61 protein-coding genes (2 of these 61 only partly in view) are annotated in these 53,824 nt (G+C 68.8%); 31 read left to right on the top strand and 30 right to left on the bottom strand.

Annotated elements, in window-relative coordinates:
* A protein-coding gene (locus AC3ZJJ_RS05380) for a hypothetical protein (protein WP_489894253.1) crosses the window boundary here: on the top strand, nt 1–442 show its final stretch. It extends 635 nt beyond the left edge of the window; only the last 442 of its 1,077 coding nucleotides appear in the window; its start codon lies off the left edge, out of view; its stop codon occupies nt 440–442.
* Nucleotides 443–520: 78 nt separating this feature from the next.
* On the opposite strand, the gene tatA is transcribed toward AC3ZJJ_RS05380, so the two are convergent.
* The 3 genes from tatA to AC3ZJJ_RS05365 form a co-directional block, all read right to left on the bottom strand.
* Nucleotides 521–742, bottom strand: coding sequence for a Sec-independent protein translocase subunit TatA (tatA, locus tag AC3ZJJ_RS05375; RefSeq protein WP_489894251.1), 222 nt, complete (start codon nt 740–742; stop codon nt 521–523).
* 83 nt (nt 743–825) lie between these two features.
* Nucleotides 826–1,689 carry a DUF368 domain-containing protein gene (locus AC3ZJJ_RS05370; RefSeq protein ID WP_489894249.1) on the bottom strand — a complete coding sequence of 288 codons (864 nt, stop codon included), beginning with the start codon at nt 1,687–1,689 and terminating at the stop codon, nt 826–828.
* Between the two features lie 203 nt (nt 1,690–1,892).
* Nucleotides 1,893–2,384 carry a MarR family winged helix-turn-helix transcriptional regulator gene (locus AC3ZJJ_RS05365; RefSeq protein ID WP_489894247.1) on the bottom strand — a complete coding sequence of 164 codons (492 nt, stop codon included), beginning with the start codon at nt 2,382–2,384 and terminating at the stop codon, nt 1,893–1,895.
* Nucleotides 2,385–2,556: 172 nt separating this feature from the next.
* Here AC3ZJJ_RS05365 and AC3ZJJ_RS05360 point away from each other — a divergent pair, with 172 nt between their 5' ends.
* The 3 genes from AC3ZJJ_RS05360 (at nt 2,557) to AC3ZJJ_RS05350 (ending at nt 3,652) form a co-directional block, all read left to right on the top strand.
* On the top strand, nt 2,557–3,033 hold the full coding sequence (locus tag AC3ZJJ_RS05360) for a hypothetical protein (RefSeq protein WP_489894245.1): 477 nt from the start codon (nt 2,557–2,559) through the stop codon (nt 3,031–3,033).
* Between the two features lie 95 nt (nt 3,034–3,128).
* Entirely contained in the window at nt 3,129–3,314 is a 186-nt protein-coding gene (locus AC3ZJJ_RS05355; protein ID WP_489894243.1) for a CsbD family protein, read from the top strand.
* Nucleotides 3,315–3,391: 77 nt separating this feature from the next.
* Nucleotides 3,392–3,652, top strand: coding sequence for a GlsB/YeaQ/YmgE family stress response membrane protein (locus tag AC3ZJJ_RS05350; protein ID WP_489894241.1), 261 nt, complete (start codon nt 3,392–3,394; stop codon nt 3,650–3,652).
* Between the two features lie 61 nt (nt 3,653–3,713).
* Here the strand turns inward: AC3ZJJ_RS05350 and AC3ZJJ_RS05345 are convergent, their stop codons facing one another.
* Nucleotides 3,714–4,205: a MarR family winged helix-turn-helix transcriptional regulator gene (locus tag AC3ZJJ_RS05345; protein ID WP_489894239.1), complete on the bottom strand. Its 492-nt coding sequence runs from the start codon at nt 4,203–4,205 to the stop codon at nt 3,714–3,716.
* A gap of 187 nt (nt 4,206–4,392) precedes the next feature.
* Here AC3ZJJ_RS05345 and AC3ZJJ_RS05340 point away from each other — a divergent pair, with 187 nt between their 5' ends.
* A complete protein-coding gene (locus AC3ZJJ_RS05340) occupies nt 4,393–4,677 on the top strand; it encodes a hypothetical protein (protein ID WP_489894237.1) in 285 nt (94 codons plus the stop codon).
* A 7-nt stretch (nt 4,678–4,684) separates the two neighbouring features.
* On the opposite strand, the gene AC3ZJJ_RS05335 is transcribed toward AC3ZJJ_RS05340, so the two are convergent.
* Nucleotides 4,685–4,981 carry a hypothetical protein gene (locus AC3ZJJ_RS05335; RefSeq protein WP_489894235.1) on the bottom strand — a complete coding sequence of 99 codons (297 nt, stop codon included), beginning with the start codon at nt 4,979–4,981 and terminating at the stop codon, nt 4,685–4,687.
* Nucleotides 4,982–5,103: 122 nt separating this feature from the next.
* Nucleotides 5,104–5,301 (bottom strand): hypothetical protein, encoded by a 198-nt coding sequence (locus AC3ZJJ_RS05330; protein ID WP_489894233.1) that lies wholly within the window; start codon nt 5,299–5,301, stop codon nt 5,104–5,106.
* Between the two features lie 210 nt (nt 5,302–5,511).
* Here AC3ZJJ_RS05330 and AC3ZJJ_RS05325 point away from each other — a divergent pair, with 210 nt between their 5' ends.
* The 4 genes from AC3ZJJ_RS05325 (at nt 5,512) to AC3ZJJ_RS05310 (ending at nt 8,001) form a co-directional block, all read left to right on the top strand.
* Nucleotides 5,512–6,117 (top strand): hypothetical protein, encoded by a 606-nt coding sequence (locus AC3ZJJ_RS05325; RefSeq protein WP_489894229.1) that lies wholly within the window; start codon nt 5,512–5,514, stop codon nt 6,115–6,117.
* Between the two features lie 209 nt (nt 6,118–6,326).
* Complete coding sequence (locus AC3ZJJ_RS05320) at nt 6,327–6,875, top strand: Rv1352/Rv1906c domain-containing protein (protein ID WP_489894217.1); 549 nt, start codon at nt 6,327–6,329, stop codon at nt 6,873–6,875.
* A 53-nt stretch (nt 6,876–6,928) separates the two neighbouring features.
* Nucleotides 6,929–7,555 (top strand): hypothetical protein, encoded by a 627-nt coding sequence (locus AC3ZJJ_RS05315; RefSeq protein ID WP_489894215.1) that lies wholly within the window; start codon nt 6,929–6,931, stop codon nt 7,553–7,555.
* Nucleotides 7,556–7,686: 131 nt separating this feature from the next.
* A complete protein-coding gene (locus tag AC3ZJJ_RS05310) occupies nt 7,687–8,001 on the top strand; it encodes a hypothetical protein (protein WP_489894213.1) in 315 nt (104 codons plus the stop codon).
* 74 nt (nt 8,002–8,075) lie between these two features.
* On the opposite strand, the gene AC3ZJJ_RS05305 is transcribed toward AC3ZJJ_RS05310, so the two are convergent.
* Nucleotides 8,076–8,798, bottom strand: coding sequence for a beta-ketoacyl-ACP reductase (locus AC3ZJJ_RS05305; RefSeq protein ID WP_489894211.1), 723 nt, complete (start codon nt 8,796–8,798; stop codon nt 8,076–8,078).
* Between the two features lie 134 nt (nt 8,799–8,932).
* Between AC3ZJJ_RS05305 and AC3ZJJ_RS05300 the strand changes: the two genes are divergently transcribed.
* Genes AC3ZJJ_RS05300 through AC3ZJJ_RS05290 form a run of 3 tightly spaced genes read left to right on the top strand, consistent with a single transcriptional unit; the run spans nt 8,933 to nt 10,569 of the window.
* Nucleotides 8,933–9,427, top strand: coding sequence for a DUF3099 domain-containing protein (locus AC3ZJJ_RS05300; RefSeq protein WP_489894209.1), 495 nt, complete (start codon nt 8,933–8,935; stop codon nt 9,425–9,427).
* Nucleotides 9,424–9,672, top strand: coding sequence for a hypothetical protein (locus AC3ZJJ_RS05295; protein WP_489894207.1), 249 nt, complete (start codon nt 9,424–9,426; stop codon nt 9,670–9,672). Before AC3ZJJ_RS05300 ends, AC3ZJJ_RS05295 begins: the two co-directional genes overlap by 4 nt.
* A 3-nt stretch (nt 9,673–9,675) precedes the next feature.
* Nucleotides 9,676–10,569 (top strand): SURF1 family cytochrome oxidase biogenesis protein, encoded by an 894-nt coding sequence (locus AC3ZJJ_RS05290; RefSeq protein ID WP_489894206.1) that lies wholly within the window; start codon nt 9,676–9,678, stop codon nt 10,567–10,569.
* A 21-nt stretch (nt 10,570–10,590) separates the two neighbouring features.
* On the opposite strand, the gene AC3ZJJ_RS05285 is transcribed toward AC3ZJJ_RS05290, so the two are convergent.
* Nucleotides 10,591–12,192 carry an ABC-F family ATP-binding cassette domain-containing protein gene (locus AC3ZJJ_RS05285; RefSeq protein ID WP_489894205.1) on the bottom strand — a complete coding sequence of 534 codons (1,602 nt, stop codon included), beginning with the start codon at nt 12,190–12,192 and terminating at the stop codon, nt 10,591–10,593.
* A gap of 170 nt (nt 12,193–12,362) precedes the next feature.
* Between AC3ZJJ_RS05285 and ypfJ the strand changes: the two genes are divergently transcribed.
* Nucleotides 12,363–13,268 carry a KPN_02809 family neutral zinc metallopeptidase gene (gene ypfJ / locus AC3ZJJ_RS05280; RefSeq protein ID WP_489894204.1) on the top strand — a complete coding sequence of 302 codons (906 nt, stop codon included), beginning with the start codon at nt 12,363–12,365 and terminating at the stop codon, nt 13,266–13,268.
* Nucleotides 13,269–13,351: 83 nt separating this feature from the next.
* On the opposite strand, the gene AC3ZJJ_RS05275 is transcribed toward ypfJ, so the two are convergent.
* The 5 genes from AC3ZJJ_RS05275 to AC3ZJJ_RS05255 all read right to left on the bottom strand — a co-directional run bounded on the left by AC3ZJJ_RS05275 (nt 13,352) and on the right by AC3ZJJ_RS05255 (nt 17,994).
* Nucleotides 13,352–13,696, bottom strand: coding sequence for a metal-sulfur cluster assembly factor (locus AC3ZJJ_RS05275; protein WP_489894203.1), 345 nt, complete (start codon nt 13,694–13,696; stop codon nt 13,352–13,354).
* Nucleotides 13,697–13,698: 2 nt separating this feature from the next.
* Nucleotides 13,699–14,457: a Fe-S cluster assembly ATPase SufC gene (gene sufC / locus AC3ZJJ_RS05270; RefSeq protein ID WP_489894202.1), complete on the bottom strand. Its 759-nt coding sequence runs from the start codon at nt 14,455–14,457 to the stop codon at nt 13,699–13,701.
* 68 nt (nt 14,458–14,525) lie between these two features.
* A complete protein-coding gene (gene sufD / locus AC3ZJJ_RS05265) occupies nt 14,526–15,803 on the bottom strand; it encodes a Fe-S cluster assembly protein SufD (RefSeq protein ID WP_489894201.1) in 1,278 nt (425 codons plus the stop codon).
* 2 nt (nt 15,804–15,805) lie between these two features.
* A complete protein-coding gene (gene sufB, locus AC3ZJJ_RS05260; protein WP_489894200.1) occupies nt 15,806–17,266 on the bottom strand; it encodes a Fe-S cluster assembly protein SufB in 1,461 nt (486 codons plus the stop codon).
* Nucleotides 17,263–17,994, bottom strand: coding sequence for a helix-turn-helix transcriptional regulator (locus AC3ZJJ_RS05255; RefSeq protein ID WP_489894199.1), 732 nt, complete (start codon nt 17,992–17,994; stop codon nt 17,263–17,265). Before AC3ZJJ_RS05255 ends, sufB begins: the two co-directional genes overlap by 4 nt.
* Nucleotides 17,995–18,180: 186 nt before the next feature.
* Here AC3ZJJ_RS05255 and AC3ZJJ_RS05250 point away from each other — a divergent pair, with 186 nt between their 5' ends.
* The 6 genes from AC3ZJJ_RS05250 (at nt 18,181) to AC3ZJJ_RS05225 (ending at nt 23,472) form a co-directional block, all read left to right on the top strand.
* A complete protein-coding gene (locus AC3ZJJ_RS05250) occupies nt 18,181–19,146 on the top strand; it encodes an ABC transporter ATP-binding protein (RefSeq protein ID WP_489894198.1) in 966 nt (321 codons plus the stop codon).
* Nucleotides 19,139–19,906, top strand: a complete 768-nt coding sequence (locus AC3ZJJ_RS05245) for an ABC transporter permease (protein ID WP_489894197.1) — start codon at nt 19,139–19,141, stop codon at nt 19,904–19,906. The genes AC3ZJJ_RS05250 and AC3ZJJ_RS05245 overlap by 8 nt, the downstream gene beginning before the upstream one ends.
* A gap of 43 nt (nt 19,907–19,949) precedes the next feature.
* Nucleotides 19,950–20,882 (top strand): COX15/CtaA family protein, encoded by a 933-nt coding sequence (locus tag AC3ZJJ_RS05240; RefSeq protein WP_489894196.1) that lies wholly within the window; start codon nt 19,950–19,952, stop codon nt 20,880–20,882.
* Between the two features lie 145 nt (nt 20,883–21,027).
* Nucleotides 21,028–21,819: an SRPBCC family protein gene (locus AC3ZJJ_RS05235; protein ID WP_489894195.1), complete on the top strand. Its 792-nt coding sequence runs from the start codon at nt 21,028–21,030 to the stop codon at nt 21,817–21,819.
* A gap of 195 nt (nt 21,820–22,014) precedes the next feature.
* Entirely contained in the window at nt 22,015–23,145 is a 1,131-nt protein-coding gene (locus AC3ZJJ_RS05230; protein ID WP_489894194.1) for a glycosyltransferase, read from the top strand.
* Between the two features lie 150 nt (nt 23,146–23,295).
* Complete coding sequence (locus AC3ZJJ_RS05225) at nt 23,296–23,472, top strand: CsbD family protein (protein WP_489894193.1); 177 nt, start codon at nt 23,296–23,298, stop codon at nt 23,470–23,472.
* Between the two features lie 283 nt (nt 23,473–23,755).
* Here the strand turns inward: AC3ZJJ_RS05225 and AC3ZJJ_RS05220 are convergent, their stop codons facing one another.
* Both AC3ZJJ_RS05220 and AC3ZJJ_RS05215 read right to left on the bottom strand, forming a co-directional pair.
* Nucleotides 23,756–24,019 carry a CDGSH iron-sulfur domain-containing protein gene (locus AC3ZJJ_RS05220; protein ID WP_489894192.1) on the bottom strand — a complete coding sequence of 88 codons (264 nt, stop codon included), beginning with the start codon at nt 24,017–24,019 and terminating at the stop codon, nt 23,756–23,758.
* Nucleotides 24,019–25,053: an iron-containing redox enzyme family protein gene (locus AC3ZJJ_RS05215; protein WP_489894191.1), complete on the bottom strand. Its 1,035-nt coding sequence runs from the start codon at nt 25,051–25,053 to the stop codon at nt 24,019–24,021. The genes AC3ZJJ_RS05220 and AC3ZJJ_RS05215 overlap by 1 nt, the downstream gene beginning before the upstream one ends.
* A gap of 344 nt (nt 25,054–25,397) precedes the next feature.
* On the opposite strand from AC3ZJJ_RS05215, the gene AC3ZJJ_RS05210 reads away from it, so the two are divergent.
* From AC3ZJJ_RS05210 to AC3ZJJ_RS05180, 7 genes are all read left to right on the top strand, one after another.
* Entirely contained in the window at nt 25,398–26,129 is a 732-nt protein-coding gene (locus AC3ZJJ_RS05210) for a TetR/AcrR family transcriptional regulator C-terminal domain-containing protein (RefSeq protein ID WP_489894190.1), read from the top strand.
* Between the two features lie 383 nt (nt 26,130–26,512).
* Complete coding sequence (locus AC3ZJJ_RS05205; RefSeq protein ID WP_489894189.1) at nt 26,513–27,331, top strand: hypothetical protein; 819 nt, start codon at nt 26,513–26,515, stop codon at nt 27,329–27,331.
* A 131-nt stretch (nt 27,332–27,462) separates the two neighbouring features.
* Nucleotides 27,463–27,822, top strand: a complete 360-nt coding sequence (locus AC3ZJJ_RS05200; RefSeq protein WP_489895701.1) for a phage holin family protein — start codon at nt 27,463–27,465, stop codon at nt 27,820–27,822.
* A complete protein-coding gene (locus tag AC3ZJJ_RS05195) occupies nt 27,819–28,475 on the top strand; it encodes a DUF3618 domain-containing protein (protein ID WP_489894188.1) in 657 nt (218 codons plus the stop codon). Before AC3ZJJ_RS05200 ends, AC3ZJJ_RS05195 begins: the two co-directional genes overlap by 4 nt.
* 122 nt (nt 28,476–28,597) lie before the next feature.
* Nucleotides 28,598–29,575 (top strand): manganese catalase family protein, encoded by a 978-nt coding sequence (locus AC3ZJJ_RS05190; RefSeq protein WP_489894187.1) that lies wholly within the window; start codon nt 28,598–28,600, stop codon nt 29,573–29,575.
* A gap of 138 nt (nt 29,576–29,713) precedes the next feature.
* Nucleotides 29,714–30,766 (top strand): FUSC family protein, encoded by a 1,053-nt coding sequence (locus AC3ZJJ_RS05185; RefSeq protein ID WP_489894186.1) that lies wholly within the window; start codon nt 29,714–29,716, stop codon nt 30,764–30,766.
* Nucleotides 30,767–31,061: 295 nt separating this feature from the next.
* A complete protein-coding gene (locus AC3ZJJ_RS05180; RefSeq protein ID WP_489894185.1) occupies nt 31,062–31,325 on the top strand; it encodes a hypothetical protein in 264 nt (87 codons plus the stop codon).
* 54 nt (nt 31,326–31,379) lie between these two features.
* Here the strand turns inward: AC3ZJJ_RS05180 and AC3ZJJ_RS05175 are convergent, their stop codons facing one another.
* The gene (locus tag AC3ZJJ_RS05175) at nt 31,380–32,348 is read right to left on the bottom strand and encodes an Fpg/Nei family DNA glycosylase (protein WP_489894184.1); all 969 of its coding nucleotides are present in this window, start codon (nt 32,346–32,348) and stop codon (nt 31,380–31,382) included.
* Between the two features lie 477 nt (nt 32,349–32,825).
* Nucleotides 32,826–33,809, bottom strand: a complete 984-nt coding sequence (locus tag AC3ZJJ_RS05170; protein WP_489894183.1) for a heme o synthase — start codon at nt 33,807–33,809, stop codon at nt 32,826–32,828.
* A gap of 281 nt (nt 33,810–34,090) precedes the next feature.
* On the opposite strand from AC3ZJJ_RS05170, the gene tkt reads away from it, so the two are divergent.
* From tkt to AC3ZJJ_RS05145, 5 genes are read left to right on the top strand one after another with little or no spacing between them, the layout of a single operon-like run.
* A complete protein-coding gene (gene tkt / locus AC3ZJJ_RS05165) occupies nt 34,091–36,205 on the top strand; it encodes a transketolase (protein ID WP_489894182.1) in 2,115 nt (704 codons plus the stop codon).
* Nucleotides 36,206–36,254: 49 nt separating this feature from the next.
* A complete protein-coding gene (tal, locus tag AC3ZJJ_RS05160) occupies nt 36,255–37,376 on the top strand; it encodes a transaldolase (protein WP_489894181.1) in 1,122 nt (373 codons plus the stop codon).
* A 3-nt stretch (nt 37,377–37,379) separates the two neighbouring features.
* On the top strand, nt 37,380–39,008 hold the full coding sequence (locus tag AC3ZJJ_RS05155) for a glucose-6-phosphate isomerase (protein WP_489894180.1): 1,629 nt from the start codon (nt 37,380–37,382) through the stop codon (nt 39,006–39,008).
* A gap of 36 nt (nt 39,009–39,044) precedes the next feature.
* Entirely contained in the window at nt 39,045–40,595 is a 1,551-nt protein-coding gene (gene zwf, locus AC3ZJJ_RS05150; protein ID WP_489894179.1) for a glucose-6-phosphate dehydrogenase, read from the top strand.
* On the top strand, nt 40,592–41,533 hold the full coding sequence (locus AC3ZJJ_RS05145; protein WP_489894178.1) for a glucose-6-phosphate dehydrogenase assembly protein OpcA: 942 nt from the start codon (nt 40,592–40,594) through the stop codon (nt 41,531–41,533). Before zwf ends, AC3ZJJ_RS05145 begins: the two co-directional genes overlap by 4 nt.
* A 26-nt stretch (nt 41,534–41,559) precedes the next feature.
* Here AC3ZJJ_RS05145 and AC3ZJJ_RS05140 read toward each other — a convergent pair whose 3' ends face one another.
* The 13 genes from AC3ZJJ_RS05140 to uvrA all read right to left on the bottom strand — a co-directional run.
* The gene (locus AC3ZJJ_RS05140; RefSeq protein ID WP_489894177.1) at nt 41,560–42,387 is read right to left on the bottom strand and encodes a VOC family protein; all 828 of its coding nucleotides are present in this window, start codon (nt 42,385–42,387) and stop codon (nt 41,560–41,562) included.
* Nucleotides 42,388–42,580: 193 nt separating this feature from the next.
* Nucleotides 42,581–42,832, bottom strand: a complete 252-nt coding sequence (secG, locus tag AC3ZJJ_RS05135) for a preprotein translocase subunit SecG (RefSeq protein ID WP_489894176.1) — start codon at nt 42,830–42,832, stop codon at nt 42,581–42,583.
* 35 nt (nt 42,833–42,867) lie between these two features.
* Nucleotides 42,868–43,683, bottom strand: a complete 816-nt coding sequence (tpiA, locus tag AC3ZJJ_RS05130) for a triose-phosphate isomerase (protein ID WP_489894175.1) — start codon at nt 43,681–43,683, stop codon at nt 42,868–42,870.
* 6 nt (nt 43,684–43,689) lie between these two features.
* Nucleotides 43,690–44,919, bottom strand: a complete 1,230-nt coding sequence (locus tag AC3ZJJ_RS05125) for a phosphoglycerate kinase (RefSeq protein WP_489894174.1) — start codon at nt 44,917–44,919, stop codon at nt 43,690–43,692.
* 26 nt (nt 44,920–44,945) lie between these two features.
* Nucleotides 44,946–45,956, bottom strand: coding sequence for a type I glyceraldehyde-3-phosphate dehydrogenase (gene gap / locus AC3ZJJ_RS05120; RefSeq protein WP_489894173.1), 1,011 nt, complete (start codon nt 45,954–45,956; stop codon nt 44,946–44,948).
* Nucleotides 45,957–46,168: 212 nt separating this feature from the next.
* The gene (locus AC3ZJJ_RS05115) at nt 46,169–46,798 is read right to left on the bottom strand and encodes a superoxide dismutase (RefSeq protein WP_489894172.1); all 630 of its coding nucleotides are present in this window, start codon (nt 46,796–46,798) and stop codon (nt 46,169–46,171) included.
* A 96-nt stretch (nt 46,799–46,894) separates the two neighbouring features.
* Nucleotides 46,895–47,875: a DNA-binding protein WhiA gene (gene whiA / locus AC3ZJJ_RS05110; protein WP_489894171.1), complete on the bottom strand. Its 981-nt coding sequence runs from the start codon at nt 47,873–47,875 to the stop codon at nt 46,895–46,897.
* Nucleotides 47,866–48,927, bottom strand: coding sequence for a gluconeogenesis factor YvcK family protein (locus AC3ZJJ_RS05105; protein ID WP_489894170.1), 1,062 nt, complete (start codon nt 48,925–48,927; stop codon nt 47,866–47,868). The genes whiA and AC3ZJJ_RS05105 overlap by 10 nt, the downstream gene beginning before the upstream one ends.
* A gap of 6 nt (nt 48,928–48,933) precedes the next feature.
* On the bottom strand, nt 48,934–49,827 hold the full coding sequence (gene rapZ, locus AC3ZJJ_RS05100; protein WP_489894169.1) for an RNase adapter RapZ: 894 nt from the start codon (nt 49,825–49,827) through the stop codon (nt 48,934–48,936).
* Between the two features lie 46 nt (nt 49,828–49,873).
* Entirely contained in the window at nt 49,874–51,859 is a 1,986-nt protein-coding gene (uvrC, locus tag AC3ZJJ_RS05095; protein ID WP_489894168.1) for an excinuclease ABC subunit UvrC, read from the bottom strand.
* Between the two features lie 9 nt (nt 51,860–51,868).
* Entirely contained in the window at nt 51,869–52,537 is a 669-nt protein-coding gene (locus AC3ZJJ_RS05090) for a lysophospholipid acyltransferase family protein (protein WP_489894167.1), read from the bottom strand.
* A 2-nt stretch (nt 52,538–52,539) separates the two neighbouring features.
* On the bottom strand, nt 52,540–53,271 hold the full coding sequence (locus AC3ZJJ_RS05085) for an HAD hydrolase-like protein (RefSeq protein WP_489894166.1): 732 nt from the start codon (nt 53,269–53,271) through the stop codon (nt 52,540–52,542).
* Nucleotides 53,272–53,392: 121 nt separating this feature from the next.
* Nucleotides 53,393–53,824, bottom strand: partial view of an excinuclease ABC subunit UvrA gene (uvrA, locus tag AC3ZJJ_RS05080; protein ID WP_489894165.1) — the end only. The gene runs 2,478 nt beyond the window's last position; only the last 432 of its 2,910 coding nucleotides appear in the window; the start codon falls outside the window, past its right edge; its stop codon occupies nt 53,393–53,395.

Genomic DNA, 53,824 nt, shown 5'->3' with positions numbered 1-53,824 from the left:
GCTACGCCTGGTGGAGGACTCGCACGATGCGGAGCATGCGACGACGATTCCCATTCGTGGACGCGGCACGACGTTCGAGATCCGCTCGGCCGAGGACTGGGCATCGCCCTGTCGCGCCCATCCGCTCGAGGTCACGGCCTCCCGCCGGCACGATTGGTTCCGCGCCACCGGACGCGACGGCCGATGGGTAAGTCCGGACTGGGAAAGTGTCGCGGGCGAGTGGGATGCCGTGCACCTGACCGCATTGGCCTACCTGGGCGGCGCGGCGCCCGCGATACCGGTGAACGCGGACACGGCATCAGTCATTGCCGGCTGGGATCCAGACGCCACGATTTGGCTGACGGGCGCCGCGGAAGAAGCGGAGGGCCCACGCGAGACCTGGCACCGCGCAAAACACGACGCCCCGTGGACCCCAGGTCGTGGCTCCGGGCGACGCGCATGACGGCTCGCGGCGACGAGGTGCCCCACCAACGCCTCGGAGCAGCGCATCAAACGCGCTGGGGGGCGAAGGGCTTCCCGCCTAGAGGCTGCGGTTGTTCGACTCGACGACCTTGGAGTCTGCCGGGCGGTCGGCGGTGCCCGCGTCGGCGTGGTTTTCGTCCTTCATCTGGCGCACCTCGGACTTGAAGATGCGAAGCGACTGCCCCATCGACCGGGCCAGACCCGGGAGTTTCGGAGCACCAAAAAGCAACAGCGCCAAAACGAGAATGATGACAATCTGCCATCCCTGAAGACCAAACATGGGAGCTTCCTTTCGTCCGTTCCAGCCTACGTCACATCCGTGTAGCGCCGGGTCGCCCCGGGCGAACCGGCGAGTGGATGCCCCTACGCTTCGGGGCGCTCACGTAGCCAGAGCGCAAGAACCAGCGCCGCGCCGCAAACCCAAGCAGCCAGCGGCCATCCCCACGCGCCGGGTTCGGGTGGAAGCAGCGCGCCGTCCATCTGCCAAGGCCACAGGGCCCGCAACGATCCCAGGATTAAGCCGATGCTGGCCAGGAGCGTCGCCCTGCGGTGGACCGTCAGCAGGTAGGCGAGGAACCGGACGAACGTCCCGACCCCGGCGGCCGCACCAAGGACGAAGACTGCAAGATATGCGAAGTCCCTGTCACCCACCGCCGCGAGTGTCGGCTCGTACATGCCCAAGGTAAGCAGGATGAACGAGCCGGACAACCCAGGCAGGGCCAGTGCGCAGACCGCCACGGCGCCACTGAGGGCGATCACCCACCAGGTGGGATCCTCGCGCGAAGGCGCGGGCAGGCCAAGGAGGAGGAACACGACGCCGGCGATGCCGAGCACCAGCACCGCCTCGGTGGCCAGCCTTGGCGCGGAACCCGACACCGTGCCGCGAACCATTGAGGCGGGCACCAGAAGGCTCGCAGTCACCATGCCGAGGAACAGGGACCGGGTGAGGATGGGCTGGGCCTCGACCAGGTGGTGGAGCGGTCCGGACAATGCGAACAGGGCCATGAACATCCCTAAACACAGCGGCAAGACCATGGGCCACTCGACGCGGCGGAAGCTGGCACGGGCACGCACCCTCGTTCGGCGTCTCGCGCTCATCACGACCGCGTGGACGAGGATGCTGGCCGACTCGATGAGCCGCTCGTAGAGGCCGAGGATCAGCGCGACCGTCCCACCCGAGACACCGGGAACCAATTCGACGAGACCGATGAGCGCACCGCGAAACACATGGCCTATCTTGATTCGAACCTGGGCGAACGGGCGCGGCGGGACAGCGACTGATTCTGGGGGCATCACCCAACCCAATCCCATCGGACTGGAGCTTGTCCCCGACACACGGCGGAGGTGACCACCTTGTGACCTGCCGATTTCCATCGCCGCCCTCGTTCGGCCGGGGCGGTCACCGCCCGTTGCGGTCGTTGGCCATGCGCCTATTCGACGCTACGCGTGAGAGCGGTGAGGAATTTGGCGACGGCTGCCAGCTCGGCCGGAGTGAGGGATTCGGCCGCGGCCAGCATCCGCCGGTGCATCTCCCCGAGCGTGGACCTCACCTCGTCGTCGCTCTTGGCCGTCGGCATGATCGCCACCGAGCGACGATCCTCCGGATGCGCGACCCGCTCGGCGTACCCGTCACGGCACAGCCGGTCCACCAGTCCGCTGGCGGACGCGCTGGTGATTTGCAGGGCCTCGGCGAGGTCCCGCTGCCGGACCAGGCGGTCCGACCGGGCCTCACGGAGGAGGAACCGGAGCGCGACCAAATCCGTCTCTCCCATGCCCATCGAGTCCCGGGTCCTCAGCCGCATCCGGCGCTCCGCCTCCCGATACGTGCGCAGCAGGTTCAGCACATCCACCGGGTCGGGCCCGGACCCGGAGTCCTGGTACCAGTAGCCGCCCTCGCTCGTCGTTGAGGTATCGATGGTCACGGCCCTCCTTCGGTCGGCGGCCCGCCCACTGGGCCAACAGCTTGCGCATCGCAAAACATTTTGTATAGGCTGACTAACAATTAGTTTACCGAACCCATACTACCGCAGCGCCCGCCCCTTACGCCGTAAGACTACGGAGGGGTCCGCCTGATGCACGTGAGAGGGACGGACGATGAGCACGACAACCGAAGCGCCGCGGACCGGCCATACGCCGGTCAGGCCCTTCTCGTGGGAAACCAGAACCGCCATGCTGGCGCGCAGCGCTTCCCGAGCCGCCCTGGAGCTGCCCGGAGTGATGCACGCGGAGTTCAGGGTTGCCGGCGGACCCTCCGCACTGGTCCTGCACGTGGACTGCCGGCTGCGCCAGCAGGGCGACCCCTCGTCCACGATGAAGCGGATCGCGGACTCGATCGTCGAAGACCTCGAAAACTTCATCGGCGTCCGCTTCGCCGAGCGCCACCTCGACTTCACGATCTCCGAGTCGCCGTCGAAACCCGCACCCGCCGCCACCGCGCACCCGCTGGCCGAGGTTCCCGGCATGGCCGCCGACACCCGCGACCTGCCCACCTCCCCCCTCGGGGACCCGCTGGGCACACACACCGCACCCAGGAGAGCCCGCGGCACGCGAAAGCTCTCGACCGCCCCCTGAACCGGGCCGCCGGCCCCGCGGCGCGGCCCCCACCAACGCGTGCCCGGAATCCTCCGGACACCGGCCAAGAAACACCAACCACGAAGGAGAACACCATGGGACTCGGAGACAAGATCGGGAACAAGGCCCAGGAGACCACCGGGAAGGTCAAGGAAGGCCTCGGCGACGCGACCGACAACCACCGCCTCGAGGCGGAGGGGAAGGCCGACCAGGCCGAAGCCAACACCAAGCAGGCCGGCGAACACGTCAAGGACGCCGCGAAAGACATCACCAACAAGTAGACCGCCCGGGCCGCCCCACGACGGGGCGGCCCGCCCGGCCGCCCTCCCGGCGGCCGCACACCAAAGGACACCACCCCATGATCGGTTTCATCGTCGCAGGACTCGTTATCGGCGCCCTCGCACGCCTCGTCAAGCCGGGCAAGCAAAACCTAGGCCTCATCGCCACCCTCCTGCTCGGCCTCGCCGGATCCGTCATCGGCGGGCTCGTCGCGAACCTCCTCGGCACCGGGGACATCTTCGAACTCAACGTCATCGGCTTCGTCGTCGCGGTGATCGCGTCCGTCCTGCTCATCGGCGTCGCCGAGAGCCTCGCCGGACGCCGCAGCGCCCGCCGCTAGCCCACGGGATCGGGCCCCGCGATTCGACCGACCGGGACTTTGCCCTACGGCTTTCCCCCGGCTATTCGATGCAATTTGTGAGCGTGGTCAGGAATTTGGCCACGGCCGCCGTCTCCTCCGGGGTAAGGGACTCGGCGGCGGCAAGCATGCGCCGATGCATCTCCCCCAGAGTGGACCTGACTTCCTCGTCGCTCTTCCGGGTCGGCCGGATGGCAACGGACCGGCGGTCCTCGGGGTGGTCGATCCTCTCCGCGTAGCCGTCGCGGCACAGCCTGTCGACAAGGGCGCTGGCGGATGCGCTGGTGATGTCAAGGGCCTCGGCCAAGTCCCTCTGGCGAATGGGACGTCCGGTCCGGGATGCCCGAAGCAGGAAGCGCAGGGCTATGAGATCCGTTTCCCCCATGCCCATCGAGTCGCGCGTGCGATGGCGCATCCGCCGCTCGGCCTCGCGATACTTGCGCAGGAGGTTGAGGACGTCGACGGCTTCAGGACCCGAGCCCGAATCCTGATACCAGTAGCCCGCCCCTCCCCCACCAATACCCTCGTCACCCATACCTGTCCCCATTCCTCGGTCATTCCGTTACACGACAGCATAAATCTCTTGCGCCGAGCCCTCTGCAACATATAGCCTGTCTAACCATTAGATTATCGAACGATAACTTTGATACCACGGTCGGGGATGCGGGACCGGAGGAGTCAACTATCCGTGCACGGACCAACAAGACGAAGCGGGGCGAGGCATGAAGACTCAGGAGGAGCATCAGCTCAGGACCTTGCAGGAAGCCGTGCGCGCATCTTTCATCAGCCAAGGGGACCTCTGGCAGACCTACTCCCGGCTGGGCGGGATTGCCGGTCATGTCGAGGTAGAGGCCCACATTTGCGGGCTCGTCCCACTTCCGAGCGAGGAGCGCGACCTCTTGGCCACCGCCGCCAATGCGCTCATCGACGCTCTACCCCCGCTGCCCCGCGCAACCTACAGTAATGGCCGCAACGAGTGGTTCCCCGCCGGTACGCCGACTGATTAGGTTCCAATCAAAGGGACTGGTCCGTCCAATGGCCGGTCCGGCTTGTCCACCTCGCGCCTTGCGCAGCCATGTGCTCCACGATGACTCTCGCCCGCTCCGCCGGCGAGCTCCCGTCGATCTCGGACGTCCCCCCGTTGTGGAGGAAGACAACGTCGCCACGACCGAGCGGCGTGGTCTTGCGGCAAAGAACGGTTCCGACGACCTGACCGTAGCGCAGTTCGATGCGAAGGTGTTCTCCCTGGTCCGCCACGCCCGTGACCGCTGCGGGCGAATGGTTCCTCAGTTGGCTGAGCAAGTTGTGCATGGCCCGGTCCTTTCAATCGTGCTGAACCTTGTGTGTCCACAACTCGGCAGGACGCCGTAGCAGGGGAGAGATTGTTGCGTCGGGCTCCTGGTGCCGCATGGGCCCGAACGGGCCGGCCGAGGTCAGGCGGGAAGCGTCGCGAGGTCGTATTCGGCCGCGTGCAAAAGTCGCCTCTCCCCGGTGCCGTACTCCCACACCCACAGGACACCCAAGCCAGGGGCGGCGAGATCGACGCGCCCGCGGATCTCGACGCCGAGGACATCCGTGGCCAGAACCTCCTCTCCCCCGGCGAGTGTGCCCAGCATGTCCGTTCCCCTCATCGGGTCCCCCTCCCCTCGGCCGGTGCGGCATGTCCCTCTAGTGTCCCCGGCGACCGCGGCCGGCGGGTTACCGCGGTGTTAAGTCTTCGGTCGCCGGGCGGGCCACGGCACCTGTCGTCGGAGGCGAAAGTGGCCGGCCCGGTGCGGGGCGACCACAACCGGGGCCGCCGATCCTTACCGCCCCGAACGGCCGTCCCCTAGAATTGGCCGATGCCACAGGACTCGCCAGACGGCGCGCAGTTGGGCAACCCGGGCATCTGGTACGTCGCCTACGGCTCCAACATGCTCCCGTCCCGCTTGCGCCGGTACCTGCCCTCGCGGAGCGAGCCGCTTCGCGCGCGCCCCGTCCGACTCCGAAACATCGTCTATTTCGCCGGTCAGTCCAGGGTCTGGGGCCAGTCGGTCGCATTCTTGACGCCGACCGCGGACGAACACGCGCCACCCCGGACCCTGGCCGTCGCCTACCGCGTCACCGAGTCCGAGCTTCACGACGTCGCGGTCGGGGAGAACGCGGTCGACTTTGCCTTCGACGGCTTTCTCCCGTCCCTCGTCGAAGTGGCGTCCGCCGTCGAATTGCCGGTGATTGTCGACGCATCCCCCTATCGCGGCAAGTACAACCTGCTCCTGCGGCTTGACGACATCGAAGGGTCGCCCGCGTACACCGTGACCACGAGCCGCGACCTGAAGCGCGGACGCCCCGCCGCCGGATACCTCGACGTCATTGCCCGCGGGCTCGCGACCGCCCCCAACACGCGCTGGTCCACGACCGAGGCCTCCACCTATGTCGGGGAGCTATGCGCGTCGGGCAAGGTTTGATAACGGGCAGCCCCTAGATGCCAAAGTGCGAGGCACTGTGCATAGGATGCCGGTGGGGCCGCGGCCAATGGGGGCAACGGCAGCACGAGGGGATTGTCATGGCCTTGGGCACGCGTACGCGTCAAATGCACGAAACGGGTGGGCAGAAGGTCCCGCCAGACAACTCGCCCGCCGTCCGGGAACCCCGGTGGAGGACGCGGAGCGTCCTCTTGCCTTCCGGTCTCGCAGCGGCTGGGGGCCTGCTGCTGGGCGGCCTGGCAGGCGGGGCGGTCGGCGCCGCCCCGGTCGCGGGCATGGAGCAACGGATCGCCGATCTGGCCACCGCCAACCGCGCTCTGACAAGCGAGCGGGACGCACTGGCGAAGGACGTCGATGCCGCCACAGCGCAGGCGGAGGCGGCGGTCGCGGAGCTGGAAGGCGCGAGGGCGGAGCTCGCGGGGCGCGAGTCGGCGGTCAGAAGGGCCGAAGAGCACCTGGCGGGCGAGCAGAAGAAGTTCGACGAAGCCGTCGCCGACCGGAAAGCCGACTCGGTCGGGCAGGGCGTTTTCGAGGTTGGTGTCGATGTGAAGCCCGGCAAGTACAGGACGGCCGGACCGGACGGATCCAATTCGGTTGGGTGCTACTACGCGTGGATGGCCTCCAGCGACGCAGGCTCGAGGATTTTGGACAACAACATCGTCAAGGGCCCGGCGGTCGTCACCCTGAAGAGTGGACAGTTCTTCGAGAACGCCACTTGTCAGGACTTCATCAGGCTCTAGTTGTCGCCACCGCGTGGTTGAATGGGCGAACAGCCATCGACCTGGGGGACGAAATGGACAATTTGGGGACCGTACTTTCTCGCACACGCCGGCACATCCAGGCGCTAGACGCACGCCATCCATCGGCTTCGTGGGACGGGGCCAGGCGCGCCGTCCGGATTGCCGAGGAGGCGTATCGTCTGGAGGCGAATCCCAGCACGGCGCAGCGCGAGGAGATCGAGGCGTGGGCGGCCCGGTTCCGCCGACCACAGCCGATCGCGCACCCGACTGCCCGCCCCGCGGATGCGCCGCGGATACTCCTTGACATCAAGGAGCGGCTGCGTGAGATCATCGCCCGCACCGACCGGCTCGTCGGTGACGGCGCGGGCGCCATGGCCACGCTGGCGGCGCGGCAACCCGAGAGGCGAAAGATCCAGCGCTTGGGAGCGGGCTCCGACCCGCTGGACGCCCACCGGCTCCAGATTCGCCGCGAGCTTGCCGACCTCCGGCTCAAGGTCGGGAAGCTGCCGGCCTACCAACACGGGCACTGGAACATGCTGATCGAACTCCAGGAACGCCGTGTCCCCCACCCCGAGCGGGTGCCACTGGCCGCGACGCGCGACGCGTCAGGTGAACGGTCAGCATCCGGCCCGGTCGTCGCCTTCCGGGGCGCAGCGCCCTCCCTCGGCACCGGCCGCTAAAACCCCTCGCACCGCGGCGCCGCGGAACCAACGGCGTGGCCTTCCGGACTCCCGCCCTGCGCACTACCCTTGCCGGTATCGCCGCTCCACCGGCGCAACCCACGCGCGAAGATCCGATTGAGGGCCAGTCCGTGCACCCCTTGCTGCAGCTGCTGTTCTCGCTGATCGTGGGTGCGTCGGCGGGTCTCGCCCTGGAGTCCTTGGAACGGTTGGAGGGCTGGCGAACGCGCTGGGCCAAGGCGTTGCGCACCATCGCCGCCGTCGTGGGGGTGATCGAGCTCGTGCACTGGGGCGTCCCGTTTCTGGACTTCGTCGCGGGCGGCGCTGCGGCGTACGGCGCCGCGCGCGTCAGGCGCGAGGGGCGATCCGGGCTGCAATCCGCGGATGTCCCGGACCGCGCCGCGCCCCCGGACCGCCCCGAGGATCGCGGCGACGACGGCTGTTGACCGCTGCCGGGCCCCGGCCGGGCGGTCCCGGCCGGGGGTCCCGATCGGCGGGTCCCGGTCGGCGGTCCGGCGGGCTAGTGGCCCATGCCCAGTCCACCGTCGACCGGGATGACCGCGCCGGAGATGTAGGCGGCCTCGTCCGAGGCGATCCAGCGCACCACGTTGGCGACCTCTTCGGGCTCCGCGAAACGCCCGGCGGGGATTCCCGACAGGTAGCTCTTCTGCGTTTCTTCCGGCAGCGCCGCCGTCATGTCCGTGTTGATGAACCCGGGAGCCACAACGTTGGCGGTGATGCCGCGCGAACCCAGTTCGCGCGTGAGGGAACGCGCGATGCCCACCAGCCCCGCCTTGGACGCCGCATAGTTGATCTGGCCCGGCGAGCCGTACAGCCCGACCACCGACGAGATCAGCACCACACGCCCCTTCCGCATCCGGATCATGCCCTTGGACGCTCGCTTGATCACTCGGAATGCGCCTGTGAGGTTGGTGTCGATGACGGAGGTGAAGTCCTCCTCGCTCATGCGCAGCAGCAGCGTGTCCTTGGTGACACCGGCGTTGGCGACGACAACCTCGACCGGCCCGTGCTCCTGCTCGACGGCGGTGAAGGCCTCGTCGAGCGACCCGGCATCGGTCACGTCGGCCTTCACGCCGAAAAGGCCCTCGGGAACGTCGCCGCTGCGGTACGTGATCGCCACCTTGTCGCCATTGGCGAGGAAGGCGCGGGCGATGGCCAGCCCGATTCCACGGTTTCCACCGGTGACAAGGACACTGCGCGGGACGGACGTGTTTTCTGGCATGGGTTTCCTCCGGGGATGTGCAGGCTGGATTCTGAGCCATACTACCGCCGCGCCCGAGGCACGCGTTCTCCCCAGCCCGGTTCGTCCCCCGCCGCACCGGGTGAGACAATGGTGCGGTAGCCGACGGAAGAGCCATGACGCACCCACCGCACATTCAGCACCGACAGCACGACCCCGACGAGCCCGTGTACAGCATCACGGACGCCACGGAGTCGCGCTCGGCCGAGATGCACTCCCGAATGGTCAAGTACACCATCTCGATGAGTGTGCGCTTGGCCTGCTTCATCGCTGCGTTCTTCACGTCCGGCCCGCTGCAATGGGTCTTCCTGGCCGGCGCCATCTTCCTGCCCTGGTTCGCGGTGGTGGTCGCCAACGGCGGCGCCGACAGGAGCAAACAGGTGAGGAGCACGTCCCTGCTGGATGCCGCGCCGTTGACGGCCATCGGCCAGTCACCAAGCGACCGGACCGCAGACCGCGAGCCGACCGCGGAGGGCGGCTTCGCCGAGGGGCGGACGAGCACTCCGGCGGCCGATCCGGAAGGGAATCCGCCGGACGGGGAATCCGACACCCTCGAGGGCGAGCTGGTCGAGGAAGATCCGCGCCCCCCGGAGGGAGGCCAGGCCCAATGAGCCTTTTCGACCAGCTCGCCGGCGCGTCCGGACCCAAGACCCCCACCTGTTCCCGCAAAGCGTGCGGCGCGGAGGCGACGTGGCAGCTGCTGTGGAACAACCCGCGCATCCACACCCCGGAGCGGCGCAAGGTATGGCTCGCCTGCGACGAACACGCCGACTGGCTGCACAATTACCTTTCCGAGCGGGGGCTCTTCAGGGAGTCGCTGCCCCTGGCACCGTCCGCACCACCCCAGGAGTCCTAGACCGTGTACCGTTTTCTCGCCAGCACCCGATGGCTCGGCTGGTTCCTGATGGTCTGCGTCTTCGCCGCCGCCTGCGCCGGGCTGGGCAACTGGCAGATGAACCGGTTGGACGACGCCCGCGCCGACAACGGGCTCGTCGAGGCGAACTACGACGCGGAAGCCGTCCCGTACGCCGAGGCCGCCGGAGCCTTCGAGTCCCTCCCGGAGGGGGACACCTGGCTTCCCGTCACTCTGCGCGGCGAGTATCTCGCCGAGGACACGACAGTGGTGCGCAACCGGCCCCTCTCCGGCGCGCCAGGATACGAGGTCCTGGTCCCGTTCCGGACGGAGGGAGGCGACGTGGTCGTCGTCAACCGGGGCTGGTTGCCGATCGGCAACGAGACGGCGGGACGCCCGGACGCCATCCCGGCACCGCCCGGGGGGACGGTCGACGTCGTGGCCCGCCTGAAAATCGGCGAACCGCACGTCCAGCGAACGGCGCCGGAGGGGCAGCTCGCGTCCATCGAACTGCCAAAGTTCGAGCAGATCCTCGGCTACGACATCGCGACGGGGGCGTTCGGCGTGCTCTCCTCCGAGGACCCGGCGCCGGCGTCCTCCCCCGCGGCGCTTCCGCGGCCCGAGGTGGACGAGGGCAACCACCTCTCCTACTCGCTGCAATGGTTCGCGTTCGCGGTCCTGGGATTTGTGGGGCTGGGCTATGCGGCGAAGCAGCAGGCGCGGATCAACCGCGAAGACCGGGAGGCGGCGGCGGAGGCAGCGGCCGCCGGCGTCGAAGTCCTGCATTCGGCCTACCGCGCCCCGCGACGCCGCGCAGCGAAGCGGCGCGACGGGCAGCCAACGGACGAGGAGCTCGAGGACGCCTACGTGGACGCGCTGGAGACCGGCCCCCAGCGCTAGGTCGAGGGCCGGCGGGACCGCCTAGGCCAGGGTGACCAGGTCCAAGTAGCTGTCGTTCCAGAGATCCTCGTCGCCGTCGGGCAACAGGACCACACGCTCCGGGTTCAGCGCGGCCACCGCCCCCTCGTCGTGGCTGACCATCACCACGGCGCCGGGGTAGTTGCTCAGCGCATTGAGGATCTCCGCGCGGCTGGCGGGGTCCAGGTTGTTGGTGGGCTCGTCGAGCAGCAGGACGTTGGCGCTGGACGCCACGATCGTGGCCAGGGCGAGCCGCGTCTTTTCGCCGCCGGAGAGGACCCCGGCGGGCTTGTTGACATCGTCGCCGCTGAACATGAACGAGCCCAGGATCCCCCGGACCTCCGCGTCCCCGAGCGACGACGGCGCTGCGGAACGCATGTTCTCCAACACGCTCCGCTCGGTGTCGAGGGTTTCGTGCTCTTGCGCGTAGTAGCCCACCTTGAGTCCGTGGCCCGGGATGATCTCGCCGGTGTCGGGCTCGGCCACGCCGGCGAGCATCCGCAGCAGGGTGGTCTTGCCGGCGCCGTTCAGCCCCAGGATGACCACCTTCGACCCGCGGTCGATGGCGAGGTCCACGTTGGTGAAGATCTCCAGGGAGCCGTAGGACTTGCTGAGGCCCTCTGCCATCATGGGGGTTTTGCCGCAGGGGGCCGGGTCCGGGAAGCGCAGCGCCGCGACGCGGTCCTGGGCACGGACCTCTTCGAGGCCGCCCATCAGGCGGTCCACGCGCTTGAGCATGCTCTGCGCGGCGGAGGCGCCCGAGGCGCGTGCCTTCATCTTGTTGGCCTGGGCAAGCAGCGTCCCGGCCTTCTTCTCGGTGTTGGCGCGTTCGCGCTTGCGGGCCCGCTCGTCCGTCTCGCGCTGTTCGAGGTAACGCTTCCAGCCAAGGTTGTAGACGTCGATCGTGGCGCGGTTGGCGTCGAGGTGCAGGACCTTGTTAACGGTTGCCTCCAGCAGGTCGGTGTCGTGGGAAATCACGATCAGTCCGCCCTGGTGTCCCTTGAGGAATTCCCGAAGCCACGCGATGGAGTCGGCGTCGAGGTGGTTGGTGGGCTCGTCAAGCAGGAGCGTCTCGGCATCGGAGTAAAGGATGCGGGCCAGTTCCACGCGGCGGCGCTGTCCGCCGGACAGGGTGCGCAGCGGCTGGTTGAGGAGGCGTTCGGGCAGCGACAGGTTGTTGGAGATCGCGGCGGCCTCGGACTCGGCGGCGTAGCCGCCGCTCGCCATGAACTCCGCCTCGATGCGGTCGTAGCGGTTCATCGCCTTGTCGCGGACCTTCGGGTCGTCGCTGCCCATCTCGTCTTGGCACTTCTTGAGCTTGCCGACGACGACGTCGAGCCCGCGGGCGGAGAGGATGCGGTCGCGGGCAAGCTGCTCCATGTCCGGCGTGCGCGGATCCTGGGGCAGGTAGCCGACGGTTCCCGTGGAGGTGACGGCGCCGCCGGCCGGGATGCTCTCCCCGGCCAGCACGCGGGTCATTGTGGTCTTGCCGGCACCGTTGCGGCCAACCAGCCCGATCTTGTCGCCCCTGTCGATCCGGAAGGAGACGCCCTCCATCAGGAGGCGAGCACCGGCGCGGAGCTCCAGGTCGGCAACGGAAATCACGGGGGGAACCTTTCGGAAGGGGGATGGCGCGGACAACGCAACTCTCCATTGTACGTGCATGGACGGGCAGCCGCCTCCAGTGACCCCCGACACTCCCCCCGCCGGGCAGGAATTGCCCCCTGAACCGAGGGTGGAGGCCCCCGGGGCGCACCCGGGAGTACTCTCTAGCCATGAGCTTCAACGACGACGCAAGGCTTGATTCCTCCCGCGTGCGGGACTCCCGTGGGCGCGGAGGACGCGGCGGCAAGATCGCGGCGGGCGGCGGAGGAATCCTGGTGCTGCTGATCGCCAGCCTCCTCGGCATCAACCCGGCCATTCTGGAGGGACTCGGCCTCGGCGGCACGGAACAGACCCAGGAGGAGCCGACCGGGCCGGCGGCGATCGAGGAGTGCGAGACTGGCGCCGACGCCAACGAGCGCGTGGACTGCCGCATCCTCGCCACCACGGCGAGCCTCGACGCCTTCTGGATCCCCTACCTCCAGCAGTACAACGAGCAGGTGGAGCAGCCCGCCGTGGAGCTGTTCGACGGAAGTGTGGACACACAGTGCGGGACCGCCACGAGCGCCGTCGGTCCGTTCTACTGCCCCGCGGACCGGTCTGCCTACTTCGACACGGAGTTCTTCGGTGAGCTCGAGTCCAGGTTCGGGGCCGACGGCGGGCTGCTGGCCGAGGAGTACGTCGTCGCGCACGAATACGGGCACCACATCCAGAACCACATCGGCACGCTGGCGGCCTCCCAAGAGGGCGGCACCGGACCGACCTCCGGCGCCGTAAGGGTGGAGTTGCAGGCGGACTGCTTCGCGGGGCTCTGGGCCGCGCACGCAGCGCAGACCAAGGATTCCGCCGGGCGGCCCCTGATGAAGCCCTTCACCCAGGACGATCTCCGTTCCGCGCTGTCGGCGGCGGAGGCCGTGGGCGACGACCGCATTCAGGAGGCGGCGACGGGCCAAGTGAATCCGGAGGGCTGGACGCACGGATCCAGCGCGCAGCGCCAGGCATGGTTTATGCAGGGATACCGCACCGGCGACATCAACCAGTGCAACACCCTCGAGTCCGGCAACCTCGACCGGCCCTGACGGGCAACTGAAGAAGGCAGCGGCCCCACCGTCGGTGGGGCCGCTGCCTAGTCGCTGCCGTCAACGCCGGCGGCGTTTTGCGTCTAGATATTGAAGCCGAGTGCCCGCATCTGGTCGCGGCCGTCGTCGGTGATCCGCTCGGGACCCCATGGCGGCATCCACACCCAGTTCAGCCGGTACTCGTCAACGACGCCGCTGATGGACTGGCTGACCTGCTCCTCGATCACGTCGGTGAGCGGGCACGCGGCCGTGGTAAGGGTCATGTCGATCAGCAACGCGCCGTCCTCGGCGTACTTCAGCCCGTAGAGCAGTCCAAGGTCCACCACATTCACCCCAAGCTCGGGGTCGATGACGTCCTTGAGCGCCTCCTCGACGTCCTCCAGCGGGGCCTGAGCCGCCCCCTGGGCCACGTTGTTCTCGGCGGTCATGGCTAGGCCTTCACTGCCAGGAAGCGGTCGTAGCCCTCGTCCTCGAGGCGGTCGGCGAGTTCCGGGCCGCCCTGCTCGGCAATGGCGCCGTCGACGAACACGTGCACAAAGTCGGGCTTGATGTAGCGCAGGATCCGCGTGTAGTGGGTGATGAGCAGCGTGCCCATCTCGTTCTCCTTCTGGGCGCGGTTGACGCCCTCGGAGACCACCTTCAGCGCGTCGACGTCGAGGCCCGAGTCGGTCTCGTCGAGGATGGCGAACTTCGGCTTGAAGAGCTCCAACTGGAGGATCTCCACGCGCTTCTTCTCTCCGCCGGAGAAGCCCTCGTTGACGTTGCGGTTCGCGAAGTCGGCGTCGATCTTCAGGTCGGCCATGGCCGCCTTGACGTCCTTGGTCCAGTGGCGGAGGCTGGGCGCCGTTCCGTCGATGGCCGTCTTGGCCGTACGCAGGAAGTTCGTCATGGTGACGCCGGGAACCTCGACCGGGTACTGCATGGCCAGGAACAGGCCGGCGCGGGCGCGCTGGTCCACGCTCATCTCCAGCACGTTCTCGCCGTCGAGCAGGATCTCGCCGGACGTGACCGTGTAGCGGGGGTGGCCGGCGATGGTCGAGGCCAGCGTCGACTTGCCGGAGCCGTTGGGGCCCATGATGGCGTGGGTCTCGCCCGTCTTGATCGTCAAGGTGACGCCCTTGAGGATCTCCTTGGTGCCCTGCTCGGTGTCGATCGAGACGTGCAGGTCCTTGATTTCCAGAGTAGACATTGGTGTCCGTTCTCTCCTGTGTGCCGGCCGCGCCGGCGTGGTGGGCTGGTGGGGGTGCGGCGCGGGGCCTAGTTTTCGGTGGCGGCGAGCTCGCGCTCGACCGTTTCGTTGATCCGCTCTTCGAGCTCGGGCACGCCGATCTGCTGAATGATCTCGTTCAGGAAGCCCCGGACCACCAGGCGGCGGGCGGTCTTCTCGTCGATGCCGCGCGACATCAGGTAGAAGAGGTGCGCGTCGTCGAATCGGCCCGTGGTGCTGGCGTGGCCCGCACCCTTGATAAGCCCGGTTTCGATCTCGAGGTTCGGCACGGAGTCGGCGCGTGCGCCATCGGTGAGAACCAGGTTGCGGTTGGCCTCGTACGAGTCCGTTTCCTCGGCCTGCTTGCGGATCAGCACGTCGCCAACCCACACGGTGTGCGCATCCTTGCCCTGCAGGGCACCCTTGTACAGCACGTTGGACGTGCAGCGCGGGACCGCGTGGTCGACGAACAGGCGGTGCTCCAGGTGCTGGCCGGCGTCCGCGAAGTAGAGCCCGAAGAGCTCCGCGCTGCCGCCGGGCTCGGCGAAGCGCGCCGACGGCGTCACGCGAACCAGGTCGCCGCCGAAGGAGACGACGACGTGCTTGAAGCTGGCGTCCTTGCCGATCTTGGCCTGCTGCGAGCTGGCGTGGATGGACTCGTCCTCCCAGGCCTGCAGGGAGACCACGGTCAGCCTGGCGCCCTCGCGGACGTCGATCTCCACGTTCTCGGAGACGACCGCGCTGCCAACGTGGTCCAGGACCACCACGGCGCTGGAGTTCGGCTCCGCAACCAACACGATGTGCTGGGCGGACGCGGCCGTGCCGGATCCGGTCAGGGTCAGCGTGGCCCGGGCGTGCTCGGTGTTGGCCGGGACCGTGAGCACGGTGGCCTCGGTCACGGCGTTCCAGGCGTTGGCGGAGACGCGGTCCTCGGGGATGCCGGCGGATCCGACGCGGGCGTCGCCGACCGGAACGGTCTCCAGGCGGATGCCCCCGGTGGATTCCACGGCAACGGCCGGGGCCGCACCCTCGAGGGCGTCCTTGTGCAGGCCGCCCAGTCGCTTGAGCGGCGTGAAGCGCCAGTCCTCCTCGCGGCCGGTCAGGGCCGGGAAGTCCTCGAGCCTGAAGCTGGTCAGCCGCCCGGCGCGCGAGGAGTCCGGCACGCCGACCCCCTGGCCGTGGCTGTGGCTCTTGGCGCTGTCGCCGCCGAGGGGCGAACTGGTCTCGTTGGCCGGTGACAGGTTTTCGCCCTCTTCGGTGAAGCCGGCGATCGACGGGGCGCCGATGCGCGCCTTCTCGTCCGGGAATTCGGTTGCGGTATCAGTCATGACTAACCGACGGATCCTTCCATCTGAAGTTCAATGAGGCGGTTCAGCTCGAGCGCGTATTCCATGGGCAGTTCGCGCGCAATGGGTTCGATGAACCCGCGCACGATCATGGCCATGGCCTCGTCTTCCGCCAGGCCGCGGGACATCAGGTAGAAGAGCTGCTCCTCGCTGACGCGGGAGACCGTCGCCTCGTGGCCCATCGTGACGTCGTCCTCGCGGACGTCGATGTACGGGTAGGTGTCCGAGCGGGAGATCGTGTCCACCAGCAGGGCGTCGCAGACCACAGAGTTGCGCGAGCCCTTGGCGCCCTCGCGCACCTGGACCAGTCCGCGGTAGGCGGAGCGGCCGCCGTTGCGGGCCACCGACTTCGCCACGATGGAGCTGGAGGTGTTCGGCGCGATGTGGACCATCTTGGATCCGGTGTCCTGGTGCTGGCCCTCGCCCGCGAACGCGATGGAGAGCGTCTCGCCCTTGGCATGCTCGCCGACCAGGTACACGGCCGGGTACTTCATGGTGACCTTCGAGCCGATGTTGCCGTCGACCCACTCCATGGTGGCGCCCTCTTCGCAGACGGCGCGCTTGGTGACCAGGTTGTACACGTTGTTCGACCAGTTCTGGATGGTCGTGTAGCGGACGCGTGCGCCCTTCTTCACGATGATCTCAACAACCGCCGAGTGCAGCGAGTCGGACTGGTAGATCGGGGCGGTGCAGCCCTCGATGTAGTGGACGTAGGAGTCCTCGTCGGCGATGATCAGCGTCCGCTCGAACTGGCCCATGTTCTCGGTGTTGATGCGGAAGTACGCCTGCAGCGGGATGTCAACGTGGACGCCCTTGGGGACGTAGACGAAGGAGCCGCCGGACCAGACCGAGGTGTTCAGGGAGGCGAACTTGTTGTCGCCCACGGGAATCACGGAGCCGAAGTACTCCTTGAAGATGTCCTCGTGTTCCTTCAGACCGGTGTCGGTGTCCAGGAAGATGACGCCCTGGGCCTCGAGGTCCTCGCGGAGCTGGTGGTAGACGACCTCGGACTCATACTGCGCGGCCACGCCGGAGACGAGGCGCTGCTTCTCGGCCTCGGGGATCCCCAGCTTGTCGTACGTGTTCTTGATGTCCTCGGGAAGCTCGTCCCACGTGGTGGCCTGCTTCTCCGTGGAGCGCACGAAGTACTTGATGTTGTCGAAGTCGATTCCGCTGAGGTCGGCGCCCCAGGTCGGCATCGGCTTGCGGTCGAAGTACTTCAGGCCCTTCAGGCGCAGGTCGAGCATCCATTCGGGCTCGCTCTTGAGCCCCGAAATGTTGCGGACGACTTCCTCGCTGAGGCCGCGGCGCGCGTTGGCGCCGGCGTCGTTCTTGTCCGACCAGCCGTATTCGTAGGTGCCGATTCCGTGGAGCTCGGGATTTCTCTCCAGAATCTCGGCAATCACGCCTGGGTCGGCGGTCTCCTGTGCAATCTGATCCGTCATCGCGGCCTCTCCTGCCTAGTGATCTTGACTCGAGTTCTCTTCTCAGTGTGCTGAGGAGCTTGTTGGCGACCCACCGGTATGTGGGTCGTGCAGACGTGGCCGCCACGGGCCAACGTCGAGAGGCGCCGAACGTCGACGCCGAGGAGGCGGGAAAAGGCCTTCGTTTCCTCATCGCAGAAAACGGGGAACTCCCGCGCCAAGTCTTGTATGGGGCAGTGCCCTTGGCACAACTGGACACTCACCATCGTAGCGGTGGGCTGGTTCAGGCCCACGTCGCGGGTGGAGGCGACAAACCCGTCGGCGCTAAGCGCCTCGGACAGGGCCGCCGCGCGGGCGGCCAGCGTGTCGCCGGCGGCTTCGACGGCGGGCCGGTAGCGCTCCTCCAGCGCGGCGAACCGCTTGGCCGCGAAGGCGTTCACCGCCTCGGGTCCGGCAGCCCGCCCCAACTCCGCGAGGGCGTCGGTGGCGATGTCCAGGTAGTCGTTTCCGAGCTTGGCCTGGCCGCGGTGGCTCAGCACGTAGCGGCGGGCCGGGCGGCCGGCGCCCGCCGTGTGGTTGGCGACCAGCTTGACCTCGACCAGCCCCTGCTTGCTCAGCGAGTCGAGGTGGCGGCGCACGGCAGCTGGGGTGAATCCCAACTGCTCGCCGAGCTCGGCGGCGCTGACCGGCCCCTTCTGGAGTACGGCGTGCAGCACGCGGTCCCGCGTGCGCTCCTCTGTTTCCGGCACGCCAATGGCGGGACGCGCCGCGGGGCCCGTTTCCGGCTCACTTGACTGGGAAGAATACACAACACAATCATGACCTAATGACGTTGCTCTCGCCAGCAAGGTAGGCCTTAGTTCGCGCGGGGCGGGCGCGCGGCGCTGAAAGCGCGCGAACGGCACCCATAACTCTACGTGCCGTAGAATGATCCGGTGCCAGATCCCGTACCCAGCCTCGTCGTCGACAGTCTCCGCAAGGACTTCGGCCCCGTCGCCGCCCTCGACGGCCGCATGGTCCGAGTCCTCAATGGAATCAGTCTCACCGCGCAGCCGGGATCGGTCACCACGCTCTTGGGCTCCAACGGAGCGGGCAAGTCCACGACCCTCGCGTGCGCGCAGGGGCTGCTGAAGCCCGACGGCGGCACGGTCCGCCTGCTCGGCGAGGACCCCTCCAACGCGTCCGCGGCCCTGCGGTCCCGGGTCGGCGTGATGCTTCAGGACGGCGGGCTGCCGCCGGCCGCTCGTCCGGTCCAACTGCTGAACCACGTTGCCTCGATGTACGCGCGCCCCGCGAACGTACGGGAGCTGTCCAAGCGACTGGGCCTCGAAGAGTTCGCACACACCAACATTCGCCGCCTCTCCGGCGGGCAGCGGCAGCGCGTGGCCCTTGCCGCGGCCCTGGTGGGAAACCCGGAAGTCGTCTTCCTCGACGAGCCCAGCGCCGGGCTTGACCCGCAGTCGCGCCAGGCCGTCTTCGAACTCATCGGCGAGCTGCGCGGGCGCGGCCTCTGCATCGTGCTGACGACACACCTGATGGAGGACGCCCAAAGGCTGTCCGATTACGTCTACATCATCGACGGCGGCGCCAACGTTGCCGAGGGGACGGTCTCCGACCTCACGGCCAGGGCCACGGCCGACGCGGATTCGCGTTCGCTCGACTTTTCGGCGCGGCCGGGGCTGGTCGCGGCCGGATCGGGCCCCCGGCTGGAGTGCGGCGAGGAGATCGTGGAGATTTCGCCCGGACACTACCGCGTGCGCGCCCTCCGCTCCCCCTCCGACCTCGCCGCCGTGGCGGCCTGGTGGTCCGCCGCGGGCATCTTCCCCACCTCGATCAGCATGGAGCCCCGAAGCCTTGAAGACGTATTCCTGGAAATCGCCCAGGGAGGGCAACGTGGCTAGCGACCCCCGCGAGGCCGCAGGCAACGCCGCTCCACAGCTGGCACGGATCCTGCACCAGGGCAAATACGAGGCGGCCACCATGCTGCGCAACGGCGAGCAGCTGGTGCTCGCCGTCGTTCTCCCGTTGCTGGCCCTGTTCGGCCTGACCTTCACCAGGATCCTGGACGACGTCGCCGAGAACCGGATCGACGCCGCCGCCCCCGGCGTGCTCGCCCTGTGCGTCATGTCGACCGCGTTCACGGGCCAAGGCATCGCCACCGGGTTCGATCGCCGATACGGCGTCCTGAGGTTTCTCTCCACCACACCACTGGGGCGCGCCGGGCTGGTCTTCGGCAAGGCGCTGGCGGTCTTGGCAATCCTCCTCATCCAGGTGGTACTGATCGGCGGCACCGCGCTGCTGCTCGGCTGGCATCCGGCCCCGTGGGGACTCCCCCTGGCCGCCGTGCTCCTGACGCTCGGCGCCGCGGCCTTCACGTCCCTGGGCCTGCTGGTCGCCGGGACCGCGCGACCGGAGGCAACGCTGGCCATCACGAACCTCGTGTGGATCCTCTTCGCCGCGGTCGGAGGCATCATGATCCCGTCCGGCAACCTGCCCGCCGTCCTCCAGCCCGTTGTTGACGCGCTGCCTTCGGCCGCCCTCGGCGACGCCATGCGGGCGGCGCTGATGGACGGCGCCTTCGACGGCGCGTCCTTCCTCATCCTGGTGGTGTGGACCATCGTCGGCGGGTTCGCCGCCACCCGCTGGTTCAAGTGGAACTAGCACTCCCTCCTTGCCCACCACCGTTCCGAATGGAGCCGCACGCATGACCACCCCCGTCGACAACGCCAAGTGGACAGACCGCCTCCCCACCAGCGTCGGGCGCGGCGTCCACGCGCTCGCGATCGCGTCGCTGGCCTCCCAGATCGGCATTATCGTCACCGGCGGCGCCGTCCGCCTGACCAAGTCCGGGCTCGGCTGCTCCGAGTGGCCGCATTGCGTGCCCGGGTCGATGACCCCCACGCCGGAGATGGGCATCCACGGCCTCATCGAGTTCGGCAACCGGACCCTGACCTTCATCCTGACGACCATCGCGGTGGCCATGATCGTCGCCGTGTGGCGCATGCGGCGCACCCACAGCACCATTTTCCGCCTTTCGGTGGCCCTGCTCTGCGTGATCCCCGTGCAGGCGATCATCGGCGGCATCACGGTCTGGACGGATCTGAACCCGTGGGTGGTCAGCCTCCACTTCCTGGCCTCGGCGGCCCTGGTTGCGACGGCCATGCTGCTCGTCAACCGGACCGGGATGCGCTTGCGCGGGGAGCCGTCCGTGGCGATGCCGCCCAGCAGCGGTACGCTGCGGGCGCTGGGCTGGACGATCGCCGCGACCTCGGCCGCCGCCGTCGTCCTGGGAACGATCGTGACCGGCACCGGACCGCACGCCGGAGACGCCAGCTCCCCCCGGCATGCCTTCAACGCGGACCTGGTGACGCGCATCCACGTCGCGCCCGTCTACCTGCTGGTCGCGGCAACGATCCTCGCGGTCGTCCTCGCCTACCGCCTGCGCGCGGCCCCGAGCGTCAAGAGGGCGCTGGCGCTGCTGGCGCTGGTCCTGGTGCTGCAGGCGGCCATCGGCTACACGCAGCACTTCACTGGCCTCCCGATCGGTCTGGTGCTGTTGCACATGCTGGGGTCCTCGCTGCTCACGGCGGCCGCCACCAACGTGTGGGACCGGACCACCGGGCGCTTCCCGCTCTAGGGGCGGGATGGCCGCGCAGTCCGCCGTTGGCGGCGCACGGAGGCGTCCTGCCTGTTCTCTGGCCAGGGGTTCTGGTGCGCGGTAGCGTGTGCAGCTTGGCGGTGGTGATCCTCCGCCATTTCCTCATCTAGATGAAGGAGACGCTGTGAGCACAAGGATCGAAAAGCAGATCATGGTGAACGTGCCGGTCAGCACGGCCTATAACCAATGGACCCAATTTGAGGACTTCCCGCGTTTTATGGGCGGCGTCAAGCAAGTGACGCAGCTCGGCGACGACCGGCTCCAATGGATCGCGGAAATCGGCGGCGTGCGCCGGCAGTGGGAGGCGAAAATTCTCGAGCAGGCGCCGGACCGGAAGGTCGCATGGGCCGCGACAGAGGGCGCCACCAACGCCGGTGCCGTGACGTTCGAGGACGTGGGTGGAGGCCAGACGTCCGTGCGCCTGTCGCTGGACTACGAGCCCGAGGGAATCGTCGAAAAGATCGGCGACAAGCTCAACATCGTCGAGAAGCAGGCCGAGGGCGACCTGGCGCGTTTTAAGGAGTTCATCGAGTCCGAGGGCTATGCCTCGGGCGCCTGGCGCGGCACGATCAACGAAGGCGCGGCCGGCGCCCCTGGGACCGAGGCGGCCGCCGCCTCCCGGGGCGACAGCGGAAAGGCCGGAGTCTCCGGCAAGGCTGTGGCGGCCGGCCTGGGTGTCGCGGCCGCCGCGGCGGCAGCCGGCGTGGCCGCGGCCGCGGGCAGCAAGCAGTCCGACGACGAACCGCTGACGGCTTCGACGACGGTTCCGCCCGTCACGCCGGTTGTTGTGCCCGAACCCGTGTTGGTGGAGGAGGTCGACCCGGACGCCGGAGTCACGACCGAACGCGCCGTCGGGGTGGACGATGACGGGACCTTGCCCCCGGCAACCAACGCGGACGGCACCACCCGCTGGTAGCCACCGCTGGAGCCCGCGGCTGCATGGTGCGCCCAACCTGACGGGTGCCCGGAACGCTCAGGCCCAACCCTCTAAAAGCGGGTTCCAACGGTCGCTGCAAAACCCAGACTCAAGGGGGTTGCAGCGACCGTTCCGCATCTACCGAAGCACCCACGAAAGCAACCGAAACCCACAGCCGCGGAGAATGTTGTGCCAATGGCCCCCTCTGTGCCGGAGAACCGCGACCCGCAGCACTTGAACATTGCCGTTCTGGCGCATCTGCACCATCCCATCGCCAGCCCGTACGCCGGGGGCCTGGAGTCGCACACGGCGCTGCTTGTGGAGACCCTGGCCGGTCGCGGCCACCAGGTCACCCTTTTCGCCCGGGAAGGTAGCCGGACCCCGATTGCCCTCCAGCCGGTGCTCGAACGGGACTTCCGGGTCCGGGGTTATCCGGACGACGTCGCCAAGGACGCTCAGCATGCCCGCCTCGACGGTGCCATGCGTTTGGCCTTGGCAACCGTACGCTCCGGGGATTTCGATGCCGTGGTGAACAACTCGCTCAGCCCCATCCCCCACGGGGAGCCCGCGGGCATCCCTACCCTGCACGTCTTCCACACACCGGTCCTGCCCCGGATCGCCGCAGTCCTCAGCCATCCCATGTGGCAGCCGGATCCATCCCATGCCTATGCCACCGTGTCGGCGAGCAATGCCCGGGGCTGGCGCCCGCTCGTGCCTGACCTCCACATCGTGCACAACGGCATCCCGTTGGAGCGGTGGCGGCCGCGGTCGGGGGACCGCAACCGGTCGGGCATGGCGGCGTGGTCGGGCCGGATCACTCCGGAGAAGGGCACGCACATGGCCATCGCCGCCGCTCGGCTGGCCGGCATGGACCTCCAGATCGCCGGACCGGTGCAGGACCAGGCCTACTTCGACGCCATGGTCCTCCCCGAGCTGGATGCACAGATCACCTATCTGGGGCACCTGGACCATGCGCTGCTGAGGAGGATGGTTTTATCGGCGGAGGTGTTCATCAGCTCACCCCTGTGGGAGGAGCCCTTCGGCCTCACCGCGGTGGAGGCCATGGCGTGCGGAACGCCGGTGGCCGCACTGCCCGGAGGTGCCATGGCGGAACTCGTCGCCCCGGAGGCGGGCGTATTGGCCGAGGGGGCGGACAGCGAGTCGTTGGCGGCGGCGATGGGGACTGCTCGCCGGCTCCCCCGGGACACCGTGCTGGCCGCCGCGCGGAGGTTCGACATCGAAACTATGGTTGACGGTTACGAAGGCCTCTTGGCGAGTCTGGTTCTGCGGCCCAACCTCGAACCGATGGGAGAACCAGTCCCCTGATTGTCGGCCCCGGGGTGCCCCGGCGCGCTCCGCCCGATCCCGCAGCGTGCCGGTCGCCATCAGACCCGGCATTGCATCCCCCGGGTAAAAAACTAGGATGGGATGGCCAGCCGCCGGACCTCGGCGGACACCAACCGTACGGAGAACACCATGGGTTTGGGAGACAAGATCGAGAACGCCGGCGAGAAGCTTGGCGGCAAGGGCAAGGAAGCCGCGGGCGAAGCGAGCGGCGACGAGAGCCTCAAAGCCGAGGGACAAGGCGACCAGGCCAAGGCCGATCTCAAGCAGGCGGGCGAAAAGGTCAAGGACGCGTTCAAGCACGACTAGCGGGTGCTGAAAGGGAGGGGTGCGGCCAACAGGACCGCACCCCTCCTTTTTGGTGTGCGGACGGGGCCACGCCTACCTAACATCGGCCCGCTGCGCCACCTGTTCAGTCCGGCTGTCACTGGCGCGACGGTCCCGGCGGATGTCCGAACACGGAATCTCGCTGTATCCACTGACCCAGCACGGCGCAGCGTGCGCGGGCGCTGCCCCAGATCGGTTCCGTAGAAGGCGCAGTCTCGGATCCCAACGACGGTCGTGGATCCGGCGGCATCTAACTTCCAAAGACCTAGCGGCCCCCCGCCTTGGGCGGTCGCCCAAACCGGGTGAGCTTGTGCGACCCGTCGCAGAACGGCTTGGTCGCGGAGCTGCCGCACCGGCACAGCGCCAGCGTGGTGCGCGTCTGCTCGATCCGTTCGCCGTCGTCGTCCACTAGTTCCACGTCCCCGCGAACCAGCAGCGGCCCGCGCGGGCAGACCGTGATCTCGACCGGGGCGGCGGACTGGGCCCGGGACGCGTCGGCACCTACTCCACCGGTGGCCTGCTCGCCCATCACGCGGCATCCGGTGCCGGCAGGGGCACCCGAAGGGAGGAGCGTTCCTGGGTCCAGGCCTCGTGCTGCCAGGTTCCCACCAGCTCATCCAGCAGGCAGACTGTGGCGGCGCCGAAAAACACGTCGCTGGCCAACCGGGGATCTTCTTCGATCAGCCCCCCGGCCAGGTCCCGGCCCGCGATCTGCTCGTGGACGGCGTCGGCCTCGACGTGCTCGTCGAAGTAGTCCGTGACCGGTGCGCCGAAGCCAAGCCGCCGGAATCCGCGAGCGTACTTCGCGCTGGGGATGGAGGACGTCATTTCGTAGATCGCCAGGTGGCCGGCGATGGCGCCGCGGAGCCGGCGCTGCAGGCCGAAGAGGGACATGGCGTTCACCGACGCAAGGCTGATCGCCGGCACATGGTCGAGGTAGTCCCCGAACCCGGTCCCGAGCCGCAGGCCCTCCATGGTGCGGGCGAACAGCTCCGAGTGCATGTGCCCTCGGCGTCCGCCCCCGTACTCGTCGGACTGGATCTCCACGAGCGCCGACTTCGAACGACCCGACAGCCGCGGAATGGCCCAGGTGTGCGGGTCCGCCTCCTTGAGCTGATAAACCGACTTGTGAACCAGGAACTCGCGGACCTGCTCCGTGTCGGCGCGGCGAGCGATGAAGTCCGGCACGGACGGTCCCCCGCCGGCCTCGGCCATCGCGAACAGCCGGTCCGAGACCTCTTGGGCGCCGCGCGGCGGGCTGCCCATGGCGGACACCCCGTCGCGCAGCCGGGCCTCGAAGGCCTCCTCAATCCGGGCGCGGATCCCGAGGAGGCCGGGGTGCCATTCCCACCGCTCGTCCACGGACTCCAGGCCCGAGTAGTGCAGCTCGTACATGCAAAACAGGGCCAACTGCAGGTCCTCGTCGTAGAGGATGTCGCCGCGGTCGGCCAGCGCCGCCCGGGCGGCGTCGTCGAGTTCGCCCAAAGTGTCCACAAGTTCGCTCCGTGTCAGGGCGGCAAAGAGCGCCTCGGTGACGGGACCTCGCGGCTGGTGCAGCTTCATGGGGATCTCCTCTGTGGTGCTGTGCTGTTACACGCGGGCGGAGTGCCTTCCCCGGACCCGCCCGGCGCCGCGGGCTCGGCAAAACGGCGGAGGGATGTCGAACGCGGCCAGCGCGACCCCTCCGGTCCAGTGCACCAGGCGTCGTCCCAGACACCGCGCATCTCTGGCGCGCATCGCGCGGACCCGTCTTGACTGACAGCGCGGTTGCCGCACTTGTCCAACACCCGCGACGGAATATATCTACACTGTAGACGTTAGCTGTAGAGTAATAATTGCGCAAGCGGTCCCCTGCCGGGTCCGGCGTCGTAGGGTGGAGGGACGCAACCCAGGAGACTGATCACCGCATGCCCGACATCCCGCCCGGAGGCGACGCAGAACCAGATCCGGCAACATCGCCCGTCAAGGCGCGCCGGCCCCGCCTGACCCGCGAGGCAGTGCTGGACGCGGCCCTGCGACTGGTGGACGCGGAGGGCCTGGACGCGCTCACCATGCGCCGTTTGGGACAGATCCTGGACCGCGACCCCATGGCCCTGTACCGCTACGCGTCCAACCGTGCCGCGCTGCTCGACGGCGTCTCCGAGCTGGCCATCCAAGAACTCGCCATCGAACCCGAGGACACCGACTGGCAGGCCCAGCTGCGCAAGATCGCCCACTCTTTCCGGCACCTGGCCCTTGCGCACCCGCACGTGGTGCCGCTACTGGTCACCCGGCCGCTATCGACCCCGCTGGGCCTGCGCCCGTTGGGGACGCTGCGCCCGCTGGAACAGATTCTGGGCCTACTCATCGGCGCGGGTTTCCACCCGGAGAACGCCCTGCACATCTACCGTGCCTACTACGGATACCTGTACGGACACATCCTCAATGAGCTGCAGGAGTACATCGTCGACCCCGAGGAAAACGAGGGCCTGCTGCGTCTGGGACTCCACCGCCTTCCGGCCAAGGAGTTTCCGCAGTTGCGCAGCCTGGGCCCCGTGCTTGCGGACTACGATGGCGCCGAAGAGCTGGACCAGGGCCTGACCATCCTGCTGACCGGACTTCAGGAGCGCCTCACTCCCCCTCCGGGCCCCGACGTATAGCCCAGCGCAAGTCTCCGCAGGATTGCCGTGCCCCGTCCGGGTCGACGCCGAGGAGCCCGTAGCCATGGCCGCCGCGGGCCCGCGCCACGGACCCGTCCTGCCGCCGTCGCCCCGATTGTCGTAGTAGTGCGCCTCGGGTTCCGGGCGCCGTCGCGCGAGTCCGCCCCGTCCACCGTCACTTCGGCTTCCCCGCCTCCGGCCAACGTAGCGATCGGTGAGAAGACCCCCGGCAAGGATCCGGGGGCGTGCCATGCCAGTCGACCCCCACACGTCGCATCCATTGCCATCTCTACAAAGAACGTCTACAACGTAGAGAGTGCCTGAGGTGGAACTCAGCAGTTCGGGCATCGCGTGAAAACCACCGACCCATTGGAGGCAACACCGTGAGTACCGAGAATTATGCGAACGATCCGCTCAAGTCGGCGGCGCTCGTCCCCGAGGACCCGTTCACCGAGCCACCCGCCGGCCCCGTGACCACGTCCGCGAACCTGCCCGGGGCCGAAAATACCGAGTCTCCGGGAATCAGCGGCGCGGGAAGCACCGCGGGCCGAGACACCAAGGACGCCGCGAAGGACGAGGCGCGCCAACTCGGCCGCGAGGGCGTCGAGACGGCGAAGCAGGTCGGCCACACCGCGAAGGACGAGGCCGGCAAGATCGCCCAGGAAGCCAAGTCGCAGGTGACCAACCTCGTTGGCGAGCTGGGCGCCGACCTCAAGTCCCAGGCCTGCGCGCAACAGCAGAAGGTCGCGGACGGCTTGCGGTCGGTGAGCGACGAGCTGCGGAGCATGGCCGAAAATTCCGCGGGCGGCACCGCGTCGTCCCTCGTGGGCCAGGCCGCCGGCAAGGCCGGAGACGTCGCCGACTGGCTCGACGGCCGCGACCCCGGATCGCTCCTCGAGGAGGTCAAGGGCTTCGCGAGGCGGCGCCCGGGAGTCTTCCTCGCCGTGGCCGCCGGAGCCGGCCTGGTCGCCGGACGACTCGCCCGCGGAATCACCGCACCCGACGACACATCCGCCGAGCCCAACGGCGGCACGGCCCGCGCGTACACGGGTGGTGCGCCGGCGACGTACGCCGACCCCGCCGCCGGAGTGCGCACCCCGGCCGAGCCGACACATGCGCCCACCGACGCCTACCCACCCACGAACACCGGCGTGGCGAACGGTTTCCCGGCAGGCACCGATCCGGAGTACCCGAGGGCATGAGCGGCTACGAACAAGGACCGCAAGTACCCGGATCCGCACCGACAACCACAGATATCCCACGGGGTTCCCACGCCGCCGGCGTCCCCCCGACATCTCCGGCCGACCGGGCGGAGACGAGTTCCATCGGCGAGCTGTTCGGCGAGCTGACCCGCAACGTATCCACCCTCATGCGTCAAGAGGTCAGCCTCGCCAAGGCCGAGCTGAAGGAGTCCGCGTCCTCGGCCGGAAAGGGCGCCGGGATGCTCGGCGGCGCCGGCGTTGCCGGACATTTCGTCCTGCTCTTCCTGTCGCTGGCCCTGATGTGGGCGCTCGGATCGGTCATGCACCTGGGCTGGTCCGCGCTCATCGTCGCGGTCCTCTGGGGCATCGTCGCCGCGGTCCTCGCCGCGGTCGGCAGAAAGAAGTTGAAGGACGTCAAGGGCCTCCCGCAGACCGCGGAGACCGTCAAGGAAATTCCCCCAACCATGAAACCAGGTGAGACCACGCCATGAGCCAAACACCCGATGAGATTCGTGCCGACATCGAACGCACGCGCCAGGAGGTCGGCTACGACGTCGACGCGCTGGCGGACAAGGTCAGCCCGTCCGCGATCGCGCACCGCCAGACCGACAAGGTCCGCGGCGCCGTGTCCAAGGTGAAGGACAGCGTCATGGGCACCGCCCACGACGTGCGCACCAATGTCATGGGCACCGCCGACGACGTCCGGGGCACCGCCTCGGACAAGGCCCACCACGCCGGCGGCGCCGTGCAGGACCTGGGCCAGAACGTGGGGCACGCCGTCCAGGACGCCCCGCACCAGGTCATCGCGCAGACCAAGGGCAACCCCCTGGCCGCCGGACTGATCGCCTTCGGCGCCGGCATGCTGGCCGCGTCGCTGATCCCCGCGAGCCAGAAGGAGCGCGAGGCGGCCACCGCGCTGAAGGAAAAGGCGCAACCGCTGACGGACGAACTCGCCAGCGCGGCCAAGGAGGTCGTCGAGGACCTGAAGGAGCCGGCGCGCGAGGCCGCCGAGTCCGTCAAGGCCACCGCCACCGAATCCGCCCAGACGGTCAAGGACGAGGCCCAGACGGGCGCGCAGGACGTCGGCGACCGCGCCAAGGAAGCAAAGACGAACGTCTCCGACGCCGGCGGTTACACCCGCTAGTCGATCCATAGGGGCCGTGGCAATGCCGCGGCCCCTATGGCCGGCCTCCGGATTCACTGGAGGCTCGCCGCAACCACAGCAGTTCCGCAGCATGATTCATCCGTCTTTGACTGGAGTCAAACATGTATCTGCACACCCAACAACTGATCAACGAAATCGCCGTGGACGAGCCGGATCCGGCCGCGGCCAATGCGTTGCAGGAAGGACTCGGCGGCCAATTCGGCGAGATGCGCACAATGATGCAGTACTTGTTCCAAAGCATGAACTTCCGCGGCGACGCCGCCGGCAAACCCTACAAGGATCTGATGCAGGGCATCGGCACCGAGGAGATCAGCCACGTCGAGCTGATCGGCACCACCATCTCCCGGCTCCTCGACGGGTCCCCGCGCTACAACGGGAAAAAGACCGACCCCGTCGACGAGCCCGGGGCCAAGGGCGCCACCCCGCTGAAGATCGCCCTGGACACCGGCAACATCCACCACTACCTCGTCGCCGCCCAGGGCGCCCTGCCTGTCGACGCCGCCGGGAACCCCTGGAGCGGAAGCTACGTCTATAACAGCGGGAACCTGGTTCTGGACCTGCTCTACAACCTCATGCTGGAGTCCACGGGACGGCTGCAGAAGTGCCGCATCTACGAGATGACGGAGAACAAGACCGCCCGCTCCACGATTGCCTACCTGATCGTCCGGGACCAGGCCCACGAGAACGCCTACGCCAAGGCGCTCGAAAGCCTCGGCGTGAACTGGGGCGCCGCGCTTCCCATCCCCAAGACCAACGCCGAACAGTTCCCGGAGGTGAAGAAGCTCCTGGACCAGGGACTGCAGAACGTGCAGTACACCTTCAGCACCGACAACCTCAGCGAGGCCGGCAAGCTCTTCCGCGGGGCGTCCCCGTCCGACGCCTCCCAGGAGCTGCGGACCGAGGTCATGCCCGAGGGATTTCCCATGACCATCTCGCCCGAACGCCGCGAAGAGTTCTCCCCCGGCCTGGACCCCGAACTGCTCTCGCTCATCCAGGCGACGGCCGAGTTCGAGCTCAAGGACGCCGACAACCCCAAGGAATCCAAAAAGCCAAGCAACGCGAAGTCGAGCAAGAAGTAGCGGGACCATGCTCGGCGACGGCCTTCGACCGGCCGCCGCCGGGCGTCGCCGGGCGTCGCCCGGGATCCGGCTACCCCGCGGAGCCGCCGGTAAAATGGAGGTCAGGCGACCGCTCCGGTCGGCGCTGACGACCGGAGGGTGGCGGAAAGCTTGCAGACGGTGCTGGCCCATGCCCGGGCCGTGTTTTCCCTGGCCCCGGCGCAGAACGATCACTTGGCCGCGCTCCGGGTGGCTCTGAGTGTGGCCGTTCCCTCGCTCGCGCTGCTGCTTATGGGCCGGACGGATCTGATTATCTACGCAGTGTTCGGTGGTTTCACCGCAATGTACGGCAGGGCCGAGCCGCACCGGTTCCGCGTGCGCCACCAGTTCCGCGCGGCCTCCCTCCTTCTGGCCGGGGTGGGGCTGGGTGTTCTGCTGTCCTCCCAGCGCGTGGACACTTGGGTCTTGGTGGCCGTGGAGGCGGCCTTCGCCGGACTGGCCTCCCTGTGGGCCGACCGTGCCGGTCTGAGGCCCGCGGGGCCGTACTTCAGCATCTTCGCCCTGGGCGCCTGCGCCTCGGTCCCGCTGGGCGTTGCCCCGTGGGCGGCTTTGCTGATCGCTGCGGCCTCCGCGGCATTCTCGGTGCTGGTGGGATTTTCCGGATGGGTCCGGACTCGCCTCTGGGTGTCGGGGGGCGCCAGGCCGCGCCTGTCCGTGCGTGGCCCGGGCAATGCCGGGTCCGCGACCCAAGCTGGCCGCTATCTGTTCGCCGTCTCGGTGGCCGGCGGGATCGGGCTGTTGGCAGGCATCGGTCATCCGCACTGGGCCATGGCCGCGGCGGCGGTACCGCTGGCCGTCGAGGGGACCAAGCACCGGGTGTACCGCGGTGTCCACCGGATTCTGGGCACCATGGCGGGGCTGGGCGTGACCGCCGTGGTCCTGTTCGCGGACCCGGGTCCCACCGTTCTGGCACTGCTGGTTATTGCGTTCCAGTTTCCCACCGAGCTGTACATGGTCCGCCACTATGGCTTGGCCTTGGTCTTTTTTACGCCCCTGATCCTGATCATGACTCAATTGGCCTCTCCCACCGATCCGGCCTCCATAATTGTGGATCGCGGTCTGGAAACGCTATTGGGGGCGATGGTGGGAATCACCATAGCTTTGGTTCTTCAGGGACCGCGCAATCGCACGGGACAAAACAACGGGGCATAAGCCGAGCTCCTTCAGGTCCTGCCCGTTGCAGCCGTGCCGCCCTACCTGTCGATCCCCGAGCTGGCGTCGGCCCGGCCCGGCGGAACGGCACAGCAGCCCTCAGCGGGTCCGGGGGACAACGAAGGCCGTCGGAAGGGTTGACAGTATCCGTCATGAGGCGGCTAGCCTGTTCACGCGTGCGGTGGCCCCAGAATGGGCCGGCCGTCTCCGTCCGCGGCACGAGGCGTGCCTCGGGAAGGGACGGCGCCGACGCGGCTCGGACGAACACGGCTCCGATACCGGAGCCGGGACGGCGGTGAGCGGGACTATGGACATCGACGAGGACCGGCAGCGCAGGGCGTTGCTGGAAGCGCTCCACGCGTCCTTCATCGGCTATGGCGACCTGTGGATTGCATATTTGGGCCTGGGGGGCGCCGCGGGGGAATCCGAGGTCGAGGCGCACGCGCAGGGACTGATGTCGCTGCCCCCGAGCGAGCGCGACCTTCTGGCCGAGGCCGCCAACGGCATCATCGATTCGCTCCCTCCGATACCGCGCGCGACCTACCATCCCGACTACTAGGGGCGCCACGGCACAGCAGGAACCCAAGCCACCTCGGGCGCGGAGGTGCCGGGACTAGCCCTTCGTTGGAACCCGGCCCGTGGCCGGCCCGCGTTGCCGCGCCGCCGGCGTCGTCCCCTCGGCTGGTTTCGCGGGCAGGGGTTGGCACCGGGCGCACCAGAAGAGGTCGCGGCCGCCGATCTCCGGCACCCTGCCCGTTTGCCTGGCGCGTGCGAGGGCGAGGGGGTCCACGTACGCGGGCAGGTGGCCGGCAAACTCGTGGAGGACCGGTTCCTCGCAGCGCGGGCACGGGGCTCCGGCCCGACCGAACACCCAATAGGGGGCGCCGTGGGCGACGGGCGCGGTCATCCGCCGGGGACGGTCCTTGTTGGTGTCCATCAGCTGGTGGGCGATGCCCAGGATCCGGGGAAGATCCGCGACGTCGCCGACCCGGGTGTGCGGGTTCTCGCCCGCGGCGAACAGGACCTCCGTCCTGTAGACGTTGCCCAGTCCGGCGACGAGACGCTGGTCCACCAGCGCCGCGCCGATGGGCCTGTCGGGATGGAGCTCCAGGCGGCGGACCGCCTCGGACAGATCCCACGACTGCCCCAGCGGATCCGGGCCCACATGGCCGACGACCTCGGGCTCCCTACCGGTGGGAATGATGTGCAGGACATCCAGGCCCGTGCCGATGGCCTGAAACTCGGCGTTTCTGAGCTCACACGACGCGTCGCGGGCGAGCGAGCGCCCCCGCTCCCCGGTCGCGTGAACGTCCCACCGTGCCCCGGCCGAGAGCAGCGAGTGAATCGTGGCGTCCGCCACCCGGATCAGCAGGTGGTTGCCGCGGGAGACCACGGATCCCACCACGAAGCCGGCCAGATCGACGGGGGCGTGCGCCGAGCGGCGGAACCTGGAGGACTCCAGGGGCTTTCCGGCCAGCGCGGCCTGCAGGCGGCGGGCGGCCTGATAGACGGTGTCTCCCTCGGGCACGCGGCCCGGGGCCCTCCTCTTGGAAACCTCTTCCACCTGCGGCCCTGTTGCCATGTCGTGTCCCTTTCCAGGAGCTCCGAACCCCCGGTCGCGGGGAACCGAGCGAACGGTGTCTTTGGTGAGTTTACACCGTAAGTCTGCCTTCCGGCCCAGGGCCGGCATCCGCATGCCCGCAGGCGCCTCCGCCCACGAGAGGGCATCGGCCCACCCGTCGTGATAGGCGCGATGGATCTGTCCGATGCGCGCGACGGCACCGCGCACCTGCCACATGCCGTCGCCGACGTCGGGCTGGATCAGCGCCGCGCCCCGCCATGGTTTGGCCATCGTCGAAACCGGGGCGCGCAGGAGCTCCATGGACTGGTTCCGACGCCCCGATGTGGTCCCGCGCGGCGGCGCGGCTCGCCAGGCCTGGCCGTTTCTGGGGCCGGAAACACGAATGCCCCGTCCACTGGCGGACGGGGCATTCGGAGTGCTCGCGCGTTTGGCGTGCCTGCTCGTTCGGAGCGCACTGCCCCTCAGGGGGCGGCGGCGCTAGCCGAAGAGCGGCTGTCCCACGAAGGGATCGATCGCGAGGGCGACGAACACCAGCGTCAGGTAAGTGATGGAGATGTGGAAGACCTTCATGGCCTTGCGGTTCATGTCCTGCGGCTCGTGTTCGCGCTGGGCCTCGCGGTACAGCACGTGGCACTCGTAGACGAACCATCCCCCGGTCACGGCCGCGATCACGGTGTAGACGATTCCGGCGTAGCCCATGGGAACCAGCAGCAGGGAGCACACCACGGTGGCCCAGGCGTAGAGGACCACCTGCACGGAGACCCGCTTCGCGCTGGCGATGGCCCCGAGCATGGGAACGCTGGCCGCGTTGTAGTCGTCGGCGTACTTCATCGACAGCGGCCAGTAGTGCGGCGGCGTCCACAGGAAAATGATGAGGAACAGGATGACCGCCGGCCACTGGACCGTGTTGGTCACCGCGGCCCACGCGATCAGGACAGGCATGCATCCCGCGATGCCTCCCCAAACGATGTTCTGCGCCGTGCGCCGCTTGAGGATCAGGGTGTAGAGCACCACGTAGAAGAGGATTGCGGCCAGGCCGAGGGCGGCCGTCAGGGGGTTGGTGCCGAACCACAGGACAAGCAGGGACGCGACGGCGAGGGCCCAGGAGAAGACCAGCGCCTCGCGGGGCGTGACGTCGCCGGTGACCAGCGGACGGTCCTTCGTCCGGTTCATGATCTTGTCCATGTCGCGGTCGATGTAGCAGTTGAACGCGCCCGAGGCGCCCGCGGCCATGGCTCCGCCGAAGAGGGTGGCCAGGATCAGTCCGAGGTCCGGGAACCCGCGGTGCGCGAAAATCATCGTCGGCAACGTGGTGACCAACAGCAGCTCGACCACGCGCGGCTTCGTCAGCGCGAGGTAGGACCGCGCCTTGCGCCCAAGAAATCCGCCCAGGGGTTCTCCGGGCTGGCGGGAGGCACGCGGGGTCGCCGCAGTGTCGGTCGGGACAAACTTCACGGACATGCCACTCAGTTCTGCAGGGGATTCGGACAGACTTGCCCATCATACCCTTTTACGGCTCGTAGAACTCATTCCCCCGAACCGGCCCGATTGCCCCACGGGCGAACGCGGCGGCAAATATTTGCCACAAAGCCGCGCCGCCGCACCCCCGGGGGATAGGGTTGAAGCGAAGTGCTGGCGGCCGGAAAGCCGGTCCGGGAAAGGGTGTGTGGGCTTCGTCCCGCCTCCCCGGTCCGTTTCCTGCGGCCGGCACAACCTGACCGACCACAGAGAGGGACCACACCGTGGCGCCACAGACAGATGTTCGCGAACTCACCTGGACCAAGTTGGACGAGCGAGCGGTCGACACCATCCGCGTGCTGGCCGCCGACGCGGTGGAGAAGGTGGGCAACGGCCACCCCGGAACCGCGATGAGCCTGGCCCCGGCCGCCTACCTGATCTTCCAGCGGCACCTTCGCCACGATCCTTCCGACCCGGCCTGGGTGGGGCGCGACCGCTTTGTCCTCTCTCCCGGCCACACCTCGCTGACCCTGTACCTGCAGCTGTTCCTGTCCGGCTACGGCCTGGAGCTGAAGGACCTCGAGGAGCTGCGGACCTGGGGTTCGAAGACCCCCGGGCACCCCGAGCACGGGCACACGGCCGGCGTCGAGATCACCACGGGACCGCTGGGCCAGGGCCTCGCCTCCGCCGTCGGCTTCGCCTACGGCCAGCGGCGTCTGCGCGGCCTGCTCGACGCCGACGCGCCCGCCGGCGAGAGCCCCTTCGACCACACCGTCTGGGTCATCGCCTCCGACGGCGACCTGCAGGAGGGCGTCACCAGCGAGGCCAGCTCCCTCGCGGGACACCAGGAGCTCGGCAACCTCGTGGTCGTGTACGACGAGAACCACATCTCGATCGAGGACGACACCGACGTGGCGTTCACCGAGGACGTCCTCGCCCGCTACGCCGCCTACGGCTGGCACACGCAGCGCGTCGACTGGACGGAGACGGGCGAATACGTCGAGGACGTCGCCGCACTGGACGCCGCACTGAGCGCGGCCAAGGCCGAGACCGGCAGGCCCTCCATCATTTCCCTGCGCACGGTGATCGGCTGGCCCTCCCCGGGCAAGAAGGACACCGGCGCGATCCACGGATCGGCCCTCGGCAAGGAGGAGGTCGCGGGGCTGAAGGAGCTGCTCGGTTTCGACGCCGAGTCGTCGTTCCAGGTCGACGACGACGTCCTGGCCCACGCCCGCGGCGTCGGAGAGCGCGCATCCGAGGCGCGCGCCGCCTGGGAGACCGCTTTCGGCGCCTGGAAGGACCGTGCACCCGAGGCCGCCGCCCTCCTGGAGCGCATCGAGGCCGGCAACCTGCCCGAGGGCTGGGAGGCACACCTGCCGACGTTCCACGCCGGCAAGGACGTGTCCACCCGCGCCGCTTCGGGCAAGGTCCTCAACGCGATCGCTCCGGCGCTGCCGGAGCTCTGGGGCGGATCCGCGGACCTCGCCGGCTCCAACAACACGACCATCGAGGGATCGCCCTCGTTCATCCCGGAGTCGCGGCAGACCGACTCCTGGAAGGGCAACCCGTACGGACGCGTCCTGCACTTCGGCATCCGCGAGCATGCCGCCGCCGCCATCGTCAACGGCATCGTCCTCTCGTCCAAGACGCGCGCATACTCCGGCACGTTCCTCATCTTCTCCGACTACCAGCGGCCCGCCATCCGGCTTTCCGCGCTGATGGGTGTCCCGTCCATCTACGTGTGGACGCACGACTCGATCGGCCTCGGCGAGGACGGCCCGACCCACCAGCCGGTGGAGCAGCTCGCCAGCCTCCGCGCCATCCCGAACCTCGACGTCGTGCGCCCCGCGGACGCCAACGAGACCGCCTGGGCCTGGAAGACCATCCTGGAGAACAACTCCAACCCCGCGGGCATCGTCCTGACCCGCCAGAACGTCCCCACCTACGACCGCTCCCCGGCGGGCGGTTTCGGCGACGCTTCCGGCGTCGCCCGCGGCGGCTACGTGCTGGCCGAGGCGTCCGTGGACGGCCGGCCCTCCGAGCCGCAGGTCCTCCTTCTGGCCACCGGCTCCGAGGTTCAGCTGGCCGTCGAGGCCCGCGAGGCGCTGCAGGCGGAGGGCGTCCCCACCCGCGTTGTCTCGCTCCCCTGCCTCGAGTGGTTCAACAAGCAGGACGCCGCCTACCGCGAGTCCGTGCTTCCGGCGGCCGTGCGCGCACGCGTGTCCGTGGAGGCCGGCGTGGCACTGGGCTGGCGGGAACTGGTCGGCGACGCCGGCCGGATCGTCTCCCTGGACCACTTCGGCGCCTCCGCCGACTACAAGACCCTGTACCGCGAATTCGGCATCACGTCCGAGGCCGTCGCCGATGCCGCCCGCGAGTCGATCGCGGCCGCGCGCTAGCCAAGGCACCACACCAGACCACCTGACGATCCACGGAAGGAACCACATCATGAGCAACCCCAACACCGAGGCGCTCTCCAGCGCCGGCGTCTCCATCTGGCTGGACGACCTGTCCCGCGAACGGCTCGAGTCCGGTTCGCTTCGCAAGCTGATCGAAGAGAAGAACGTCGTCGGCGTGACGACCAACCCGTCGATCTTCGCCGCCGCCCTGAAGAACGGCGACGCCTCCTACGCTGCGCAGGTCGCCGAGCTCGCCGCCTCCGGCGCCGACGTCGAGCACGCCGTCTTCGAGATCACGACGGCGGACGTCGCCGACGCGTGCGACCTCTTCCTCCCGGTCCACGCCGCGTCGAACGGCGTCGACGGGCGCGTCTCCCTCGAGGTCGACCCGCGCATCTCGGCGGACACCGCCGCGACGGCCGCCGAGGCGAAGAAGCTCCACGACAAGGTCGGCCGGGACAACGTCCTGATCAAGATCCCCGCGACCCTCGAGGGCCTCGAGGCCATCACGGCCACGCTGGCCGAGGGAATCAGCGTCAACGTGACGCTGATCTTCTCGCTGGAACGCTACCGCGCGGTCGTCAACGCGTTCATGCTGGGGCTCGAGCAGGCCAAGGAGAACGGCTTCGACCTCGGCAAGCTGCACTCCGTTGCCTCCTTCTTCGTCTCCCGCGTCGACGCCGAGATCGACAAGCGCCTCGACTCCGTCGGCACCGAAGAGGCCTTGGCGCTCAAGGGCAAGGCCGGCCTGGCCAACGCCCGCCTTGCCTACCAGGTCTACGAGGAGTTGTTCTCCTCCGAGCGCTGGGAAGTCCTGGCCGCGGCCGGCGCGCGCCCGCAGCGACCGCTGTGGGCCTCCACCGGCGTGAAGGACCCGGCCTACCCGGACACCATGTACGTCACGGGCCTCGTGGCACCGAACGTCGTGAACACCATGCCCGAGAAGACCCTCGAGGCCACCGCCGACCACGGCGAGGTCGCCGGGGACACCGTCACCGGAACGTACGCGGACTCCAACGCCGTGCTGGACGCCCTCGCCGCCCAGGGCGTCGAATACAACGAGGTCGTGGGGCTGCTGGAGAAGGAGGGCGTCGAGAAGTTCGAGGCGTCCTGGGGCGAACTGCTCGACGACGTCCGCCTGGCGCTCGACTCCGCCAAGGCTGGTGCCTAGGCCATGAGCTCACTCGGATTCCAGGCAACGGGCGCCGCGCTGGCCGCCATCGAGGCCCACGTCCCCCGCCTGGTCCAGGACCAGGTGGCGTCCCGCATCGCGGCGAAGGACCACACGCTGTGGGGCCCCGACGCCGAATCCGAGGCGGCGATCCGCCTGGGCTGGGTCGACTTGGGCGAGACGTCGCGTCCACTGGTGGAGCAGATCCTGCGCCTGCGCGACGAACTCCGCGCCGAAGGCGTAGACCGCGTCGTCCTCGCCGGCATGGGCGGATCCTCCCTGGCCCCCGAGGTCATCGCGGCGACAGCCGACGTCGAACTCGTTGTGCTGGACAGCACGGACCCGGAGATGGTCGGAAACGCCCTCGCGGACCGCCTGGCCACGTCGGTGCTGGTGGTGTCGTCCAAGTCCGGCTCCACCGTGGAGACGGATTCACAGCGGCGCGTGTTCGAGCAGGCGTTCGGCGACGCCGGCCTGGATCCGGCCAGCCGGATCGTGGTCGTGACCGATCCCGGTTCGCCCATGGACAAAGCCTCCCGCGAGGCCGGGTACCGCGCCGTGTTCAACGCGGATCCGAACGTCGGCGGCCGCTACTCGGCGCTGACCGCGTTCGGCCTGGTGCCCACCGGCCTGGCCGGTGTGGACATCGAGGCCCTGCTGGACGAGGCGGAGGAGGCCGCCGAATTCCTGGCGGACGACGACGCGGACAACATCGCGCTGTGCCTCGGTGCCGCCCTCGCGGGGACGTCCCCGCTACGGGACAAGATTGTCTTCGTGGACGAGGGCTCCGGAATCGTGGGCTTCGCGGACTGGGCGGAACAGCTGATCGCCGAGTCCACCGGCAAGCACGGCACGGGCGTCCTTCCCGTCGTGGCGGAGCCCGGCGCCCCGGAGGCCCTGGCGCAGGCGGACGACGTCCTCCTGGTGCGGCTCGTCACCGACTCGGACGACGCCGCCGCCCCGCTGGGCGACCAGGTGTGCGTCTCGGGATCGCTCGGCAGCCAGCTGATGCTGTGGGAGTACGCCACGGTTGTCGCCGGGCGCCTGCTCGGCATCAACCCGTTCGACCAGCCGGACGTCGAGGCCGCGAAGAACGCGGCCCGCGGACTGTTGGACTCCACTCCCGAGGCGGAGCCGGCGGACGCCGTCGACGGCGACATCGAGCTGCGCGCCACGGCAGGGCTGCTCGACGGCGCGACGACGGTGGCGGAGGCCCTCCGGCGCCTGCTGGCCGCCGTCCCGTCCGACGGGTACGTCAGCATCCAGGCGTACCTGGACCGCGTGGGGCACTCCAGCCTGGAGGAGCTGCGCGCCGACCTGGCGGCACTCTCCGGCCGCCCGACGACCTTCGGTTGGGGCCCGCGCTTCCTGCACTCCACGGGCCAGTTCCACAAGGGTGGACCGAGGGTCGGCGCCTACCTGCAGATCACCGCGGACTCGGCGTTGGACATTTCCATCCCGGACCGGCCGTTCACTTTCGGCCAGCTCATTTCGGCCCAGGCCGCCGGCGACGCGCAGGTACTTGCCGACCTCGGCCGGCCCGTCCTGCGCCTGCACCTCAACGACCGGGTGGCGGGCCTCGCGGAGCTGCGGGAGGCCGTCGCCTCGTTGGTCCGCACCTCTGAGGGTTAGACCCCCGGCCGACCGCCCCCTCTAGGAAAGAGACCCATGCCAGACACCGCCTCGCGCAATCCCCTGCGCGACCGGAGGGACCGGCGCCTGAGCCGCATCGCCGGTCCCTCCGCCCTGGTCTTCTTCGGTATCACCGGAGACTTGGCGCGCAAGAAGTTGATGCCCGCCGTCTACGACCTCGCCAACCGCGGGCTGCTCCCCCCCAGCTTCGCGATCGTCGGCTTCGGCCGGCGCGACTGGTCGCAAGAGGATTTCGTGGCGGAGGTGCGCGGCTGGGTGCGCGCCAACGCCCGGACACCCTTCAACGAAACGGTGTGGGAGCAGCTCGCCGGAGGCTTCCGGTTTGTCACCGGCGGCTTCGACGACGACGAGGCGTTCGTCAGGCTCCGCGAGACGCTGGACGAGCTGGCCAGCTCCCGCGGGACCCGTGGAAACCACGCGTTCTACCTTTCCATCCCGCCGAATTCGTTCGAGCAGGTGTGCGAGCAGCTCTCCAAGCACGGCCTCGCCACCAAGGACGGCGACGAGTCCGCCGACGCCCCGTGGCGCCGGGTGGTGATCGAGAAGCCGTTCGGGCACGACCTCGCCTCGGCGCGGGAGCTGAACGAGATCGTCGAGTCCGTCTTCCCGCCGGACGCGGTCTTCAGGATCGACCACTACCTGGGCAAGGAGACGGTCCAGAACCTGTTGGCCCTGCGCTTCGCCAACCAGCTCTTCGAACCGTTGTGGAACGCCAACCACGTGGACCACGTCCAGATCACCATGGCCGAGGACATCGGCATCGGTGGCCGGGCCGGGTACTACGACGGCGTCGGCGCGGCCCGCGACGTCATCCAGAACCACCTCCTGCAACTGTTGGCGCTGACGGCCATGGAGGAGCCCATCTCCTTCGACGCGGACCACCTGCGCGCGGAGAAGGAAAAGGTGCTCGGCGCCGTGCGGCTGCCGGCCGACCTGTCCACGCATTCGGCCCGCGGACAGTATTCCGGCGGCTGGCAGGGAGGGGAGAAGGTCACCGGCTTCCTCGAGGAGGAAGGCTTCAACCCCGACTCGACCACGGAGACGTACGCCGCCATCCGCGTCGACATCAACACGCGCCGCTGGGCCGGGGTGCCGTTCTACCTTCGGGCCGGCAAGCGGTTGGGGCGCCGGGTGACGGAGATTGCCGTGGTGTTCAAGCGCGCGCCCAACCTGCTTTTCCGCGACAACGCCAGCGACGACTTCGGCCAGAATGCCGTGGTCATCCGGGTGCAGCCGGACGAGGGCGCGACCATCCGCTTCGGCTCCAAGGTTCCGGGGACGCAGATGGAGGTGCGCGACGTGACCATGGACTTCGGCTACGGGCACTCCTTCACCGAATCCAGTCCCGAGGCCTACGAGCGGCTCATCCTCGATGTGCTGCTCGGCGAACCGCCGCTGTTCCCCCGGCACGCCGAGGTGGAGCTGTCCTGGAAGATCCTCGATCCGTTCGAGGAGTACTGGGCGGGGTTGGACGAGCAGCCCGAGCCCTACGCCCCGGGGAGTTGGGGGCCGGCGTCCGCCGACGAGCTCTTGGCCCGCGATGGAAGGATGTGGCGGCGCCCATGATCGTCGACCTGCCCGGAACCACGGCCTCGAAACTGGCCAAGGAACTCATGAACCTGCGCGAGACCGGTGGAGTCGTGGCACTGAGCCGCGTCCTCACTCTCGTGGTGGTCACCCGCGACGGCTTCGAGGAGGAGGCCATCGAGGCCGCCAACCTGGCCAGCCGCGAGCATCCCTGCCGGATCATCGTGGTGGTGGAGGGGGACAAGGGTGCGCCGACCGCACTGAACGGCCAGATTCGTGTAGGAGGGGACGCCGGCGCCTCCGAGGTCGTGGTCCTCCACGTTCACGGCGAGCTGAGCCACGCCGACGAGTCCCTCGTCGCCGCCCTGCTGCTCCCCGACGCGCCTATTGTGGCTTGGTGGCCGCACGGGGCGCCGGAGAAGGCCTCGACCACGGGGATCGGCCGCATCGCGCACCGCCGCATCACCGACTCCGGAAGCGAGGAGGACCCCCGGCGCGCGCTGTTCGACCTGGCCCGCTCCTACGTGGCCGGCGACACGGATCTCGCGTGGACCCGGCTGACGCTTTGGCGCGCGCAGCTCGCCTCGGTCTTCGACCAGCTGGACCGCGGCGAGGTCCTCGCGGTGACCGTGAAGGGCGCCGCAGACTCGCCGAGCACCGTGCTGCTGGCCGCCTGGCTGACCCTGCGCCTGGACGTGCCCGTGACCATCGCATCGTCTCCCGCCGGCACGGGCGTGCGCAGCGTGCGCTTCACCCGCGCGGACGGCGACGTGGTCCTGACCCGCCCGGACAACGACGTGGCGGAGCTCTACCAGCCGGGGCAGAAGGTGCAACGGATCTCCCTACCGAGGCGCCACCTGTCCGAGTGCCTGTCGGAGGAGCTGCGCCGCCTAGATCCCGACGAGGTGTTCGGCGAGGTCCTCCGCGAGGGGCTGCAGCGCACGAACCTGCGCAGCGTGACGGCCAGCGAACGCTGAACCGCAGGGCCCCGGCCCCGCCGCCCTCAGCCCGACGGCGGGGTGAACTGGCTGGCCGTGAACTCGGCGCCCTGCGGGTCCCGCACCAGCGCGGAGCGCGTCCACTCCGACTCGTCCACGGCCAGGACCCGCGCGCCGAGGCGCACGGCGTCCTCCACAAAGGCGTCCCGGTCGGCGACGCTGAACGTGACGTGCCAGTGCGGTGCCTCGTCGGGCGCCGCGGGCGCCAGCCAGCGGATCGCGTCCTCGAAGCCGACGGGGGTGTGAACGTCCGACTGCCGGCTCCGGATGTCCGGGTCCGTCGTCGCCTCCAGGTGGTCTCCATAGCCGGGCCGGGCGATCATGGTCCCGAATCCGAGGTCCACGAAAAGCCATCCGAACCCGGCCGCGTAGAACTCGCGCGCGGCCGGTGCGGCCGCCGTGTGGAGGTCGCTGAAGTTCCCGCCGCCAGGCAGGTTCACGGCCTGCGCTCCCGGGCGGCGTCCCGCCTGCCAGAGGCGAATCTCCGCGCCCTCCGGATCCTCGAGCGCCGCGCCGCGGCCGGCCGCCCCGGCGTCCGCCGGTTCCGACCGGATGCGGGCGCCCAGGGACGCGAGCCGCGCGGAGGCGGCGTCCGCGTCGTCGACGGACACGTAGGTGTTCCAGTGCGGCGTGCCACCGCCGGGACCGGCGATGCCGCACACGTCCTCTCCGTGGAGGGTGGCGATGACATAACGGCGGCCCTCTCCCGGGGGCATCGCATCCTCGAACGACCATCCGAAGACGCGGCCGTAGAAGCGCGCCGCCGCGTCGACGTCCGGTTGCTCGGTGTCGACCCAGCACGGGACCCCGTGCGGATAGGTTCTAACTGCCATGTTCCGCTCCAATCCGTGGGGGCGCCCTCGGTGCCCGCCTGGGGCAATGCGATCACGGTGGAGCGGCGTGGACAAGGCCCCGCGGCAAGGAAAAGGGCGGCTTCCACGGGGAAGCCGCCCTATTTCGTTGTCTGGTTGGGTCCTCGTTCCCCGATGCCGGCCGGCCTGGCCGACCGGATCGCGGGAAGGTGCGCTAGGACTCCGCGGAGAACCGCATGATCAGGCCCAGCGCGATGATGACAGCGCCCCATGCCAGACCGAGCACCACGGTGATGCGGTTGAGGTTGCGCTCCGCCACGCCGGATGAACCCAGGCTGGTCGTCACGCCGCCGCCGAACATGTCTGACATGCCGCCGCCGCGCCCCTTGTGGAGCAGGATCAGCAGGGTCAGCAGGAGGCTGGTGATGCCGAGCACCACCTGCAGGACAATCTTGAGTGCGTCCACTACGGCCTTTCGGTCAACAACGGCTTGTCAGCCGGTTAGTCGGTCACCAGATGATGCTCGAACCTGACAATGTTAGCAAACTCCGCCGGGTCCAGGCTGGCGCCGCCGACCAGGAGCCCGTCCACGTCGCGACCGCGGAGGATCGAGGCGGCGTTTGCGGCCTTGACGGATCCCCCGTAGAGCAGCCGAACGCCCGCCGCCGTCTTTGCGTCGTATAGTTCCGCGAGCTCGGCGCGGATCGCCGCGCACATTTCCTGCGCGTCCTCCGGACCGGCGACCTCTCCAGTCCCGATGGCCCACACGGGCTCGTAGGCCACGACCAGGCGCGCGGCGTGCTCGGCGGGGAGCGACTCGAGGTTGGCACGCAGCTGGGCCAGCGTGTGTTCGACGTGCCGTCCCGCCTGGCGCACCTCGAGCCCCTCGCCGACGCAAAGGATCGGCACCAGCGAGTGGCGGTAGGCGGCTTCGACCTTGGCCTTGAGCGCCTCGTCCGTCTCGCCGTGGATCGTGCGGCGCTCGCTGTGCCCCACGAGCACGTACGCGCAGCCGAGCTTGGAGAGGAACTGTCCGGAGATGTCGCCGGTGTAGGCGCCGGAATCGTGTGGAGAGAGGTCCTGTCCCCCGTAGACCAGGGGAAGGTCGTCGCCGGCCACCAGCGTCTGGACGCCGCGCAGGTCGGTGAACGGGGGGAAGACCGCAACCTCCACCCTGTCGAAGTCGTGTTTGGCGTCCTCAAGTGTCCACGCCAACTTCTGGAGCAGCGTGATGCCCTGGACGTGGTCCATGTTCATCTTCCAGTTGCCGGCGATAAGCGGCTTGCGGTCGAAGTTGCCGTTTGTGGATGTCGTCATGGTTGTCTACTTGCCTTCCAAAGCTGTCAGGCCGGGCAGTTCCTTGCCTTCGAGATACTCGAGGCTGGCACCGCCGCCCGTGGAAATGTGGCCGAAGTCGTCGTCGCGGAAACCCAGCGTGCGCACGGCCGCGGCGGAGTCGCCGCCGCCGACGACGCTGAAGGCCTCCGAATCGGCCAGGGCCTGGGCGACGGCGCGGGTACCGCCGGAGAAGGCCTCGATCTCGAACACGCCCATGGGACCGTTCCAGAACACCGTGTTGGCCGAGCGGATGTAGCTGGCGAAGGCCTCGCCGGACTCCGGACCGATGTCCAGGCCGAGGCCGGTCGAACCGAACCTGCCGCCCTCGATGTTGTCCGCGGCGAGGACCTCGTGCTCCGCGTCGGCCCCGAACTTGGAGGCCACCACGATGTCTGTGGGCAGGATGATGTCGCAGCCGATTTCCTTGGCGCGCGAGAGGTAGCCGCGCACCGTGTCCAGCTGGTCGGCCTCAAGCAGGCTAGCCCCGACCTTGTGCCCCTGCGCCTGCAGGAACGTGAAGGCCATGCCGCCGCCGATCAGCAGCTGGTCTGCGCGGCCGAGCAGCTTGTCGATCACGGCGAGCTTGTCTGACACCTTGGAGCCGCCCAGCACCACTAAGTAGGGCCGCTTGGGACCCTCGGTAAGGGTCTTGAGGACCTCGACCTCGGTCCGCACCAGGTCGCCCTGGTAGGAGGGAAGGACGGCCGCGATGTCGTAGACCGAGGCGTGCTTGCGGTGGACGGCACCGAACGCGTCGTCCACGTACGCGCCGTTGCCACCCGTCAGCGCCTTGAGCTCCGAGGCGAAGGCGCCGCGCTCGGCGTCGTCCTTGCTGGTTTCGCGGACGTCGAACCGAACGTTTTCGAGGACCAGCACCTGGCCGTCCTCCAAGGCGCCCGCCAACGAGCGCGCGCTCTCGCCCACAACGTCCTCCGCCACCGATACGGGGAAGTCCGCGAGCTCGCGGAGCCTCTCCGCCGCCGGAGCAATCGCGAACTTGGGGTCCGGGGAGCCCTTCGGGCGGCCGAGGTGGGCCATCACGATAACGCGGGCACCAGCGTCGGCCAATTTGGAGAGGACCGGGAGGGACGCGCGGACGCGGCCGTCGTCGGTGACGGTGGAACCGTCGAGCGGCACGTTCAGGTCGCTACGGACCAGAACGTGCCGCCCACGGACACCATCGGCGAGCAGATCGTCGAGAGTGCGAGAAGTCATGCGCCTAGGCTATCCGAAACCCGGACCTACGCCAGCTTGCCGCCGACATACTCCGTCAGGTCGACCAGTCGGGAGCTGTAGCCCCACTCGTTGTCGTACCACGCCAGCACCTTGACCGTGCTGCCGATGACCTTCGTCAGCGGCGCGTCGAAGATCGCCGACGACGGGTCGGTCTGGATGTCCGTGGAGACGATGGGGTCCTCGTTGTACTTGAGGAAGCCCTTCAGCGGGCCCTCCTCGGACGCCTTCTTGAAGGCCGCGTTGATCTCCTCCACCGTGGTCTCGCGGGCGAGCGTGACGGTGAGGTCGGTCGCGGAGCCGGTCGGAACCGGGACGCGCATGGCGTAGCCGTCGAGCTTGCCCTTGAGCTCCGGGAGCACCAGGCCGATCGCCTTGGCCGCGCCCGTGGAAGTGGGGACCATGTTCAGCGCCGCGGCGCGGGCACGCCGCTGATCCTTGTGCGGCGCGTCCTGCAGGTTCTGGTCCGCCGTGTAGGCGTGGATGGTGGTCATCAGGCCGTCCACGATGCCGAACTGGTCGTTGAGGACCTTGGCCACCGGCCCCAGGCAATTGGTGGTGCACGACGCGTTGGAGATGATGTGGTGCTTCTCCGGGTCGTACTTGTCGTGGTTGACGCCCATAACGATCGTCAGGTCCTCGTCCGATGCGGGGGCCGAGATGATGACCTTCTTGGCCCCGCCCTGGATGTGGCGCTGGGCGTCGGCGGCCTTGGTGAAGAAGCCGGTGGATTCGATGACGACGTCCACACCCAAGTCGCCCCAACCGAGCTGGGCGGGATCCTTCTGGGACAGGACCTTGATGCGCTGTCCTCCGACGACGAGGTGGTCGGATTCGACGACGACGTCGCGGTCCAGGCGGCCGAGCACCGAGTCGTACTTCAGCAGCATGGCCAGGTCGTCGATGGAGCCGAGGTCGTTGACGGCGACGATTTCAATGTCCGCCGTCTGGGCGAGGCTTGCGCGCAGGAAATTGCGTCCGATGCGTCCGAAGCCGTTGATGCCAACACGAGTAGTCACGTGATTTTTCTCCTTGCCGGAATGTAAGCCACCGCGGTGGTCCCGGAAAGGGATCGACGCGGAGTGGCCATGGAAGAGGTGGACACTCCGTTGTGTCGTCGGCGTAGCGCCGACCGGATCCGCAGGCTCCCGGTCCGGGGATAACCGGACGCGGGGCCCGCGGGATCCGTTGCATTTATCCTACGTCATGTGACGCGGAAGTGTGACGTGCGTTACGCCCCGGGGACGACGAGGGCCGTGGCGCCGGCGCGCGCGGCCTCGAAGCGCTTGGTGACATCGGCCCAGTTGACGATGTTCCAGAAAGCCTTGACGTAGTCGGCCTTGACGTTCACGTAGTCGAGGTAGAAGGCGTGCTCCCACATGTCCAGCATCAGCAGCGGGATAGTGCCGACCGGGACGTTGCCCTGCTGGTCGTACAGCTGCTCGATGACGAGGTTTCCGCCGAGTGGCTCGTACGCCAGAAGCGCCCAGCCGGAGCCCTGCAGGCTCAGCGCGGCCGCGCCGAAGTGGCCGCGGAACGCGTCGAAGGAACCGAAGTACTCGTCGATGGCGGAGGCCAGCTCGCCCTCGGGCTTGTCCCCGCCCTCGGGGGAAAGGTTCTGCCAGAAGATGGAGTGGTTGGTGTGTCCGCCCAGGTGGAAGGCCAGGTCCTTGGAGAGCTTCGGCACGTTGCCGAACTCGCCCTTCTCGCGGGCCTCCGCAAGCTGCTCCAGCGCGGTGTTGGCGCCGGCCACGTAGGTGGCGTGGTGCTTGCTGTGGTGCAGCTCCATGATGCGGGCGGAAATGTTCGGTTCCAGGGCTGCGTAGTCGTACGGCAGCTCCGGGAGGGTGTACTTCGACATGTGTCTCCTCCATTTGTTGTGCACCCCGGCGAATGGGGGCGCCTGCTGGTATTGCATCCCGAGCCACGTGGGGCATCGGAAACCTACTGGGCCAGACTAGCCGTCCAACATGTCTGCGGTAACGCTGTCCTCGGTGCCCGGTATTCCCAGCTCGATCGCTTTTTTGTCCGCCATGGCCAGCAGCCGGCGGATGCGTCCGGCGATCGCGTCCTTGGTCATGGGCGGATCCGCCAGGCGTCCCAGCTCGTCCAGGCTGGCCTGCTTGTGCGCCACGCGCAGGGCGCCGGCGTACTGCAGGTGGTCCGGGACGTCGTCGCCCAGGATCTCCAGGGCCCGCTCCACCCGGGCGCCGGCCGCGACCGCGGCCTGGGCGGAGCGCCGGAGGTTGGCGTCGTCGAAGTTGGCGAGCCGGTTCGCCGTCGCGCGGACCTCCTTGCGCATGCGGCGCTCCTCCCAGACCATCAGCGCGTCGTGCGCGCCCATGCGGGTCAACAGGGCGGCGATGCTGTCGCCGTCGCGGATCACCACGCGGTCCACGCCGCGCACCTCGCGGGCCTTGGCGACCAGTCCGAGTCGCCGGGCGGCCCCCACGAGCGCCAAGGCCGCCTCCGGGCCGGGGCAGGTCACCTCCATGGCGGAGGACCGTCCCGGCTCGGTCAGCGAGCCGTGGGCGAGGAACGCGCCCCTCCACACGGCCTCGGCGTCCGCCGTCGAACCGTTGACGATCGCGGAGGGCAACCCGCGCACGGGCCTCCCCCGCCCGTCGAGAAGGCCGGTCTGCCGGGCCAGGGACTCGCCGTCGCGCACCACCCTCACCACGTAGCGGTTACCTCGACGCAGGCCCCCACCGGAGACCACGATGATCTCCGCGGTATGGCCGTACACCTCGGCGATGGACTGGCGGAGGCGCCGGGCGGTCGAGGCCAGGTCCACCTCGGCCTCGATGACGATTCGGCCCGAAATGATGTGCAGCCCACCCGCGAACCGAAGGGTCGCGGAAACCTCCGCCTTGCGTTCCGAGGACTTCTTGACGTCCAGCCGGGACAGCTCGTCCTTGACCGAGGCTGTCAGTGCCATGTCTTGTGTTCCTCACTGCTGGGGTCGTTGGGATCGAACGACGTAAAGACGTCCTGATAGGCCGTGGCCAGCCGCAGCGGATCGTGCACCGCACGTCCCGCCGCGACGCCTACTTTACCGAAGAAGCACCGGGCGCCGAGCCCGGAGGCGGCCTCACGGAACCTTTCGACGCCGTCGATCGACGATGGATCGGCGATCACGGCGTCGATCCGCAGGTCAGGGGCGTATCGGGCGATGACGTTCAAATGGTCGGCCGCGTCCATGCCCACGGTCTCCTTGGTGTCGGTGGCCAGATTCATGGTCAGCAGGCGCCTGGCCGGGGTGGCTTCGATCGCCTCGCGCATTTGCGGAAGCAGCAGATGCGGCAGGACGGAGGTGTACCAGGACCCCGGACCCAGCACCACCCAGTCCGCCAGTTCGATCGCCGACAGTGCCTCGGGACAGGCGGGCGCGTCCTCGGGCTCCAGCCGGACGTTGCTGACCATGCCGCTGTTTCCGGCGACGGCCAGCTTCGCCTGCCCGGAGACCCGCCGGCGCATCAGGGTCTCCCCCTCGCCCTGGCCGAGGACCTCGCCGGAGATCGTGAGCGGTATGGTGCTCATCGGCAGCACCTGGCCGCGGGCGCCGAGGAGCGCCCCCGCCCACCTCAGGCCCGCCACCGGATCGCCCAGCAGTTCCCAGAGGGTGACGATGAGGAGGTTGCCGAGGGCATGGTTGTCCAGCGTCCCGGCCGTGCCCGGTTTCGACGTGAAGCGGTGCTGCATCACGTCGCGCCAGGTGCGTCCCCAGTCGGTGTCGTCGCACAGGGCCGCCAGGGCCATCCGCAGGTCGCCGGGCGGCAGGACGTCCAGTTCCTCGCGCAGGCGCCCCGAGGAGCCGCCGTCGTCCGCCACGGTGACGATCGCCGTGATGTCCGTGGTGAGGCGCCGGAGCGCCGCCAGGGAGGCGGCCAGCCCGTGGCCGCCACCGAGGGCGGCGACGCGAACCGGCCCTCGGCCCTCGCCCGAGGGCTTTGGCGGGACCAGCGGTACTTGGCCCGAAAGGAAAGCCATGTCCGGCTACTCCCGGCCCAGGTCGCGGTGGTTGACCGTGACATTGACGCTGGGCAACTGGCGCAGCCTGCGGGCGATCTCCTCGCTGACGGCGACGGAGCGGTGCTTGCCGCCAGTGCAGCCGACCGCGATGGTCGCGTAGTGCTTGTTCTCCCGGCGGTAGCCGTCCACGACGGGCTCCAGCGCCGCGATGTAGCGGTCGATGAACTCGGCGGTGCCCTTGGCCTCCAGCACGTAGTCGCTGACCACGGACTCGAGCCCCGTGTGCGGGCGGAGCTCGGGCACCCAGTGCGGGTTCGGGATAAAGCGGACGTCGGCGACGAAGTTGGCGTCGGCGGGAAGCCCGTACTTGAAGCCGAAGCTCATGACGTTCAGGCGCAGGACGATGGGCCCGGATTCGGAGAAGAGTTCGGTGATCGCCGTTGCCAGCGCATGGACGTTCATCGGCGTGGTGTCCAGCACGATCTCGGCGGCGCTCTTGAGTTCGCGCAGGACCTCGCGCTCGGCGGCAATGCCGTCCAGGATCCGCCCGGATCCCTGAAGCGGGTGCGGGCGGCGCCCCTGCTCGAAGCGGCGCACCAGCAGGTCGTCGCTGGCCTCCAGGAAGAGCACGCGGTAGTTGATTCCCGCCGCGCGCAGTTGGGCCAGGTTTTCGCGCAACGCCGGGAACAATGACTTGCTGCGCACGTCCATCACCACGGCGAGCTTCGGGAGCGAGCCCGGCACCCGGGCGACCAGCTCCGTGAGCGTCCCGAGCAGCTGGGGCGGCAGGTTTTCGACGACGTACCAGCCGTGGTCCTCCAGCGCGTGCGCCGCCGTGGTGCGCCCTGCTCCAGACATCCCGGTGACGATCAGCAATTCGGATTCGACGGGTTTGACCGGTGCAAGCTCGCTACTCATGTCACTCAGTCTAGGCGAGGGCACGTCCCGCCCCGGCGGGACGGGGCTAGTCGAGCAGCTCGCCGGTGGCGGTGTTGACCGCCGGTTCGGGGGTGTCCTCTTCCCCGGCCGGACCGCCGGCGTCCGTCGCCAGCGCCGCGACCAGCTGCCGCGCCATGGCGGGACCGATGCCCGGGACGGCGAGGAAGGCCTCCTCGTCGGCGGCCCGCATGCGCTTCAGCGACCCGAAGTGCTTCAGGACCGCCTTCCGCTTGGAGGGTCCCAGGCCGGGAACGTCGTCCAGGATGGAGGTGATCATCGACGTGGAGCGCTTCTGGCGGTGGAAGGTGATGGCGAAGCGGTGCGCCTCGTCGCGGATCCGCTGGAGCAGGTACAGGCCGTGCGAGGCGCGCGGCAGGACCACGGGGAACTCGTCGTCGGGCAGCCAGAGCTCCTCGAGCCGCTTCGCGAGTCCCACGACGTAGATGTCGTCGATGCCGAGGTCCTCGAGCGCTTGGACCGCCGCGGAGACCTGCGGCGGACCGCCGTCGACCACCACCAGCGACGGCGGGTAGGCGAACTTGCGCACGGGCGCCTTCGCGGCGTCGTCCTGGATGTCGATCTGGCCGCTGATGGAGGGCGCAATGTGCGTCTGGTCCTCCAGGTAGTGCCGGAAGCGCCTCGTGATGACGTCGTACATGGCGGAAGTGTCGTCGCGGGCCGCGTCTCCCGTGACCGAGAACTTCCGGTAGTCCGACTTCTTCGGAAGCCCGTCCTCCACCACGACCATGGACGCCACGACATTGGTGCCCTGGACGTGCGAGATGTCGTAGCACTCGATGCGCAGCAGGGGCACGGGGAGTCCCAGCGCCTCCTGCAGTTCCTGGAGCGCGGCGCTTCGCGTGCTGATGTCGCCCGCACGCCGCGACTTGTGGAGGCGCAGCGCCTGTTCCGCGTTCTCGCGCACCGTCTCCATCAGCGCCGCCTTCTCGCCGCGGCGGGGAACACGAAGGTTCACCGCGGCCCCCCGGAGCCCACGCAGCCATTCGGCCACTTGCGCGGCATCCTCCGGCTCCGTGGGCACCAGGACCTCGCGCGGGAGCCGGTCGGCGTCGGCGTTCTCTCCGTAGACCTGCTGCAGCATGTGCTCCACGAACTCGGCCTCGGTGGTGTCCTCGACCTTCTCCACCACCCAGCCGCGCTGCCCCCGGATGCGGCCGTTGCGCACGTGGAAGACCTGCACGGCCGCCTCGAGTTCGTCCTCGGCGATGGCGAAGATGTCCGCCTCGGTGTCCTCCGAGAGCACCACGGCGTTGCGCTCGAAGACGCGGCGGAGGGCGGCGATGTCGTCCCGCAGGCGAGCCGCCTTCTCGTATTCGAGTTCGGCGACGGCACCGGCCATCTCCTTCTCCAGCTGGCGGATGAAGCGCGTGCCCTCCCCGCCCATAAACTGGCACAGCTCGTCGGCGAGTTTGCGGTGGTCCTCGGGGCTGATTCGTCCCACGCAGGGGGCCGAGCACTTGTCTATATAGCCCAGCAGGCACGGGCGGCCCGACTGCTGGGCGCGGCGCAGCACACCGGCGCTGCAGGTGCGGACGGGGAAGACCCGCAGCAGGGTGTCGAGGGTCTCGCGGATGGCCTTGGCCGGGTAGAACGGGCCGAAGTACTTGACGTCCTTCCGGCGGTCCCCGCGCATGACCTGCGCGCGCGGGAACTTCTCGCCCAACGTGACGGCCAGGTAGGGGTAGGACTTGTCGTCGCGGAAGACGATGTTGAAGCGTGGAGCGAACTCCTTGATCCAGGTGTATTCGAGTTGCAGGGCCTCGAGCTCGCTGCCGACGACCGTCCATTCGACGCTGGCGGCGGTGTGGACCATCGCGTGCGTCTTGGGCAGCAGGCCGGCGGGGTTGGCAAAGTAGGAGTTCAGCCGCGAGCGGAGGTTTTTCGCCTTGCCGACGTAGATGACCCTGCCGTGGGGGTCGCGGAACCTGTAGACGCCGGGACCGGTGGGTATCTCACCGGCGCTGGGCCGGTAGGTGGAGGGATCGGCCATAAAACAACGCTACCCCGCGGCCGGGGCCTGGTTGTAACCGTCCGAACGTTCCTGCCCCGTGAGCTCGGCGATCGCGTCCACGATTCGGTCGGTGGCGTGCCGGCGCTCCGGGAGCGGGTGTTTTGGGCCGACGTGGTCGAACTGCAGCGGCGCGCCCACCTTGAGCGTGAAGTGGTGCGGGGTCACGGTCCTGCTGCCGGCGGGCTGGAGCCGCTCGGTGCCGATGAGGCCCACGGGAAGCACCGGCGCGCCGGTGGAGAGGGCCAGCCAGCCGACTCCGGTGCGCCCCCGGTACAGCCGTCCGTCGCGGGACCTGGTGCCCTCAGGGTAGATCCCCACGCCCTCGCGGGACTCCAGGATCTCTACGAGCGAATCAAGGGCGGCGACGGAGGCCGCCTGCTCGCCGCGGTGGACGGGGATGGAGCCCACGGATTCGAAGAACGCCTTCATCAGGCGGCCCTTGACCCCCGGGGTCGTGAAGTATTCGGCCTTGGCGAAGAACGCCACGGGGCGCGGCATCAGGGCCTGGATGATGATGCTGTCCAGGAAGGACAGGTGGTTGGACGCCACGATGAAGGGCCCCTCGCGGGGGACGTGCTCCAGCCCGGTGACGGTGGGCCGGCACGTGGCCGTGATGGTTCCGCGGAAGGTCGCGCGGACGCCGTCGTAGAACCCCATGGCTAGGCGACCCGCCCGTCCTGCGGGGCGGCGACGGAGGCGGACGCCACCGGCGCCAGGCCCGACGGCGCCAGGCCCAGCTCGGCGCGCAGCTCGGCCGCGGTATCGACGACGGACGCCGCGCCGGCCTCCTCGAGTTCGCCCTCGGGGGCGTAACCCCAGGACACGCCGATGCACGGCATGCCGTTGGCCGCCGCTCCGGCGACGTCGTAGTGCCGGTCGCCGACCATGACCGTCTCGGCGGGGTCCGAGCCAAGGCCCGCCAGGGCCTCCGCCACGATGTGCTCCTTGCCGTGGCCGGAGCGGGGGGCGATTTCGTTGGGGGTTGCGCCGTGGACGGCGTCGAATGCGTCCAAGAGCCCCTGAACCTCAAGGAGCCGCACCGCGATATTGATGGGCTTCGACGTCGCCACGGCGAGCCGGACGCCCTCGGCGCGGAGGTCGCGAAGGAGCTCGGCGATCCCCGGGTACACCCGGCTGGACGCCATGCCGTGGGCGGCATACTCGGCGCGGTAGGCGGCAATGACCAGCGGGAGCTTCTCCTCGGTCATGCCGGGGAGCTCCATCAGGCTGAGCGCCAGCGGGGGCCCAACGAGGGCGTCGAGCCGCTCGGTGCCGGGGTCCGGGATGCCGTGCCCCACCAACGCCGCTCTGATGCCCCCGGTGATCGCACCGGCCGGGTCGACGAGGGTGCCGTCGAGATCGAACAACACGGCGCGCACACGATTTATCACCGGGTCATTGTTGCACGAACCCGGCGTTTGGCCGGGTGCCCATGCCGTTCGAAGGATATTTTGCCCTCGTTCCCCCCAACGACCGGCACCCACCCGCCGCCGACTCCCCGGCGCGCCGAGCCTAGCCGAGCAGTTCGGCCAGGAACCGTCCCGTGTGGCTTTCCGCCACCTTGGCGACCTGCTCCGGGGTTCCCGTGGCGATGACCTGCCCGCCGCCGGATCCGCCCTCCGGGCCAAGATCCACGAGCCAGTCCGCGCTCTTGATGACATCGAGGTTGTGCTCGATCGTAATCACGGTGTTTCCCTTGTCCACCAGCCCCTGCAGCACCAAAAGCAGCTTACGGATGTCCTCGAAGTGCAGCCCGGTGGTGGGCTCGTCGAGAACGTAGACGCTCCGGCCGTTGGAGCGCTTCTGGAGTTCCGAGGCGAGCTTCACGCGCTGCGCCTCGCCGCCGGAGAGCGTGGTGGCCGGCTGTCCGAGGCGGACGTAGCCGAGGCCGACGTCGACGAGGGTGTTCAGGTGCCGCGCGATGGGAGAGAACGCGGCGAAGAA

This window comes from Arthrobacter sp. AOP29-A2-19 (assembly GCF_058138025.1).
Note: the sequence above shows the minus strand (reverse complement) of the source record. Positions and strands in the feature narration are given on the sequence as shown.

Coding starts and splice junctions, on each gene's coding strand:
- tatA (WP_489894251.1), bottom strand. CDS start 742: ATGTTTGGTCTTCAGGGATGGCAGATTGTCATCATTCTCGTTTTGGCG.
- AC3ZJJ_RS05360 (WP_489894245.1), top strand. CDS start 2,557: ATGAGCACGACAACCGAAGCGCCGCGGACCGGCCATACGCCGGTCAGG.
- AC3ZJJ_RS05355 (WP_489894243.1), top strand. CDS start 3,129: ATGGGACTCGGAGACAAGATCGGGAACAAGGCCCAGGAGACCACCGGG.
- AC3ZJJ_RS05350 (WP_489894241.1), top strand. CDS start 3,392: ATGATCGGTTTCATCGTCGCAGGACTCGTTATCGGCGCCCTCGCACGC.
- AC3ZJJ_RS05345 (WP_489894239.1), bottom strand. CDS start 4,205: ATGGGTGACGAGGGTATTGGTGGGGGAGGGGCGGGCTACTGGTATCAG.
- AC3ZJJ_RS05340 (WP_489894237.1), top strand. CDS start 4,393: ATGAAGACTCAGGAGGAGCATCAGCTCAGGACCTTGCAGGAAGCCGTG.
- AC3ZJJ_RS05335 (WP_489894235.1), bottom strand. CDS start 4,981: ATGCACAACTTGCTCAGCCAACTGAGGAACCATTCGCCCGCAGCGGTC.
- AC3ZJJ_RS05330 (WP_489894233.1), bottom strand. CDS start 5,301: ATGAGGGGAACGGACATGCTGGGCACACTCGCCGGGGGAGAGGAGGTT.
- AC3ZJJ_RS05325 (WP_489894229.1), top strand. CDS start 5,512: ATGCCACAGGACTCGCCAGACGGCGCGCAGTTGGGCAACCCGGGCATC.
- AC3ZJJ_RS05315 (WP_489894215.1), top strand. CDS start 6,929: ATGGACAATTTGGGGACCGTACTTTCTCGCACACGCCGGCACATCCAG.
- AC3ZJJ_RS05305 (WP_489894211.1), bottom strand. CDS start 8,798: ATGCCAGAAAACACGTCCGTCCCGCGCAGTGTCCTTGTCACCGGTGGA.
- AC3ZJJ_RS05300 (WP_489894209.1), top strand. CDS start 8,933: ATGACGCACCCACCGCACATTCAGCACCGACAGCACGACCCCGACGAG.
- AC3ZJJ_RS05295 (WP_489894207.1), top strand. CDS start 9,424: ATGAGCCTTTTCGACCAGCTCGCCGGCGCGTCCGGACCCAAGACCCCC.
- ypfJ (WP_489894204.1), top strand. CDS start 12,363: ATGAGCTTCAACGACGACGCAAGGCTTGATTCCTCCCGCGTGCGGGAC.
- AC3ZJJ_RS05275 (WP_489894203.1), bottom strand. CDS start 13,696: ATGACCGCCGAGAACAACGTGGCCCAGGGGGCGGCTCAGGCCCCGCTG.
- sufC (WP_489894202.1), bottom strand. CDS start 14,457: ATGTCTACTCTGGAAATCAAGGACCTGCACGTCTCGATCGACACCGAG.
- sufD (WP_489894201.1), bottom strand. CDS start 15,803: ATGACTGATACCGCAACCGAATTCCCGGACGAGAAGGCGCGCATCGGC.
- sufB (WP_489894200.1), bottom strand. CDS start 17,266: ATGACGGATCAGATTGCACAGGAGACCGCCGACCCAGGCGTGATTGCC.
- AC3ZJJ_RS05240 (WP_489894196.1), top strand. CDS start 19,950: ATGACCACCCCCGTCGACAACGCCAAGTGGACAGACCGCCTCCCCACC.
- AC3ZJJ_RS05230 (WP_489894194.1), top strand. CDS start 22,015: ATGGCCCCCTCTGTGCCGGAGAACCGCGACCCGCAGCACTTGAACATT.
- AC3ZJJ_RS05225 (WP_489894193.1), top strand. CDS start 23,296: ATGGGTTTGGGAGACAAGATCGAGAACGCCGGCGAGAAGCTTGGCGGC.
- AC3ZJJ_RS05220 (WP_489894192.1), bottom strand. CDS start 24,019: ATGGGCGAGCAGGCCACCGGTGGAGTAGGTGCCGACGCGTCCCGGGCC.
- AC3ZJJ_RS05215 (WP_489894191.1), bottom strand. CDS start 25,053: ATGAAGCTGCACCAGCCGCGAGGTCCCGTCACCGAGGCGCTCTTTGCC.
- AC3ZJJ_RS05210 (WP_489894190.1), top strand. CDS start 25,398: ATGCCCGACATCCCGCCCGGAGGCGACGCAGAACCAGATCCGGCAACA.
- AC3ZJJ_RS05195 (WP_489894188.1), top strand. CDS start 27,819: ATGAGCCAAACACCCGATGAGATTCGTGCCGACATCGAACGCACGCGC.
- AC3ZJJ_RS05190 (WP_489894187.1), top strand. CDS start 28,598: ATGTATCTGCACACCCAACAACTGATCAACGAAATCGCCGTGGACGAG.
- AC3ZJJ_RS05175 (WP_489894184.1), bottom strand. CDS start 32,348: ATGGCAACAGGGCCGCAGGTGGAAGAGGTTTCCAAGAGGAGGGCCCCG.
- AC3ZJJ_RS05170 (WP_489894183.1), bottom strand. CDS start 33,809: ATGTCCGTGAAGTTTGTCCCGACCGACACTGCGGCGACCCCGCGTGCC.
- tal (WP_489894181.1), top strand. CDS start 36,255: ATGAGCAACCCCAACACCGAGGCGCTCTCCAGCGCCGGCGTCTCCATC.
- AC3ZJJ_RS05155 (WP_489894180.1), top strand. CDS start 37,380: ATGAGCTCACTCGGATTCCAGGCAACGGGCGCCGCGCTGGCCGCCATC.
- zwf (WP_489894179.1), top strand. CDS start 39,045: ATGCCAGACACCGCCTCGCGCAATCCCCTGCGCGACCGGAGGGACCGG.
- AC3ZJJ_RS05145 (WP_489894178.1), top strand. CDS start 40,592: ATGATCGTCGACCTGCCCGGAACCACGGCCTCGAAACTGGCCAAGGAA.
- AC3ZJJ_RS05140 (WP_489894177.1), bottom strand. CDS start 42,387: ATGGCAGTTAGAACCTATCCGCACGGGGTCCCGTGCTGGGTCGACACC.
- tpiA (WP_489894175.1), bottom strand. CDS start 43,683: ATGACGACATCCACAAACGGCAACTTCGACCGCAAGCCGCTTATCGCC.
- AC3ZJJ_RS05125 (WP_489894174.1), bottom strand. CDS start 44,919: ATGACTTCTCGCACTCTCGACGATCTGCTCGCCGATGGTGTCCGTGGG.
- AC3ZJJ_RS05115 (WP_489894172.1), bottom strand. CDS start 46,798: ATGTCGAAGTACACCCTCCCGGAGCTGCCGTACGACTACGCAGCCCTG.
- whiA (WP_489894171.1), bottom strand. CDS start 47,875: ATGGCACTGACAGCCTCGGTCAAGGACGAGCTGTCCCGGCTGGACGTC.
- AC3ZJJ_RS05105 (WP_489894170.1), bottom strand. CDS start 48,927: ATGGCTTTCCTTTCGGGCCAAGTACCGCTGGTCCCGCCAAAGCCCTCG.
- rapZ (WP_489894169.1), bottom strand. CDS start 49,827: ATGAGTAGCGAGCTTGCACCGGTCAAACCCGTCGAATCCGAATTGCTG.
- uvrC (WP_489894168.1), bottom strand. CDS start 51,859: ATGGCCGATCCCTCCACCTACCGGCCCAGCGCCGGTGAGATACCCACC.
- AC3ZJJ_RS05090 (WP_489894167.1), bottom strand. CDS start 52,537: ATGGGGTTCTACGACGGCGTCCGCGCGACCTTCCGCGGAACCATCACG.